This is a genomic window from Phytohabitans kaempferiae (genome assembly GCF_042433955.1).
Lineage (GTDB): Bacteria > Actinomycetota > Actinomycetes > Mycobacteriales > Micromonosporaceae > Phytohabitans > Phytohabitans kaempferiae.
In genome coordinates this window covers 57,672-112,679 of sequence record NZ_JBHLUH010000074.1, presented here as the reverse complement: position 1 = coordinate 112,679, position 55,008 = coordinate 57,672, and the positions used below count along the sequence as shown (strand labels likewise).

Here is a 55,008-nt window from a genome sequence, read left to right as displayed (position 1 = left end):
ACGAAGCCGACCTCGACACGCTGGAACACGCGGTCGCGGAGATGGAGCGCGCGGCGGCCGAGGGGCGCCACTGCCCCGAGGCCGACCGGCTCTTTCGCGAGACGCTGTACGCGCCGCTCCGCGACGAGTTGGTCAGCGACCTGCTGCGCGTGTTCTGGAGTGTGTTCGACAAGGTCGAGGCGGAGCTTCCCGGCGCCGCCGAGACCCCGCGTGTGGCCGCCGCCCACCGCGACATCCTGGACGCGCTTCGGGGCGGCGACGCACGGCAGCTCACCGCCGCGTTGGCCGGCCGTCGCACCGGCGTCCACGATCGGATCTCGCGAGTCCCGCGCCGCCACGCTGGTGAGGGCGGGCGTAGCATCGGGCCGTGAACCGCGGTGAGGTGTGGACCATCGGCGACCGCACCGATCTGCGCTACCGGGTCGTGGTCCTCTCTGGCGACACGCACAACGAGCGCCCCAACGCCGCTCCCTACTGCGCGCCGGTGGTGCGGCAGCGGGGCACGACCGACCTTCCCCCGTTCGCCGTCCCGCTCTCCGAGACCGACCCGGTCTCCGGCGTGGTGGTGGTCAACCGCATGCGGCGCCTCCCGGTCACCGCTGGCGCCGAGCGCCTCGGCATGATCACCGGCGCCAGCCTCGCCCGCCTGGACAACGCGCTCCGCGACCTCTTCGAGCTCTGACCAGCCAGGCCGGCGACCGAGCGCCAAGCCAGCCAAGCCGCCGACCGAGCGCCAAGCCAAGCCGCCGACCAAGGCGACCAAACCAGGCCGCCGACCAAGGCGACCAGGCCAGACCGGCGACCAAGGCGACCAAGCCAGACCGGCGACCAAGCGCCGGTGCGGCGCCCGCTCACGGCAGGCGCCGGCCGCGCAGTGCGCGGACCAGCTCCGCCATCGCCCTGATCACCTCGGGGCGGGTCTCTGCCGGCACGCCGCGAAGCGCCCAGAGGAACATCACAACCAGCGCGACCACGGGGACGACCAGGCCGAGGGCGAGCGCCCAGGGACCGTTTGCGAGCAGTGGCTCGATGACGTTGAGCCCCACGTCCATCTCCTCGCTCCGATCGAGCGAGGACGCGCGGACCCAGCCCGACCGATGTCCTGTGCTCCGCACATCGGTATGCCAGATCCACGTCATTGGAGATCAGCAGCCCCCCACACACGGAGCTGCCCCATCAGGATAGCCGGACCGCCCCGCCGGCACCATGGCGCGACGGCGCCCGCCGCCGGTTCAGCAGTGCCACATCAGCAGCTCGGTGGTGCCCACCTTGGCCCGGCGCTCCTTCGCGAGCGAGGCGTCGGCGTCCACTGTGGGCTGGAGGCGCTCGCCGTACAGGCGGCGGTTGTCGTCGCTCAACGCGGTCGGATAGCCGTCGGCCGGTCCGGGCAGGGTGATCGCCCGCCCCTCGGGCGAGATGACCGTGGGGCCGCCGTCGCCGGGCATCGCGACCCAGCCGGCGGCGTTGACCGCGGTGGCCGGCATCGCGCGGTCGGGCCAGTACTCGACCGCGCCGGTGCGCAGGTCCCACCGGGCGGGCGCGGTGACCACCTTGCCGCCGCCGCTCGCCTTGCCGAGCAGGTCGAGCACGCGCCGGTCGGTCTCGCCGCCCTGGGCGCGGGGCGCGACCGCGACGCTGGAGGGCGGGCTGGTCACGGGCAGGCCGACCCAGCCGGCGGCCCAGTCGCCGCGGACCGCCATCGCCTGCCCCGTCGACGCGCCCGGCGGCAGCTCCAGCGTGCGGCCGGTGCCGTCGGGGCGCAGGACGTACGGCGCCGCGTCCTCGCCGCGTGTGCCGACCACCGTGCCGTCGGCGCCGATGCCGGAGCCGCGTACGCCGGCGGGCTCGGCCAGGATCGGTGACCCGTCGCCGACCGCCGGCCACGAGACCACCGTGAACCGCATCGCCCGCCACGCCTCGCCAGTCACGTCACCGCGCTCGTCGATCGCCAGCGGTATCCACCACTCGTGGCCCGGCACGCCGGCGAGCAGCCGCATCTGGCCGTCTCGGAGTATCCAGGCCAGCGGCTTGCCGTCGTCGACGAGCGCTCCACCGCCGACCACGACGCCGGAGGAGTTGACCGCACGCGGCTGCGCGGACCCGCCGACCCCGGGCAGGAGGCGCGGCTCGCCGTCGGTCCAGAGCACCGGCCGGACCGTGCCGTCGGGCAGGGCGACACTGGCCGCCGCGTACCGGCCGGTGGGGTCGGCGACCACCTGCCCGGTGAGGCTTCCCTCGCCGGGCGGCGGCGCCAGCGCGCGTACGGCGCAGCTGGTGAACGGCCCCGGCGGCGCGGTCACCGTCTCGCCGATCGGCACCTCCATGCGGTCGCCGCCGCCCGTGGCGTCGAGCGCCTGCCCGGCCACGGCGGTGCCGGCGAGCGCGCAGACAGTGGCGGCGGCCACCGCGGCGTACCGCCGGCGGCGCCGCACCACCGCCCCGGCGGTGATCGCGCGGGCCAGGTCGGCGCGGGCCGGCGGCACGTGCGCGGTCTCCAGCAGCACGCGTACGTCGTCCGCCCGCTCCTCAAGCTCGTCGGTCATCCCGCGATCCCCCCGCCCGTGCCCGTGCCCGCCCCGGCGAACGGTGCCTCGCCGAGACGCGCGCGCAGCGTCGCGAGGCCGCGCGCGGTCTGTGCCTTCACGTTGCCTGTCGAGCAGCGCATCGCCGCGGCCACACTCTCCACCGGCATGTCGCAGAGGAAGCGCATCACGAGTACGGTGCGCTGTCCCTTGGGCAGCTCGGCGAGCGCGCGGACCACCAGGTCGCGCTCCTCCACGCCGCTGTCACCGGACGCGCCCCGCTCCGGCGTGGCGGACATCAGCCACACCTTCGACCAGGCCAGCCGCTTCTCGTCGATGTACGCGCGGACGAGCATCCGGTGCACGTAGCCGTCGAGGTTGTCCGCGCCGCGCGCCCGCGCCCAGTGCACGTAGAGCTTGGTGACCGTGGTCTGCACCAGATCGTCGGCCCGGTGCTCGTCACCGCAGAGCAGGTAGGCGGCGCGGTGCCATCGGGCCAGCCGCGCCGAGACGAACTCGACGTACTCGGACGTGTCGTCCGCCCGCATGCGGTGTACTCCTCCCGACAACCCTCACCCACGATGACGGGCGAGGGTCACGTCGAGGTTGCGCGCGGCGGCGGCCAAAAAGTGAACGGGCCCCCGGAGGGGCCCGTTCCGCCACCGGCGGGCTAGCTGCCGCAGGCGACGTTGTTGAGGCGGATCCCGGTCGGGCCGGGCGAGCCGCTGCTGACGAACCCGACCGTCGTGGACGCCCCGGCGGCGAGGCTCGGTGTCCACGTTGGCGCCGCGGCCGTCACTGTCGTGCCACTCTGCGTGACCGTCGCGTTCCATCCACTGTTGACGGTCGCGCCGGCCGGCATCGTCCAGGTCGCCGTCCATGGGTTGAGCGCGGTGGTGCCGTTGTTGCGCAGCGTCACCTCACCCTGGAAACCGCCGGACCACTGGCTGGCGATCCGCACCGTCGCCGTGCACGCGCCCGTACCGCCGGGAGGCGGCGAGGTGGGCGGCACGGTGGTGGGCGGCGGCGAGGTCGGCGGGGTGGTGGTGGGCGGCGGCGAGGTGGGCGGGGTGCCACCGAACTGCACGTCCACGCAGTTGTAGAACGCCTCCGGGCTGTCCGACCGCTGCCAGATCGAATAGATGATGTGGCGGCCCTGCTTGGCGGGCAGGCGGGCGTTCCAGTAGTACTCCGACCCGGACGGGCCGGCCTTGGTGGGCGGGTTGGTCACCTGGTCGAACGGCGTCGCCTCGAGGTCCGACCACTTCAGCGGCTGGGTCGGGTCGAAGCCGTCCTTGGTGATGTACTGGTACCACGTGCCCGGGTGCGGCGCCCACGCGTTGTAGCGAAACTCCATGGTGCCGCCCGACTGGAGCTGGGTCACCGGCCAGTCGAGGCGGGCCGCGTTGTACGCCGCGTACTTGGTGGTGCCAGCGCCGCAGAGCTGGCCGTCCGGGATGATCTCCCGGTGCCGGCCGGCCGCGTTGCCGATGAGGATCGCGTAGAAGTCCCACAGCGGCTGCTTGCCGCCCTGCGCCACCGCGGCCGCACAGGCCGGGTTGGTGGGGTTGAGGTCGCCGCCACCGCCGGCCCGACCGTCCACATAGCACTGGTAGGTGCGGGTCGCCGGGGACACGAACGCGCCGTGCGCCTCCACCGGACTGGGTTTCATGAGCAGCGGGACCCCGCTGCCGAGCAGCGCGGCGGCGGCGAGCACCGCCAACCTGCGTCTCGCTTTCACGTCGTTGCCTTTCGTCCCGAGTGCAAGAGGTCGCCCGGACAGGCGAAAGCGCCCGCCGGAGGTGTCGCCTCTTCACACCCGGACCCGGCGCGCCTTCGCGGTGGAGAAAAGGCCACTCGCTGAGCTGCCACGCGTCCGGCCATTGAATCACGCATGCGAATACATCAGCAAACATCACCGCCGCCGCGCCGGCCGGCGGCACGAGGAGGGCCCGACCTCCGCGGAGGCCGGGCCCTTTCGCTGGTACGGCGGTCAGTAGCGCTGCTGCGTCTGCGCGTTCAGCACGTCGAACCGGTTGAACTCGGCGCCGAAGAGCCGCCAGTCTCGCACCTGAAGGACGTCGAGACCCTTCACGATGTCGTTGGAGTAGATGTAGCCGTTGTAGTAGTACGCGGACCAGGAGCCACCGAGGATCAGGGAGGTCTCCGAGAGCGGCCCGCGCTCCCAGTAGGCGATCTCCTTCGGCCGGGACGAGTTGGTGAAGTCCCAGATCGAGATGCCGCCCTGGTACCACGCCTGGACCATGATGTCGCGGCCGGGCACGGGGATCAGCGAACCGTTGTGGGCCACGCAGTTCTCGGTGTCGGCGTTGGCCCGGGGGATCTTGTAGTAGCTCTTGAACACCAGCCGCCGGTGGTCGCCCCACCCGGCGATGTCGTAGATCGCGTCGGCGCCCTTCTCGGGACCGACCTCGTCGTTGCACTCCGCCCCGACGCCGCCGCCCAGCTCGTCCGTGAAGACGACCTTGGTACCGGAGTTGTTGAACGTCGCCGAGTGCCAGAACGCGAAGTTGACCGTGTCGCGGACCCGCGTGATCACACGCGGGGACTCGGGCCGCTTGATGTCGAGCAGGATGCCGTCACCCATGCACGCGCCGGCGGCGATGTCCTTGGCCGGGTACGCCGTGATGTCGTGGCAGCCGCTCGTCTCGGTGCTCGGCGTGCCCGGCGGGTTGCCGGTGTCGCCCGGGAAGAGGTTGGGCGTGGCCACGATCTTTGCCTCGGCCGGCTTCTTCACCGGCACCTTGATGATCGAGATCAGGTCGTGCGGGGGCTGGCAGTCCGGGAACGTGGCCGACGGGAAATACGACGACACGTACAGGTAGACCGTCTTGCGGTCCTTGCCGGGCACCAGCGTGTGCGTGTGCGAGCCGCAGTTGGTCTCGACGGCCTTCACGTACCGCGGGCTCTTCTTGTCGCTGATGTCGAAGATGCGGATGCCCTCCCACGACTCCTTGACCGACGCGGGTTGGCCCACGCTGGTGCAGGAGTCGTCGCTCCGGGAGGAGTCGACCGACAGGAACAGCAGGTCGCCGTGGACCGACACGTCACCCTGCCCACCGGGGCAGGCGACCTGGCTGACCAGGCGCGGGCTGCTCGGCCGGCTGATGTCGAAGATGGCGAACCCGTTGTAGTTGCCGGCGTACGCGTACTTGCCCTGGAACGCGATGTCACTGTTGATGCCGCCGGCCATGGCGCCCGTCAGGGGCACGTTGGTCACGAGTCGGATGTTGTTGCTGCTGACGACCTCGTCGACGCCGGGGATCTCGTTGGTCGACGGCGAGTGGGCATTCGTCGGAGCTGCGGAGGCCGCGACCGCCAGCGTGAGGGCGAACGCCGCCGCCGCGACGGCGGTCAGCCGTCGCAACCCTTGTGGGGCGGATCTGAACATGGGCATACCCCGTCTTTCAGGCCCCGTTCAACGGCGAAGGGGCGCTAGATTGGTGCACACGTTACCGAGGCATCGTAACCGTCGATGTGACAGTCGTCATTGGCCCGAGCGGTGGGGTGGCATAAGATCATCGGCCCGGTTTGGGCGGAAAGCGGGAGGTAAATCGGATGACCCGGCGCTGGTACGCGGCGATCGCCGCCGTGGTCGTGGCCGTCGCCGGCGTCGCGGTGGCCCTCGGGGTGCGCGCCGCGGGCTCCGGCGACGAGCCGTCGGCCAGCGCGTCGCCGACCTCCACCACGTCGCCGATACCGGTGGTCGTGCCCGGCCGCCCCGGCGAGTCGGCGTCGGTGGTCCCCTCCGACCAGCTCCCCGCGCCGGACGGCAGCCTCTACAACCAGGCCGACGCCTACTTCGTCCGGATGATGATCCCGCACCACGGCCAGGCGCTGGAGATGGCCGCGCTCGCGCCCGACCGGGCCGCCCATCCGCAGATCCGCGCGGTCGCCTCGCGCATCGTGGCGGCACAGAAGCCCGAGGTCGAATACCTGCGCACCTGGCTGCGCGACCGCGACCTCACCGAGGAGCAGTCCGGCCACGACCACGGCGGCATGCAGGGGATGCAGCCGCCGGAGGCGATCCGCGGGCTGGCCAGCCTGAGCGGCGAGGCGTTCGACAAGATGTTCGTGGACATGATGGTCGCGCACCACGAGGGCGCGATCGCGATGGCGACCGACGTGCTCACCGCCGGCCGCGACCAGCGGATCAGCGAGCTGGCCACGGGCATCGCCGCCGAGCAGAGCGCCGAGATCAGCCGGATGCGCCAGATCGCCGCGTAGCGCGGGCCGCAGGCCAGAGGCCGCAGGCCAGAGGCCGCAGGCCAGAGGCCGCAGGCCAGAGGCCGCAGGCCAGAGGCCGCCTTGTGAGGCGACCCCTGTGAACAGGCCCCTAGCAGCCGATCCGCTTGGTGGCGAGCGCGATGTCGTCGAAGAGCACGTCGTACGCCGACGGGGTCGGGTCGCCCTGGTAGAGCTGCCAGCCGATCTTCACCGTGTCGAAGCGGGGGAAGACGAAGTCGACCGGGTTGCCGCCGTGCTCGGTCGTCGTCACCGTGAGGTCGGGCTGGTGCACGCCGTCGATCCAGACGTCGACGCGGTTGTCGCGCGCGTCGGCCCGCCACTCGACGCACTGCCAGCGGCCGGCGACCGACGGGGTGGACTCGCGCCAGTTGGTCCAGTCGCCGGTGGGGCCGCCGTCGGCGCCGACGCCCCAGAGCGCGCGGTCGAGTGTCGGCACGTACTGGCCGCCGAGCGGGCGCACGATCTCCGGGCCCTGTCCGGTCGCCTCGACCAGCGTGTAGTGCGCCCAGTCCGGCGCGGTCGGGAACGCGGCGACGCGCAGTCGCACGCGGCCGAAGAAGCTGTTGCCGGGCGGGGCGAAGTCGTCGACCTTGAGGAAGGCCCGCCCGTTTCCCTCGGTGTGCACGCGGAGCACGCGGTCGCCGCGGTGACGTTCGACGGTGAGGGTGCCGTGTTTGGTGTCGATCCCCCAGTCGAGGCTGGCGGCGCCGCCGAGCGGCAGCCGCTCGAAGTCCTCGCAGAAGAGCAGCGCCCGATCCTTGCACGCGGCGCTCCCGCGGGAGTGCGCGGGCGCCGCCGCCGGGGCGGCGAGCAGCAGGAGTACGCCGGCCGCGGCGGCCGCCAACCTCGTCATCATGTCGATATTCTTACATGTCTCGATGCATTGGTGTGTCCCACCGTGACCGCGCGACGTCGAGCGGTGTCAGGGGAGGGTGAGGCCGGCGTCGTGGGCGAGGAGCGCGACCTGCACGCGGTTGTTGAGCTCCAGCTTGGTCAGTACACGGGAGACGTGCGCCTTGACCGTCGCCACGCTCATGAAGAGCTCGGCGCTGATCTCCGCGTTGGACCTGCCGCGCCCGACCGCCACCGCGACCTCGCGCTCCCGCTCGCTGAGCCGGTCGAGCAGCTCCAGCGCGCGGCGCCGCCGCCCGTCGGCGCCGGTGTCGCTCACGTGGTCGATGAGGCGGCGGGTCACCGAGGGCGAGAGGATCGGCTCCCCCACCGCGACCCGGCGCACCGCGCGCAGGATCTCGGCCGGCGGCGTGTCCTTGAGCAGGAAGCCACTGGCCCCGGCGCGGAGGGCGCGCAGCACGTACTCGTCGGCGTGGAACGTCGTCAGCACGATCACCTCGGGCGACTCCGGCCGGCGGCGGAGCGCCTCGGTGGCGGCGAGCCCGTCGACGCGGGGCATGCGGATGTCCATGAGCACCACGTCCGGCGCGGACGAGCGGACGGCGGCGGCCACCTCGGCACCGTCGGCCGCCTCCCCCACCACCGCGACGTCGGGCGCGCCGCCGAGAATCATCGCGAGGCCGGCGCGGACCAGCGCGTCGTCGTCGACGATCAGCACCTTGATCGGCCCCTCGCCGGCTCGCGGGGCGCCCCCGTCCGGGGTCACACCGGCCACGGCAGCCACGCCCAGAGCCGGAAGTCGCCACTCGGGGTGCGGCCGTGCTCCAGCCGCCCGCCGGCGAGCGTGGCCCGCTCGGTCAGCCCCACGAGGCCGGTGCCGGTGCCGGGGATCTCGGGGCCGACCGGCACGCCCACCGGCCACGGGTTGCGCACCTCCACCGAGAGCCCGCCGCCGGCCGCCCCCGCCACGATCACGTCCACAGTGGAACCGTACGCGTGCTTGCGGGCGTTCGTCAGGCCTTCCTGCACGATCCGGTACGCGTTTCGCCCCACCGCCGCCGGCACCTCGGCCAGGTCGGCCACCTGGTGGTCGAGGCGTACCCGCATGCCGGCGGCCCGCGACTCGTCGATCAGCGCGGGCAGGTCGGCGAGCGTGGGCTGGGGGCGGTCGGGCGCGTCCTCGGCCGGGTCCTCGCGGAGCACGCCGATCACCTCGCGCAGCTCCTGGAGGGCCTGGTGGGCGCTGTCCCGGATCACGCCGGCCGCCCGGGCCACCTCCTCCGGCGGCGCGTCCGGCCGGAACTCCAGCGCCCCCGCGTGCAGGCTGAGCAGCGAGATCCGGTGCGCGAGCACGTCGTGCATCTCACGGGCGATGCGGGCCCGCTCGGCCTGGCGCGCCTGGGCGACCCGGAGCTGCTGCTCGGCCTCGGCGCGGTGGGCCCGGTCGCGGAGCGAGAAGACGAGCTGGCGGCGGGCCCGCACGACCAGTCCCCAGCCGAGGATCAGCGCGGTCACGACCACGGACCAGATCATGTCGGTCCAGAGCGGGGAGGTGGACCACTCCGGCCGCAGCACCGCGAAGACGACGCCGCCCACGACACCGAACAGGCCGACCAGCGCCACGGCGGCGGCGCGCCGGTGCACCACGACCGTGAAGAACGCGACGACCGCCGCGCCGAGGCTCGTCGCCGAGTACAGCCCGGCGGCCGTCACGACGACGGCGACCCCCACCGGCCACCGGCGCCGCAGCCACAGGCCGAAGCAGCACAGCACCCCCATCGCCAGGTCGAGCGTGGTGCGCCCCTCGTCGATGCCGCTCTCGTAGCTGTACGCGGCGAGGCTCACGGCCAGCAACAGGGCGAAGAGGAAGAAGACCGTGTCGACGAACCAGTCGCGCGCCGTGCGGCGCACCGGCCCCGCGGCATCCGGGGCGGACTCCACCAGCGAACCGGGCAGCAGCGCACGGTATTCGGGCGTCGCCGCACCAACCATGATCAAATGGTACGGCCCGCGGCCCGGCCCCGGCATCCGACCAAAGTCGAATCACCCTGATAGACCTCGGTCGCGCGCCACCGACCTCGGGCCGAGGCGGAGGTACCGGCCGGCGCCGCAGGCTGGACGCATGATCAGTGTGGAGCACCTGACGAAGCGGTACGGCCCGCACACGGCCGTCAACGACGTGTCGTTCCGCTGCGAGGCCGGCACCGTGACCGGCTTCCTCGGGCCGAACGGCGCCGGCAAGTCCACGACCATGCGGATGATCTGCGGCCTGACCCCGCCCACCGCCGGCGCGGCCACGGTCGACGGCCGGCCGTACAAGCGCCTGTCCAACCCGGGGCGCCACGTGGGGGTGCTCCTCGACGCATCCGCCCAGCACCCCGGCCGTACCGGGCGGGAGGCGCTCACCCTCGCCGCCCAGGTGATGGGCGTGGACCGGGGGCGCGTGGACTCGCTGCTGGCGCTCGTCGGGCTGGACGCCAAGGCGGGGCGCAAGCGCGTGAAGCAGTACTCGCTCGGCATGCGCCAGCGGCTCGGCCTCGCCCACGCGCTCCTCGGCGACCCGCGCGTACTCATCCTGGACGAGCCGGCCAACGGCCTCGACCCGGAGGGCATCTTCTGGATGCGGGGCGTGCTGCGCGACTTCGCCGACCGGGGCGGCACCGTCCTCCTCTCCTCCCACCTGCTGCGCGAGGTGGAGGCGGTGGCCGACCGGCTGGTGGTCATCGGGGGCGGCCGGATCGTCGCCGACGGCACGAAGGAGGAGCTGCTCGCCGGCTCCGGTACGCGCGTGCGCGGCCTCGACCCGGACAAGCTGGAGTGGGCGCTCACCACGGCGGGCGTGTCGGTGACCCGTACGCCGGACGACGCGCTGATCGCCCAGGCCGACGCGGAGACCGTGGGCCGTACCGCCGCGGCCGGCGGCCTCGTGCTGCTGGAGCTGCGCCCCGCCGACGGCGCCGGGCTGGAGCAGCTCTTCCTCGAACTCACCACGCCCAACGGAGCCGCCAGGGAGGCCGCCCGATGACCGCCACCGCCACCGCCACGCCCACCGTGCCGACCCCGCACGTCGCGCCGGTCAGCCGCCCCTCGATCCCCCGCCTCACGCTGGTCGAACTCCGCAAGATGACCGACACGCGGGCCGGGTTCTGGCTGCTGGCCGTGACCGCGCTCGGGTACCTCGCCCTGGTCGTGGTCATGTTCTTCGCGGCCGGCCCGGAGGAGCAGACGTTCTACGGGTTCTTCCAGATCACGCTAATCCCCTCCGGCATCCTGCTGCCCGTGATCGGCATCCTCGCGGTCACCAGCGAGTGGACGCAGCGGTCCGCGCTGACCACGTTCACGCTGGTGCCCGAGCGGGAGCGGGTCGCGGCCGCGAAGCTGCTCGCCGGCCTGGTGCTGGCGGTCGCCTCGGTCGTCGCCGGGCTGGCCTTCGCGGCGGTCGGCAACCTGGCCGCCATCGCGTTCCAGGACGCCGACGGGAGCTGGCAGCTCACCGCCGGAGCACTGGGCAGCGCGCTGCTCTTCCAGGTGATCAACATGCTCATGGGCATCGCGTTCGGCATGCTGCTGATGAACTCGGCGCTCGCCATCGTGATGTACTTCCTGCTGCCGATGGTGTGGGGCATCCTCGGCGGCCTGGTCAGCGCGCTGAGCACCGCCGCCAAGTGGCTCGACCTCAGCATCACCTCGACGCCGCTCACCGAAAACGCCATGTCCGGTTCCGACTGGCCCAAGCTGGCCGCCTCTGTCGGCCTGTGGGTCGTCGTGCCGCTCGTCGTCGGATTGGCGCGACTCATCCGGCGCGAGGTCTCGTAGCGGTATACAGAGGGGATGGCTGCTGACGACGTACCGGCGGAAATGTCCGAGGCGGCGAAGGCGCTGCTGGCCGCGCTCGACGGCGAGCAGCGCTCCCTCGCGTCGCGGCCCTTCGCCGACGAGGCGGCCCGGCGGTGGATCGAGTACCGGCCGAGGCCCCGCCCCGGCGCCTGCCTCGCCGACCTCGACCGCGTCGCCCGCAAGGCCGCGCACCGGCTGCTCGCGACCGCGCTGAGCCCGCCCGCCTACGCCCAGGCGATGGCGATCATCGCGCTCGAGGAGGTGCTCGACCGGCGGGAGGGGTGGGCCCGAGGGCGGCACAGCGGCGACTACTGGGTCGCGGTCTTCGGCGAGCCGGCCGGGGGCGGGCCGTGGGGGTGGCGCTTCGAGGGCCACCACATCTCGGTGACCATGACGGTCGCCGACGGCGTCGTCTCGCCCGCGCCGATCTTCCTGGGCGCCAACCCGCACCGGGTCGGCTACGCCGGCGGCACCGTCCTGCGTCCCCTCGCCGCCGAGGAGGACCTGGCCCGCGCGCTGCTGGAGGCGCTGGGGCCGGACGGGCGGAGCGCGGCGGTCGTCGCCGACCGGGCGCCGGGCGACATCCACACCGCCACGCGCCCGGTCGTGCAGGCGCCGATCGAGCCGCGCGGCGTCGCCGCCAGCCGCCTCGGGCCGGGCGCCCGCACCGCGCTGGACCGGCTGGTCGCGCTCTACCTCGACCGCCTCCCGCCCGACCTGGCCCTGCGCGAGCACGCCCGCATCGCGAGCGGCGAGCAGTGGTTCGCGTGGGAGGGGCCGACCCGGCCGGGCGGGCGGCACTACTACCGGGTCCAGGGCGAAGACCTGCTGATCGAGTACGACAACACGAGCGACGACGGCAACCACGCGCACACCGTGCTGCGCCGCCCGCACGGCGACTTCGGCGAGGACGTGTTGGCCGCCCACCGGGCCGCCGCACACAGGGCGTAGCACCGGCCGGGTCCGCGGTCAGGGGGCGGACCGGCGGGTCGCCGCCGGAGGTGACCGGTGTGAGCGTCATGAACGCCCGTCCCGCGATCGACGCGCCCAGCGACACCGGCGGCGGGGCGGGGGCGTCGGGCGCGGTGGTCAGCTCACGCGTGAGCGCGCGCAGCCGCTCCTGCTCGTGATCGACGAGAAGGAGCGTGACGCCCACTCCGACGCGCGCGGCCGCGTCCTCGACGATCGCCACCAGCCCGCTCGGGCCGACGAAGTGGGCGGCCTCGACCAGTTCGGCGAGGATGTCGTGCCACGCGCCGGCGGGCGGGATGGTCATCCCGGATCGGGCATCCCGAACAGCGCCGCCACACCGGTGATCCGCAGGACCTCCTCGACGATGCGGTGGGGGTTGCGGACGCGGAGCTGTACGCCGCGCCGCTGGGCCGCCTCCCGCCCGCGTAGGAGTGCGCGTACTCCGCTGGAATCGAGGAAGGGCACGCGGGACAGGTCCACCACGATGTCGCGCTGGGGCCCGACCAGCGCCGTCTCGATCTCCGCGACGACCCGGTCCTCGGCCTGCATGTCGATCTCGCCCTCGAGGAAGACCACGGCCACGCCGCGCGCTCCGCCCACACCGTCTCGCGCGAGCGTCATGGATCGCCTCCTTACCGTGATCAAATCTGAGGTACCCCAGACGCGCCATTCTCACACCAGCCTCGCGCTCCCGCTCGTCGGCGAAACCGCGGGGCGGACCCGGCGGAGCGCGGCTCGTTCGCCCGGCTAAGTTGTTTCGCGTGTGGAACTCATCGCGTACGGACGCGCAGGCCGGCATCGCCGCCGGGGTCACCGCGTACCGGGCCGGCGACGGCGACCTGATCCACGCGTACGTCGCGCGGCCCGAAGGACCGGGGCCATTTCCGGGTGTCGTGCTCGCCCACCACATGCCCGGCTGGGACGAGCTCTACCGGGAGTTCGCCCGCCGCTTCGCCGACCACGGTTACATCGCGATCTGCCCCGACCTCTACTGCCGCACCGGGCACGGCGACCCGGACGACGTGGCCGCCGCGGTGCGGGCGGCCGGCGGGGCCTCCGACGACCTGGCGGTGGCCGACCTGGTCGCGGCGCGTGACTGGCTGCGCGCGCTGCCCACGTCCAACGGCAAGGTGGGCGTCTTCGGCACCTGCTCGGGTGGGCGGCACGCGCTGCTGGCGGCGAGCAAGGTGGGCGGTTTCGACGCGGTGGCCGACCTGTGGGGCGGGGGCGTGGTGGCGACGGCCGAGGAGCTGACGCCGCAGCGGCCGGTGCCTGTCGTCGACTACACGGCCGGGCTGGACGCGCCGCTGCTCGGGCTCTTCGGCGACGAGGACCAGTACCCGACGCCCGAGCTTGTCGACCGGCACGAGGCGGAGCTTCGCCAGCACGGCAAGACGTACGAGTTCCACCGGTACGCCGGCGCCGGCCACGGGTTCTTCTACTACCACCGCGCCGCGTACCGCCCCGAGGCGGCGATGGACGGCTGGGAGAAGGTCTTCGACTTCTTCGGCCGCCACCTCTCGTAGCCCCGTACCCCCTCCGAAGGAGCACGCCCATGTGCACGAACATCTCCGTGACCGTGCCGGCCGCCGGCGCCGCGAAGGGCGGGTCGGGCTGGTTCGCGGTCAGCGCGGCCAACGTCGGCTTCGACCACGCGGTGGGGTCGCGGTTCGACCACGCGCTGCTGCTCGACTTCGTCGACCCGGAGCGCGGGCCGTCGGCGCGCGTGGCGGTCGAGCTCGACCTGGAGACCGGGCGGGCACTGCTCGCCGCGCTGGAGCAGGTGATCGACGCCGCCGAGCGCAGCGGAGCGCCGGTCTGAGCCGCGCCGGCGGCCGGCACGGTCACGGAGATGTTCGTGCCGGCCCGAGCGAGGGACGCCCCATGCGGCTGCACGTGGGATGTGCGATGTGGACGCTCAAGGCGTGGCAGGGGCGCTTCCTGCCGCACCCGCTCCCGCCGCACGAGCGGCTGCGGCACTACGCGAGCTGGTGCGACGCGGTCGAGGGAAACACCACCTTCTACGCGACCCCGACCCGCGAGACGGTGGCGTCGTGGGCGCGGCAGACCGACCCCGACTTCCGCTTCGTGGTCAAGCTGCCCAGGACCGTCACGCACGAGTACCGCCTCACCGACGCCGGCGAGCCACTGCGCGCCTTCCTCGACGCGGTCGAGCCGCTCGGCCCGCGCAACCACGCGCTGTGGATACAGCTCCCCGGGTCGTTCGGCCCCGCGGAGGTGTCCACACTGGAACGCTTCCTGCGCCGGCTCCCCGCCGCCCACCGGTACGCGGTCGAGGTGCGCCACCCCGCGTTCTTCACGGAGCCCGGCGCGGCGCGCACGCTGGAGGGGACGCTGGCCGCGGTGGGCGCCGAGTGGATCCCCTTCGACACCACGACGTTCTTCGCGCGGCCGCCGACGAGCGACGCCGAACGCGACGCCTGGCTGAAGAAGCCGCGCATGCCGCTGCGCACGCGGGCGCTCACCGACCGGCCGATCGTGCGCTACGTCGGCCGCGACGACACCGCCCCGACCGTGGCCGGCTGGCGCCGGTGGGTCGAGGCCGCCGCGGGCTGGCTGCACGAGGGGCGCTCCCCCACCGTCTTCATCCACACCCCGGACAACGCGGACGCGCCCGCCCTGGCCCGCCGCTTCCACGACGACGTGCGCGCGGCCGTGCCCGCCCTGCGCCCGCTCCCCGAGCCGATCCCGGCCGAGCCCCTGACCCTCTTCTGACCACCCCGCCGGGCTGGACCATCCATTCCGAGGGACAGAATCGGGCTACCGCGACGTCGCCGCCGCGGTCCAGACGATGCCGCTCAGCTTAAGTTGATCATGGGGCCGGGCGCATCCTGGACCCCCATGTGAGCAGGGAAATCCATGCGCGCCCGAGGGAGCCGGCCCTTCCTGGCACTCCCCGCGCGGCGGCGCGTGACAGCAATATCGGGGACTTTGCTGCCTCGTCCGCAGCGGGAGGCAGCAAAGACAGGGAAATTGTCGGGATCTTGGTGGTGTGCTCGCTTCGGTCTGTCCGCGCTAGGTGCTTTTCCTGCCTCCGGCCTTCCGTGTCACCACCCCGGCATGGGAGGCCGCGATCAAGACGGCTGACGCCACAACTCGTCTCGATCCCGAATCTGCCACCGCGGCGCGACCGGTCACATATTGATCATGTGGCCGGCTAGGCCGTGGAGGGCTTCCTTGACCGCCTCGCCCAGCGTGGGGTGGGCGTGTACGTTGCGGGCCGCCTCGTGCACGGTGAGGTCCCATTGCTGGGCCAGCGTCAGCTCGGGCAGCAGCTCGGTCACGTCGGGGCCGATCAGGTGGGCGCCGAGCAGCTCGCCGTACCGCGCGTCGCTCAGGATCTTGACGAAGCCGGTCGTGTCGCCGAGTCCGTTGGCCTTGCCGTTGGCGCTGAAGGGGAACTTCGCCACCCTGACGTCGAAGCCCTCCTCCCGCGCCTGCGCCTCGGTCCAGCCGAAGCTGGCGATCTGCGGCTGGCAGTACGTGGCCCGCGGGATCATCAGGTAGTCGAGTTCCATCGTCTCCGCGTCGCCGATCGTCTCGGCGGCCACGATGCCCATCGCCTCGGCGGCGTGGGCGAGCATCAGCTTGGCGGTGACGTCGCCGATCGCGTATATGTGCGGCACGCTGGTGCGGCACCGGCCGTCGATGTCGATGGCGCCGCGTTCGGTGAGCCGCACGCCGGTCTTGTCCAGCCCGTAGCCCTCGACGCGGGGCTGGAAGCCGATCGCCTGGAGCACCTTGTCGGCTTCGAGCACCTGCCGCTGCCCGTCGCGCGAGACGGTGACCCGCACGCCGGTGCCCGACTCGTCGATCGACTCGACGCGGGTCGAGGTGAGCACGTCGATGCCGAGCCGCCGGAAGCGCTTGGCCAGCTCGGCCGAGACCTCCTCGTCCTCGGTCGGCACGGGCCGGTCGAGGAACTCGACGATGGTGACCTTCACGCCGTAGTTGCGCAGCACGTACGCGAACTCGACGCCGATCGCGCCCGCCCCGGCGATCACGATGCTCGACGGCAGGTCCGGGGTGAGGATCTGCTCCTCGTAGGTGACGACCCGGTCGCTGAGCGACGTGCCGGGCAGCAGCCGCGTCGTGGCGCCGGTCGCGATGATGCAGTGGTCGAAGGTGATCGAGTCGCCGTCGACCCGAAGCGTGTGCGGGTCGGTGAAGACGCCGCGGGACGAGTACTGCCTGATCTTGTTCTTCTTCATCAGGTAGTGGACGCCCTTGACCCGGCCGTCGGCGACCTTGCGGCTGCGGTCGTACGCGACGCGGTAGTCGAAGGTGACCTCGCCCTGGATGCCGAACGTCTTCGCGTCCTGCGTGAAGATGTGCGCCAGCTCCGCGTTGCGCAGCAGCGCCTTGGACGGGATGCAGCCGACGTTGAGGCAGACCCCGCCCCAGTACTTCGCCTCGACGACCGCGGTCGACAGGCCGAGCTGGGCGGCCCGGACCGCGGCGGTGTACCCGCCCGGCCCGGCGCCCAGCACGACGACATTGAAGTGGTCACCCATACGGGAATGGTGACCTAACGGGAGGTGAGTCGGCGCCCAACCGCGGAGATGAGTCGGTCGAGCTCGGAGCCGAACGGGTTGTCGTGCACCAGGTACGTCCACGTGGCGCTCGGGCGGACCATCTCCGCCTCCTCCGGCTCCCAGTCTTCGCTCACCTCGATCGACTCGAAGGTCTCCAGCGTCAGCTGCTCGATCTTCGGGAAGAGGGCGTTGAACGCCGGCACCGCCGATCGGTGGAACTCGTCGAGCGGGTCGAGCCGCCCCAGCGCCCGCAGGTGCACGCCCTCGCGCACCTCGTTGAGCTCGGCCAGGTGCTCGGCCCAGAGGCGGTCGAGGTGGAAGAGCGCGATCGAGCGGGCGATGCGGGACAGCAGCTCGTCGTCGATCTCCTCGGTCTTCTCCTCGAACCGGTCGCGCAGCAGCTCGGCCGCCACCTCGGTGGTGAGCAGCCGCTCGCGCCGCTCGGCGAGGGCGATGCGCTGCTGCTCGATCACCACGCTGTAGCGCCAGGTGTTGCGGTGGATCTCGTGGTTGACGCCCTCGGCGACGCGCTGGGCGTGCTCGACCGCGTACGTGACCGCGTCGTCCTGCACGAGGCCGTCGGCGTGCATCTTCGGCGAGGCGGGGACCAGCTCGGGCGCGTGCCGCACGACAAGCTCGTCTTCCAGGCTCACGAAGAAGACCGAGTGGCCGGGGTCGCCCTGCCGCCCGGAGCGGCCGCGGAGCTGGTCGTCGACCCGGCGGCTGTCGTGGCGGCCGGAGCCGATGATGTAGAGCCCGCCCAGCTCGGCGATGCGGTCGTAGTCGGCCTGGTCGCTGCCGCCGAGGCGGATGTCGACGCCTCGGCCGGCCATCTGCGTGGAGACGGTCACCGCGCCGTGCGTGCCGGCCTCGGCGATGATCGCCGCCTCCTCCTCGTCGTTTTTCGCGTTGAGCACGACGCACGGGATGCCGGCGCTGGTGAGACCGGCGGCGAGCTGCTCGGACTCCTTCACGTCGAGCGTGCCGACCAGCACCGGCCGGCCCGCCACGTGGGCGAGGCGGATCTCCTCGATCAGCGCCTCTTCCTTCTCGGCGCGGGTCGCGTAGATGCGGTCCGGCTCGTCCTCCCGGATGCAGGGCGTGTTGGACGGGATGACCGCGACCTCGAGCTTGAAGAACTCGCGCAGCTCGTTGCCGACCAGCACGGCCGTGGCGGTCATGCCGCAGAGCGTCTTGTAGAGCGCGATGTACGCCTGCACGGTGATGGTGTCGAGCACCTCGCCCTCGGCGGTGGCGGTCAGCCCCTCCTTCGCCTCCACGGCCGCCTGGAGCCCGTCGGGCCAGCGGCGGCGCTGGGCGACCCGGCCGCGCATCTCGTCGACCAGCTCGACCGCGCCGTTGCGCACGATGTAGTCGACGTCGCGGTGCAGCAGCGCCTCGGCGTGCAGGGCGACGTTGACGGCGGAGAGCTGCTCGACGTTCTCGTCCGCGTACAGGTCGATGCCGCCCAGCCGCGCCTCGACGGTGCGCAGCCCCCGGTCGGTGAGCGCGACGCTGCGGCCGTCGTCGGCGATCTCGTAGTGGCGCTTGTTGACCAGGCCCTTGACCAGCGCGGCGGCCTGGTGCACCGGGTCCTGCTCGCCGGGCACGGTGCCGGCCAGCACCATCGGCACGCGCGCCTCGTCGATCAGGATCGAGTCGGCCTCGTCGACGATGCAGCAGGCCAGCTCGCGCTGGACGCGGTCGTCGATGTCGGTGACCAGCTGGTCGCGCAGGTAGTCGAAGCCGGCCTCGCTGACCGAGACGTAGGTGACGTCGTTGCCGTACGCCGCGCGGCGCTGCTCCGGGGAGGACGTCTCGGTGACCCAGCCGACGGTCAGCCCGAGCAGCCGGTAGACCGGCGCCATCCAGAGCGCGTCGCGGCGGGCGAGGTAGTCGTTGACGGTGAGCACGTGGACCGGGCCCTTGCCGCGGCGCACGTGCCCGTACGCGGCGATGGCGGCGGTCAGCGTCTTGCCCTCACCGGTGGCCATCTCGGCGACCTTGCCGGAGAGGAGCGCCATCGCGCCGAGGAGCTGCACGTCGTACGGCGTCTGGTCGAGGCCGCGGCGGGCCGCCTCCCGCCCGTACGCGCAGATGTCGACGTAGTCGGTCGCGTCGGCGGCCGCCTCGGTCAGCTCAGAGTCGCTGAGGTCGGCCAGCTCCTCCGCACGACTACTGATCTTGGGGAGCAGCTTCTCCAGTGGGCCGAGGTCGACCGTCGTCCCGGGGCGCTGGAGGAAGCGCTGCATCCTGCTTTTCAACCGCTGCGACACACCCATGGTCCGCAACGGTACTATTCAACATTCCAAGATCGTCGCCACCTCCTGCCGCGCCCGCGTCGCGAGGTCGCGCAGCAGCTCAGGGCCCTTGTCAAACGGCACCACCGCGGTCACCACGTGCCGCCTGATCCCATCGCCGCACTCGCGCACCATCGATACGGTCTCGGCCGAGAGGCGCTCCCGGTCCCAGGTCGCCTCCAGCCCGCGCGGCACACGTCCGATCTGCGCGCACCGCACCGAAAGCCCGTTGTGGTGGAACTCCTCCCCCAATCGCACCTCGTCCGCCCCGCCCTGGTAGAACGCCAGGTCGATCACCGTCCCCTGGGGGCGCAGCAGCCGCATCGCCAGGTGCAGGGCGGACGGCTGCCCCCGGCACTGGAAGACCAGGTCGGCCCCCCGGTCGCCGGGCCCCCGCCGCCACCGGCTCTTGACCGCGACCGCCGGGTCGCCGTCGGCCGGGTCGAGCACCGCGCAACCGAGGGCCTCCGCGACCGCCCGGCGCCGCGACGTCCCATCGAGTACGAGCACCGACTCGGCGCCGTGGCGGAGGGCGAACAGGGCGGTCAGCAGGCCGATCATCCCGGCCCCCACGACGGCGACCCGCCGTCCCCGGACCCCGTCGCCCAGGGAGCGCACCCCCGGCCCGAAGGCATCCGCGGCGGCGTGCAGCAGCCCGTTGGCGCAGATCGGCCCGGCGTGCGCCACGTACACGCCGAGCATCGGATCGAGGTCGGGCGGCAGCGGGACCCACCGGTCGACGAGCGGGTCGGCGAGGTGGCCGGTGCGGTGCCCGTACGCCATCGCGACCAGCGTGCCCTCGGCGACCGCGGGCGTGGCGGAGGCGGTGACCCGCCCGACCTCCATGTACCCGAGCCGGGTCACCGGGTACGACTCGGCCGGCCGGTCCGGCTCGAAGAGCCCGAGATCGCGGTCGAAGCGGGCGGAGAGCAGCGGGTTGGTGCCCTTGACGTAGCTCAACTCGGTGCCCGCCGACACTCCACTGTAGAGAGTGGCGACCCGGAAGGTGCCCTCCCGCACGGGCGGCGCCTCCTCCTCGCGGATCTCCACACGCTCCGGCGCGGTGACGACGATGACCCGGTCAGACACCGACCGGCTCCTCGGTCAGCGCCGAGCGGGCGACCGCGGTGGCGAGCCGGTGCGTGCGCAGCGCCTCCCCGTACGGCACGCGCACGTCGTCGGCCACGCCCAGCACCGCGTCGACGAACGCCCGGTCCACCGCGACCCGCGCCGCGACCGGGTCAGCCGGGTAGCGGTGCTCGCCCCCGCCGTCCCGTACCAGAAGGGACTCCTCGCCGACCTCGACGGCGAGGCCGTCCGCGATCACCTCGACGGAGGCGCGGTGCTTCCAGCCCAGCACGGAGGTCGTGGTGAGCGAGCCGGGGACACCGCTCGCGAACCGCACCAGCGCGGCGGTGGCCGCGTCGACGTCGGCCTCCGGCACCGGCGGGCGGCCGCCGCCGGCCGCGTGCACCTGCACCACCTCGCCGCCGAGCAGCCGCATGAGGTCGAGTACGTGCGGAGCCTGTTCCACCACCTGCCCGCCGGACGACTCCCGCCGCGTCCACCAGTCGACCGGGGGCACCTTGTCCAGCCACGCCGCGCTCACCAGGCGCAGCTCGCGGCCGGCGAGCAGGTTGCGTGCGCGCTCGACCACCGCGAGGTACCGCCAGTGCAGCCCCACCGCGGTCACCACGCGCTCGGCGAGCGGGGCGAGCCGCTCGGCGGTGGCCAGGTCGACGGCGAGCGGCTTCTCCACGAACATCGGCAGCCCCGCGCCGAGCACCGCCTCCTCGGCCGGGCCGTGCGCGAAGGGGGGCACGCACACGTACACGGCGTCCGGTCCGGCGGCGAGCAGCGCGGACACGTCGGGGTACGCGAGCGCGCCGTGCTCCGCCGCCAGCGCCCCGGCCGCCTCCGGCACCACGTCGGTCACCCCGACCACACGCACGTCCGGAAAGCCCGCCAGTACGGCCGCGTGCCGCCGCGCCACACTGCCCGCGCCGACCATCGCCACGGCGCACTTGCTGCCCATCCGAGCCCCCAAAAGCCCATCTCTTCGCGGGGCGCACCCCGCGATGCCGGCGAGCGCGCCCACTGCTCCGCCTGCCGGCCGTCGCTCCGGTCGCCGCACTCCCTCCCGCTCGGTGGTGCCGGGGGCGGCGGCGCGCTCGCGGCGGTTGGATACCCGGTCATTGGGAAACCACGCGCCATGTGGCATCCGCTTTCGGTGAGCCCTGTCGTGGAGGCCTGGTCCGCCTACCGGACCAGCACCGCGAACCAGTGGAAACCGCGTGATCTGGTCCGGGCGAAGGGGTCCAGCACGGTTTCCGTCGTGCTGCCCGCCCGCGACGAGCAGGACACGGTCGGCGAGATCGTACGCACGATCCGCCGGCACCTCGTCGACCGGCTACCGCTGGTGGACGAGGTCATCGTCGTCGACTCCCGCTCGAGTGACGAGACCGCGCGCGTCGCGGGCGAGGCCGGCGCGCGGGTGGTCGACCAGGACCAGATGACCCGGGGCCTGCCCCGCCTGGAGGGGAAGGGTGACGCGCTGTGGGCCGGTCTCGCGGCGGCCCACGGCGACATCGTGGCGTTTCTCGACGCCGACCTGCGCGAGTTTCGCCCGCACTTCGTGACCGGGCTGCTCGGGCCGCTGCTCGCCGACCCGTCCGTCGTGTACGTCAAGGGTTTCTACCACCGCCCCCTGGAAGCGTCCGTCGACACCGAGCGCGACGGCGGCGGCCGGGTCACCGAGATCATGGCCCGCCCGCTGCTCAACCTCTGCTGGCCGGAGCTGGCCGGTTTCGTGCAGCCCCTCGCCGGCGAGTACGCGGGCCGCCGCGACCTGCTCGAACAGCTCCCCTTCGTCTCCGGGTACGGCGTCGAGCTGGCCATGCTCATCGACCTGCTGGAGAAGGTGGGGCTGGACGCGCTCGCCCAGGTGGACCTCGGCGAGCGGCACCACCGCCACCAGAGCACCGAGGCGCTGGGGCGGATGGCCGCGCAGATCCTCTACACCGCCTGGTCCCGCCTGTACCGCCAGGGCACCGTGCCGACGGCCGAGCCCGCGGCGGGCGCGCTCACCCAGTTCCGCCGGGGTGGGGCCACACCGCCCGGCCTGGGGCGCGAGGTGGTCGTCCACGACGTCTCGGTCAGTGAGCGGCCGCCACTGGCCCAGTTGCGGGCCGCGGTCCCCCTCCGGACCGGCGTCCTGTGAGGGTCATGATGAACGCGGGACCGTGGCTTTCGGTCCCGCCCGGCGGCTACGGCGGCATCGAGAACATCGTCGCCACTCTCGTACCCCCACTGCGCGACCTCGGCGTCGAGGTCGTGCTCGTCTCGGTGGGCGACAGCACGCTCGAGGTGGACGAGCTGCTGTCGGTCTTCCCGGTCGGGCAGTTCCGCCAGCTCCAGCGCCCGTACAACCAGGTCAACGGCGTCGTGCCGGCGCACCAGCACGCGGTGGTACGGGCCCTGCGCGAGCGCTCGGACATCGACCTCGTACACGACCACGTCGAGGCCGCGGGGCTGGCCACGCTCGCCGCCCTCGGCCGGCACGACCCGCCGGTGCTGCACACGCTCCACTGGGACCTGCACAAGCATCCGGAGCTGTACGGCACGTTCGACGGCGGCGGCCGCGTGTGGGTCAACGGCGTCTCCGCGGACCAGATCGCCCGCGCGCCCGAGGCGCTGCGCGCGCACGCGGTGGGGCACGTGCACCTGGCCACGCCGCTCGCCGAGGGGGCACACCTGCGGCGGCCGCCGGAGAAGGGCGGCCACGTGGTCATCCTCGGCCGGATCACCCCGGGCAAGGGGCAGGACCTGGGCGTGCGCCTGGCCCACCAGCACGGCTTCGACCTCATCCTGGCCGGGCCGGTCGGGCCGTACCACTCGGCCGCCGACCTCGCCGCCGCCGGGAGCACGGACAACCCCGACGTGGCCTACTTCCGGGAGAAGGTCGAGCCGTACGTGGACGGCTGGCGGGTCCGCTGGCTCGGCACCGTACGCCCACCGGCCCGCGACGACCTGGTGGCCAGTGCCCGGGCGGTGCTCGCGCCGCTGCGGTGGGCCGAGCCGGGCGGGACGTTCGTGGTCGAGGCGCTGGCACTGGGTACGCCGGTCGTGGGCCTGGCCCGCGGCTGCCTGCCCGAGCTGGTCGACCACGGGCGCACCGGCTACCTGACCGAGGTGGACGACGAGCTGCCGGACCTCCTGGAGGCGGCCGCCAAGCTCGACCCCGCCGAGTCGATGCGCGATGCGGCGGCCCGCTTCACGCCCGCGTTGATGGCCTCGCGCTACGTGGAGCTGTACCGCCAGGTGCTCGCGTCCTAGCGGCGCTGCTGGCACGCTTGAGTGCGGCGTACGGCTCAGCCGGCCCGCTGCTGTCGCGTACCGGCGTCGGCGTAGCGCAGCACCGCCCCCACGCCCCGCCGCAGGTCGGTGTCGTCCGGGCCGACCAGCACGAGGTCGGCCCCGGTCTCGGCGACCGCCCGCACGAGCGCCGCGTCGGCCCGCACCAGCACCGGCTCCTGCACGCCCATGTCGCGCAGCTCGGCCGGGTCGAGCGCGAGCTGCTCCGCCTCCGGCCCGATCCACAGCTCGTCGGTCGACGAGGGGTCGTCCACGATCAGCATCGCCTCGACCTGTTCCCGTTGGAGGGCGCTGACCACGGCGGCGAGCCCATTGCCGAGCCCCTCCTGCGCGCCGAAGCGGTCCACCGCCTCGCGCGTGCGCCGGTCGGCCACCTCCGCCACCGCCACCGTCGTCGCCTCGTCCAGCGGCTCGTGGTCCGCACCCGAGGCGCGTACGCCCGCGTCGGTGAGCACCGCGCGCCGCTGCCACCGCTTGGGCAGCCGGTCGAGCAGCAGCTGCCGGGCCCGTACGTCGCCGGCGAGGACCAGCACGTCCGGCCCGAGCGCGTCGGCCAGGTCCGTGGTGGCGGCGGCCACGTCGCCCGCGTTGCGCTGCCAGGTGGTCTCCGCGTCCCGCTGGTACCGCGCCTGCGACCAGCCGCCCGGCTTGGTCTTCTGGATCGGGTACGACTCGTGCCCCCGCACCGTCTCGCTGCGCCGCACGCCGCCCGCGTCGAAGACGGACACCTCGGCACCGGTGCGGTCGGCGACCACGCGCAGCCAGCCGACCTCCTCGCCCCGCTGGGCGACCAGCGGCATGGCGTGCGGCAGGGCGCCGTAGCGGGCCAGGTTCGCGCGGGGCGGGCTGGGGAGCCGCTGCACGGTCACGTCATCGGGCGCCGCCTCGGACGCGAACAGCGCGGTGCCCAGCCGGTCGGGCTCGGCGGGCGTGGCGTCCAGCGCGTGGTCCATCGCCACCAGCACGCCGGCACTGGCCCCCTGCGCGGCGAGGCTCTCCCGCAGGCCACGCCACCGCAGCGCCAGTGCCCGCGCGGCATCCTCGGTGGACGGGGTGGCGTCCAGGTACGCCGAGGCCCACGGCCCCGGATGGGCGTAGAGCGAGCGGAGGAATGAGAGGTCCATAACGCGGGCCTTACCCCATGAGAACGCATTCACTCACCCGCCGCCCCCTCGTGGTCATGAACCGATGTCGATACGCTGTGTGCTTACGCCACAAACACACAGTAGGAACGCTATGACCTGGGACCGGGAGCTCTTCCCCGAGCCTGTGGCGCACCGGCCGGGCCCCATCATCAACGGGCACGTCGTCAAGCTCGAGGACGGTTACTCCCGCGAGGTCAAGGTGGGCCAGCCCATCCTGGTCGCGGTGGTCGCCGCCGCCAGCGTGACGCGCCTCGTCACCAGGGCGGTCGTCTCCGTCCTGCGCGCCGGTTCCGGTGGCGGCGGCGGGCGCAAGTGGAAAGAGCTGAAAAAGGGCCCCGAATATCTGGTCACCCCACTGCGCATCCGCGCCACCGACGGCGTGCTGTGCGAAATGGAGATCCACGGCCATCTGCCGCAGAGCGCCCTCGAACCCCGCGACCACGTCCAGGTGACCGTACGCCGCCAGAAAGACCCCGAACTCGCACCCCGCGTCGAAAAGATCGTAAACCTCACGACCGCCCAACTGCTCACCCCGCACCCGCCGACCCTCTGGTCGCACCTGGGCCCGGTGCTGCTGACGCAGGCGTTGCTGGGCGCGGTCGTCTTCGGTACGGTCGCCGCCTGCACGGTCATCACCTGACGCCGTAACTGGGTGTTTTGATCTTTTCTGTGGTTGATTACCGTATTCGCCATATCAACCGAGGCCGGCGGCGACAGGAGGAATCGTCACTTTCGCCTTGGTTCATCCCGATCGATCCGGTAGCGATCTGCCGGCTTTGCTCCGCGGAACATGTCTGGTTCAGACAACTCACGAATCACCGACTTCAATGCCATTCGTCACCTACCGTCCATAGTAGAGCCGCCAGATGCCCGAAGACCCGCAAGTCAACGTTTCAGCGTGGTCAACGGCGGTGGGTCGTCGAATACACCCTGGGCTGGCTCATGCACCACCGGCGCCTCGTACGCGACTACGAAACCCGACCCGACAACTCGGCCAGCATGATCACCATCGCGATGATCGACAACCTCGCCAAACGCCTCACCGCGGAAACCGCCCCAACCCGGCGAGACACCTAAACCCGCATAACACCCAAAAGACCTGAATCAGACGCCCCCCTCAGGGGGCAACCGTCGCCCATAACAGGGCCTATTGCGCGGTTTCGACGCGGGCGTCCTCATTGTCAATGCACGTCGTTAAGCATGATTGTTAAGTTGGGCCAAGTGACACCTTCTGAGCGATCGTACTAAGAAATGCCTTAGTTGCTCCGAATGTGGGTAGAGAAAATGCATCGTGAAGTCGAACCCACCGAGCTTCCACTACCTCTGAAACCTGGAAGCTTGGGTCGCTCTCCGTCTCTGCGCACCATCCAAACACCGACCCGAAGCCCTTGTCCCTAGGACGCTCTCCGAGAGGAATGAGGTCTTCGCGCACAATTCTAATAGACGTTTCCTCGGCAACTTCTCGTATGGCCGTCTCAACAGAATCGGCGTCGTCGGCAATCGCCTGACCGCCGACCGGCTGCCAAAGCGATGGGTTGCGGAATGTGCGGATCATCAGAAGTCGTCCGTCGCGAATCAAGAACACGAAGGACGCCCAGCGGTCCGCGCGACCGCTTTCCATGCGATAAAGATCGTCGAACCGCTCGACGAATGGAGCCAAACTCGGAATTGATGATCGCCTGTTCTGGATCACGTCAGGAGTGTCAACGAGTGCCAGAACCAGCGAGTCATTCCTTGTCGCATGCGCCGTTGCGGCGACCGTTAACGCAATTGCGCCTGACTGAGGCGCAGGAGTAGTCTCGTGGAACTCTCCGCGAGCAATCCTAAACGGCTCGTCCTTCACCGACTTCTCAGCCTCAAAAACAAGATCGGCGGCGAACCCGCACTTTCGTCGCAGCAGCACGCTCCACCCAACTCCAGGGTCGCTCTGCACAGAATAGACACAGTACCTACCGCGCTGCTTGTCTTCAGCCACCGAGTACCTTTTCTGAACGACGCTTCCCACCAGCGTTCGGGACAGGGTCTCCCAGCCATGAGAATGGATCGTCTGGTCGGATGTACGTGTCTGAATGCAGTATCGATCGAACTCGGCACGCGGAGGCCAGATGTGGAGACGAATACCCCAGTCCGGAAAATGGTCAATGGACGTGCGGACAACAACGAACCCGTACGGATGGCGGTACGCCATCGTCGGATCGCCGAGCATCTCGTCTCGCAGGTCAGGCCACGTTTGGGTCTTAAGCCAAGAATCGATGTCAGCTTTAGTGGCCATATGGGCTAACCGGATTCCTCAATGCAGTCAGGACATGTGACACTACTTTGTTCCTGTCTTTGGTCACCACGTTCAGTTCGTCCAAGACGGTTGTTACATCATCCCTCTTACCGACGACTTTTATAGCCGATCGGCTTATCGATACGCGACGCGCCAGCCGGGCTGACAAATGAAGATCCTCGCAAACTGAGTCATAAAAGCTGGATCCAGCAGGGTACTTAATAGCGTCGTGTTTTGCGCTTTCACGGGTCACGATCGCCTGTGTGTCGCACAGGTCTATCGTGAAGGGCGACACCAGTCTTGTTAGGTACAGATTGCATGCCAGCCGTGAAGAGTTGGTCGCTGCGACAGCCAACGCGATGACTGTCGCGGCCACCTCGGCTCTTGCCTTATCCGGCGTCCAGTAGTCTGCACGATCCCGATTGACGCTGGCGCGATACTCCGAAAAGAACGCGATTATACTCGGATCATCCGGATCCAAAATTTGCAGGTTGATATCGATGTAACGACCATGCTTGTTAGCGGCCTCCGCGAGAATCGGAAGAATCGTCGTCCTGAAGTATCTGCCTGTGTGACCTCTATAGGTCCACGTGGTAGCCGTGATAGCGGAATTACGAAGCTCATTGGATATGCTCGTGGGTGCCACGAGCACGGTATCCTCCACGGCACTCCGGTTTCCCGGAACGAGCCAGTAAATCAGACCTGAAACGATCAGTGCTCCCGCCGTTACTCCAATCAAGGAGTCGAGGATCTGGCCAATACTTGCACCGATAGTCGGCGTAACGGAGGAGTCGATCTCCGGCATCACGAATACCCTTGTGACTCCGAGGAGTAAGACCGCACCGAGCAGCATCAGCGCATACATCCGCCAGCCGAGAACTGTCTTCACGGCCCGTACTCCTTCCGTATCTTTTCGCCTCCGCCTTGTTACTGTGGGCCCCTTTCGTCTAGTCGGGCACGATCAAGGTAAGGTCGTCCGTTCACGTTTGACCTGTCCACCGCGAGACACTCTGGTGGAGCAGGACTCTCTCACGCGTGATCTTAGGCCGGGATGCCCTCACCTCATGTCCTAGAGCCGACAGAGCGCCATAGATGTAGGCAAGCGATGCTTCCCCTAACGTCCTGTCCCGCAGGTTCGCCCCCGTCGCAGTGAACGGCTTCATCACGACGAAGGACGCTGAGCTGTGCCGAGATCTGAGGCGCGCTGGCTTTCGTCGTGGGCTTTCCAAGTTCGTGACGTCCCGTGGCTGACTCGGCATCGAGCGGTCATCCAGCACCTAGCGGGCATGGCAGATTAGCTTCTGACCTGCGCATACGTCGCGGCAGGAGTGTCTTACAAATAGCTATTCGGTGAGGTCAGGAGCGTTTGTGTAGGCCACGGTGCCGTCGCCAGCCTCTTACAAAGTTGGACGTTGACACAGTGACGGGAGCGGAGCTTAGATCATGAGTCTCGCCACCATGACCCTGCGCCCAAGCCGTTCTGACAGTGTGAGGTAGAAAGAGCGCCCTGGCCCGCTTCGGGACCGGGAACTCTAACCAGACTGCTCCTTGCGGTCCTACCCGTTGCGGCCACGCGCGCTGTAGGCGGGCTTTGGGAGATCCGTGATCGCCTCAATGGTCAACGCCCCAGCCATCGGAGATCTTGACTCCTCCTGACCAGTCCCTGGAGCAGCGGTACGGACCACGGCGGACAGAGCGGCGGCCCGAATCCGCCCCTTGCCCTTGGCACAGATCGCCTACGTCTAGGCGGTTTCGCGGGCGACCAGGTGCGACGGGTACGCGGTGGCGAGCGGGACCTTCGCGCCGGTCAGCACGGCGGTCGCGGCGCCGGCGGCGATCAGCTCGACGGGATGGGTCGCGGTCGTCAGGGCGGGCAGGCTGAGCGCGGCGAAGGGGATGTCGTCGAAGCCGGCCACCGCCACGTCGCCGGGCACCTCGGCACCGCGGGAGCGGAGAGCGGCGATCACGCCGAGCGCCATCGCGTCGCTCGTGGCGAAGACCGCGTCGGTGTCGGGCCAGCGGGTGAGGATCTCGTGCGCCGCCGCCCGGCCGGAGGCGGCGCTGAAGTCGCCGGGCACCAGGCGTAGCGGGAGGCCGGCTTCGCGCACGGCGGCGCGGTAGGCGTCGATGGGGCGTTGCGTGCACGGCATCCAGCGGGGGCCGGTGACCATCGCGACGCGGCGGCGGCCGGCGGCGTGGAGGTGGTGGATCATCGCGGTGGTGGCGCCGCCGTTGTCGACGTCGAAGGAGGGGACCGCGCGCGAGCCCACGCCGATCGACGCGACGCGGCCGGCCAGCGCGCGGGGCATGGCGTCGAGGATGGCGGCGGTGGTGTTGGCGACCACCAGGCCGCGTACGCCCCGGTCGGCGGCCAGCCTCCGCAGCACCGGCGCCGGGGCGTCGAGGGGCAGCCACTCCAGTGACACTCCCACGCCGTGTTGCGCGCCGGTCGCGGCAGCGGAGCGGAGGACCCGGTCGACGTACGGGTCGTCGAGCACGCCCGGAGTCGCGCCGGCGATCGCGACCACCAGGCGGTAGCCGGCGCCGGTCACGAGGGCGCGGGCGACCGTGTCGGGGGCGTAGCCGAGCTGGTCGGCGGCGGCGCGCACCCGCTCGCGCGCGGCGGGGGACGCGGGGCCGTACCCGGCGAGCACGCGGGACGCCGTGGAGCGGGAGACGCCGGCGGCTCGGGCGACGTCGTCCAACGTTGGTGACATGTACAAATGATGCACCCGCTTGTGATGCACCCGCTTGCAGTGAGAACGCTCTCAGCGTTGAGATACCCCAATGCGTGAAGGGGAGCACCTCATCGCCGCCCGCAACGGCGTGGCGGTGGTATTCGGCCTCAACGGGCTCGCGCTGGCCTCGTGGTTCGCGCGGGTGCCGGCCGCCCGCGACGCACTCGGGCTGGCCGCGGGCGAGCTGGGGCTGCTGATGTTCGCCCTCTCCGCCGGCGCGGTGCTGGCGCTGCCGGTAGCCGGGCTGGTGGCGCAGCGGCTCGGCGCCGCCCGTACCGTGGCGGGCGCCGCCGTCGGCGCGTCCGCCGGGCTGGTCCTCGCCGGCGTCGCCGCGGGCACCTGGGGTTGGGCCCCCGCGGTGGGCGTGGGGCTCTTCGCGATCGGGTTCGGCGCCGGCAGCTGCGAGGTCGCGATGAACGTCGAGGCGGCCGCCGTCGAGCGCCGGCTGGGACGCACCATCATGCCGCGCTTCCACGCCGCCTGGAGCCTGGGTACCGTCGCCGGCGCCGGCCTCGGCGCGGCGGCCGCCCGCGCCGGCGTGCCGATCGAGGTGCACCTCGCCGTGATCGCGGTGGTCGTGGGCGGTGGCACGGTGGTGGCGGTCCGCTCGTTCCTGCCCGGCGAGCGCGCGGCCGCCGGCGGCGCGGCCAAGGGAGGTGGGCTGCGGGCCGCCTGGCGCGAGCCGCGCACCCTCCTCATCGGAGTGTTCGTGCTGGTGATGGCGTTCACCGAGGGCACGGCCAACGACTGGCTCGCGGTCGCCTTCGTCGACGGGCACGAGGTGAGCGAGGCGGCCGGCGCGGCGAGCTTCGGCGTGTTCGTGGCGGCGATGACCGTGGGGCGCACGGTCGGCACGGTCGCGCTCGACCGGTGGGGCCGGCTGCGCGTGCTGTGGGCGACGATGGTGCTCGCCGCGGTGGGCGCCACCGTCGCCGTGTTCGCCGACACGCTCCCCCTCGCCCTCGCCGGCGTCGCGCTGTGGGGCGTGGGCGCGTGCCTCGGCTTCCCGGTCGGGATGAGCGCAGCCGCCGACGAGGAGAGTCGCGCGCCGGCCCGGGTCAGCGTGGTGGCGGTGGTCGGCTACACCGCGTTCCTGGCCGGGCCGCCGGCCGTGGGGCTGCTCGGCGACCGCGTGGGCGTACTCCGCGCGCTGCTCATCGTGCCGCTGCTGATCCTCCCCGCGCTCGCGCTCGTACCGGCCCTCCGCCCGCCGAAGGCCGCCGAGCCGAGGCGTGAGCCCGCCGAGGCCACCAGCGCGCGGGGCTGAGGCGCGGGGTCAGAGGAGCTGCTTCTGCACCTTGCCCATGCCGTTGCGGGGCAGCTCGGCCAGGAAACGCACCCGCCTCGGCCGCTTGTGCGCCGACAGCTCGCTGGCCACGAAGTTGATCAGCTCGTCGGCCTCGACGCCGTCCGCCACCACGTACGCGACGATCTCCTGCCCCAGGTCGGCGTGGGGCGCGCCGACGACGGCGGCCTCGCGGACGGCGGGGTGGGCCAGGAGCGCGTTCTCCACCTCGCCGGCCCCGATCCGGTAGCCGCCACTCTTGATCAGGTCGGTGGACTGGCGGCCCACGATGCGGTGCCAACCGTCCGGCCCGATCGTGGCGACGTCCCCGGTGCGGAACCAGCCGTCCGCCGTGTACGCCGCCGCCGTCGCGTCGGCCCGGTTGAGGTACCCGCTGAAGAGCGTGTCCCCGCGCACCTGGAGCTCGCCAACGGCCTCGCCGTCGTGCGGTGCCGGTGCGCCGTCCTCGCCGACGAGGCGGGTGCGCACGCCGGACACGGGCAGCCCCACCGCGCCCGGTCGCCGCTCGCCGTCGGCGCGGGCGGCGACGGTGATCAGCGTCTCGGTCATGCCGTACCGCTCGACCGGCTCGTGCCCGGTCAGCTCGCGCAGCGCCGCGAAGACCGGGACGGGCAGCGCCGCGCTCCCGGAGACGAGCAGCCGGGCGGGGGCGAGGGCGCGGGCGGAGGCCGGGTCGCCGGCGATCCGGTGCCACACCGTGGGTACGCCGAAGTAGAGCGTGCCGCCCGCCGCCGCGTACAGCTCGGGGCGCGGGCGGACGGTGTGCACGAGCCGGGAGCCGGTACGCAGGGCGCCGAGCACGCCGAGCACGAGCCCGTGCACGTGGTACAGCGGCAGGCCGTGCACGAGCGTGTCGTCGGCCGTCCAGTCCCAGGCGTCCGCGAGCCCGTCGAGGCCGGCGGCGATGGCGGCCCGGCTCAGGAGTACGCCCTTGGGCGCGCCGGTCGTGCCGCTCGTGTACAGGATGAGCCCGGTCGCGTCGGCGGGCGGCGCGGGCGGCAGCGGGGCGCGCGCGTCGAGGTCGACCGAGTCCAGCGGGAGCGCGCCCGCGTCGCCGAGGATGTGCGCCCGCTCCATCGGCCCCGAGTCGGGCGGGACCGGGACGACGGGTACGCCAGCCGCCAGACCGCCCAGCACGGTCACCACCGTCTCGAGGGAGGCGGTGGCGGTCACCGCGACCGCTGGCGCGCCGGCGATGCGGGCGGCGAGGGCGCCGGCGGCACCGGCCAGGTCGGCCCACGAGGCGTGGCGGTCGCCGATCCGCACGGCCTCCGCACGATCTCCAAAAGCGCCGGTCAGCGAGGGCAGCAGGTCCATGCCGGACACCATAGGCTAGGGGGCATGGGACGAAATCCCACAGTCGTCGACCTTGAGGCCGGCCAGCGGAAGGTCTTCGCGTGGGCGGTCGATTGGCCCGGTTGGTGCCGCTCCGCCCGCACCGAGGAGCAGGCGCTCGCCGCGCTCGCCGACTACGTGCCGCGCTACGCCGTGGTGGCGGGCAGGGCCGGGCTGCGCTTCCCGGCGACGATCGGCGACGCGTTCGAGATCCGGGAGCGGCTGCCCGGCGACGGGGGCACCGAGTTCGGCGTGCCCAGCCAGATCTCCACGGGCGACCGCGCGCCGGTCAAGGCCGCCGAGGCGACCCGCGCGGCCAAGCTGCTCACCGCCGCGTGGGAGCTGCTCGCCGAGGTGGCCGCCCGCTCCCCCGCCGAGTTGCGCAAGGGTCCGCGCGGGGGCGGCCGCGACCGGGACAAGATGCTCGACCACGTGGTGGGCTCCGAGGCGGCATACGCGCGGCAGCTCGGCATCAAGCACAAGCAGCCGGCCTTCGACGACGAGGCGGCGGTGGGAGCCCTCCGGGCCGACCTGCTGGCCGTCCTGGGCCGGCCCACGCGGGCCGGCGACGCGCCGAAGTGGCCGCACCGGTACGCCACCCGTCGCATCGTCTGGCACGTGCTCGACCACGTGTGGGAGATGGAAGACCGGGCCACGAGCGCCTGACCGGGGCGTCACCCTCCTGGAAGGCCGCGAGGTCTCCCTCTTGAGGAGGAGACGGCCTCCCCCTGATACCGCCCATGACGTAGCGCACAAACCAACTGTTGGCGGACGCCGAACGACATCCGGCGCGAGATCATCATTCGCATGAGTGCGGTGGCGCTGGCCGTGATCTTCGCGATCGCGTCGGCAGCGGCGTACGCGGCGGGGGCAGTGGTGCAGGAGCGGCTGGCCTCCGACGCGGCCGGAGTGCCCGTCCTGGCGCTGCTGCGTCGGGGGCGGTGGTGGTTCGCGGTCGGCCTCAACGCGGCCGGCGGAGCGCTGCACGTGGCGGCGCTCGCATACGGCCCGCTCTCCCTGGTGCAGCCGCTCGGCGTACTGACGCTGGTGCTGGCGCTGCCGATGGGCGCGGCGCTGGCCGGGCGGCGGGTCTCCGGCCGGCACTGGTCGGGCGCCGGCTACACGGTGGCCGGCCTGGTCGTACTCCTGATGCTCGTCAGCCCCGCGACCGGCGCCGAGGCTCTCGGCGGGCGCGACGCCACGACGCTGGCCGTCGCCGCGACCGCGACGGTGCTGGTGCTGATGGCCGCGGCCCGGCTCAGCCGCTCGCTGGTGATCCGCAGCCTGCTCAACGCGACCGCCTCGGGCGTGGCGTTCGCGGTGGCGTCGGCGCTGACCCAGACGGTGGCGCTGCGCACCAGCGAAGACGGCCCGACCGCGATGCTCAGCCCATTCGCGCTGGTGCTCGCGGTGATGGCGGTCGCCGGCCTGCTGCTGTCCCAGATGGCCTACCGGCACTCCGGCCTCGGCGCTCCGCTGGCCACGGTGACGCTGGCCAACCCGATCGCCTCCGCGGTGATCGGCATGACGCTGCTCGGCGAGCGCTTCGTGGGCGGCACGCCGGGCGCCATCGCCGCGCTCGCCGCCGCCGCGCTCGCCTCGTCGGGCGTGGTCATGCTGGCCCAGCCCGACAACGGCACGACCCGGCGACGGGGCGGCGGCGGCCCGAGGCTCGCGAGGTGCATGGCACCGGCCGGCGGCCCGGCGCCCGCCGGCAGCGCGGTCTCCAGCGGTGGCCCGGCGCCCGACGGCCCCGAGACCACGCTCGAACGCCACCCCGCCCTGGTCTGACCCGCGCCGGGCGCAACCGCGGGATTCCACTACCGCCGCCGGTCACCGCCGTGCCACCGTGGACGGATGGGCACGGAGGTGGAGCGGCACGAGTTCAGCCGGGAGGACCGTGCCCGGCACCGGCGCAAGGTGCGGCAGTGCCTCGACGTGTTCGCGGAGATGCTGCGCGAGTCGCGGTTCGAGTTCGAGCGGCCGATGACCGGGCTGGAGATCGAGCTCAACCTCGTCGACGAGCAGGCCGAGCCGGCGATGCGCAACGCCGAGGTGCTGGCCGCGATCGCCGACCCCGACTTCCAGACCGAGCTCGGCCAGTTCAACATCGAGATCAACGTGGCGCCCCGCCGGCTGACCGGCGACGGCATGGCCAGCTTCGAGCGGCACGTGCGCGACAGCCTCAACGCCGCCGAGGCCAAGGCCCGCACCGCCGGCGCGCACATGGTCATGATCGGCATCCTCCCCACGCTCAACCGCGAGCACCTCACGATCGAGTCGCTCTCCGCCAACCCCCGCTACGCGCTGCTCAACGAGCAGATCTTCGCCGCCCGTGGGGAAGACCTCGACATCCGCATCGACGGCATCGACCGACTCGCGGTCACCGCCGACACGGTCGCGCCCGAGGCGGCCTGTACGAGCACGCAGTTTCACCTCCAGGTCAGCCCGGGGCAGTTCGCCGCGTACTGGAACGCCGCGCAGTGCATCGCCGGCGTCCAGGTCGCGCTCGGCGCCAACGCGCCCTTCCTGTTGGGCAAGGAGCTGTGGCGCGAGACCCGCGTCCCCCTGTTCGAACAGGCGACCGACACGCGTCCGGAGGAGATCAAAGCCCAGGGGGTACGCCCGCGCGTGTGGTTCGGCGAGCGGTGGGTCACCTCGGTCTTCGACCTATTCGAGGAGAACGTCCGCTACTTCCCCGCGCTCCTCCCGGTCTGCGACGACGACGATCCGGCGCAGATCCTGGCCCGCGGCGACGTCCCTCAGCTGACCGAGCTGCGGCTGCACAACGGCACGGTCTACCGCTGGAACCGCCCGGTGTACGACGTGGTGCGCGGCCGCCCCCACCTGCGCGTGGAAAACCGCGTGCTGCCAGCGGGCCCGACGGTGGTCGACACGGTGGCCAACGGCGCCTTCTACTTCGGCCTGGTCCGCGCGCTCGCCGACTCCGACCGTCCACTCTGGTCGCAGATGTCGTTCAGCGCCGCCGAGGAGAACTTCCACGCCTGCGCCCGCCACGGCATCGACGCGACGGTTTTCTGGCCCGGGCTCGGCTACCTGCCGGTGACGGAACTCGTCCTGCGGCGCCTGCTCCCCCTGGCCCACGCCGGACTCGACGCGTGGGAGGTCGACCCGGCCGAGCGCGACCGCCTGCTGCGCGTCATCGAGCAGCGCTGCCTGACCGAACGCAACGGCGCGACCTGGCAGGCCCAGACCCTCCACCGCCTGGAGGACGACGGCCATCTGGCCCGGCCCGACGCGCTCCGGGCGGTGCTCCAGCGGTACATCCCGCTCATGCACGAAAACCGCCCCGTCCACGAGTGGCCCGTCGACTAGGCCCGCCCGAGCCCGACCCGGGCCTGGCTTGTTCGGGGCCCAGCTGGGCCTTGGTCGGGCCTGGCCTTGGCCGGACCTGCTCGGGCCTGGCCTGCTCGGGCCTGGCCTGCTCGGGCCTGGCCTGCTCGGGCCTGGCCTGCTCGGGCCTGGCCTGCTCGGGCCTGGCCTGGTCGGGCCTGGTCGGGCCTGGCCTGGCCTGGTCGGGCCTGGCCTGGGTCGGGCCTGCTCGGGCCTGGCCTGTTCGGGCCTGGGCCTGGCCTGGTCGGGCGGGGCCTGACTGGGCTGGGGTCGGGCGGTGTCCGTGCGACCGCGTCGCCGACCATTTTCAGCTCCGCGACTGGGCGGATGGTTGTTGGATGGTCAGTGTTGCCCAGCGGGCGGGGCGACTTCCGGATCGAGACGAGTTAGGGCTGCTATCGGCGCCACAAGTCGTCTTGATCCGGCGGCTTCGTCGTGGCATCCCCTGATCGCCGTAGTGTGAGGGCTCCAGGGCTCCAGGGCTCCAGGGCTCCTGGGACGGCAGCGGGCGGGGATGTGTGCGCGGCTGGGTTTGGTTGATCGAGGGCGTATCCGCGTGCTTGGGGCGAGACACTCGCGGTCATGGAGATCCAGGTCGTCCGTGGCGAAGAGTTCACCCTCTGGGGTCAGTTGGTCGCCACGGACGGACCCTCTCCCCTGCCTGGTCGCCCCGCGCAGGAGGCTTTGTCGGGGACATAGCCCCTTGCGGCCGGTTTGAAGAGGATATGTCCCCGACATTGCCCACGCACCTGCCGGGTCCGGCGTGACAACCCCGGCGGACCCGGCATGCACGCCGCGAGTCGCGGATCCGGCGTCCGCCCGGGTTGGGCGCGTCGGTGCGCCCAGCGTCGCGCCAGGTGCGGTCGCCGACTCTCCGCCGCCTGGCCAGTGACGTCGTCCCCGCCCGGGAGGCGTTCGCGTCGGCGCCCCGGGACGGCCGCACCCATGCCCGGAAAGCCCCGCCAGCACTCGGGCGCCGCCAGCACTCCGGAGGGGCCGGCGCCTCAAGGTGCGACAGCGCCGGCGATCCCGTGCCGCTGGCTAGCCGGCAGTGAGTACGGATTCGTCGACCGGGGCGATGACCGTCGCGCCCTCGGGGGCGGTCTTCACGAGGCGGACCGGTCGGCCGACGGCGATGTCGTCGGGCGTGCAGATGTACTCGTCCGTGAGCATGAACTCCCACCACGGGTCACGCGCGCAGACCCTCGGGCCCATCCGGTCGCCGTGCACGACCAGCGCGGTGAGCGCGGGCCAGGTGTCCTGCTGCACGTCGAGCACAGCGGTGCGGCCGCCCGTGTACGCGTGCAGAGCCGCCATCACCGCAGGCATGTCGGGCACGTGCTCGGGCATGGTGTGCAGGGCCGGCGCCCGGCTCCCCACGCCCAACGCGCCGATCACCACCGCCGCCGCGAACCACACCGGCAGCCGCCGCCCGTCGGACGCCAGCCACACCGGCAGCCGCCCGCCATCCGCCGTCGGCCCCGACCCGACCCGACCCGCCGCTCCCGCCACGCCCGACACGGACACCGACCCGACCGACAGCCCCGCCACGCCCGAAGAGGCCCCGACGGCAACGGGTCCGCCCGAGAGCCCGACCACGCCCGAAGAAGCCAGCCCGCCCGAAAGCTCCGCCACGCCCGAAGAGGACGACAGCTCGGCCACGCCCGAAAGGGCCCCGGCCGAAGCCGCGACGCCCGACAACCCAGCCACACCCGAAGAGGACGCCAGTTCGGCCGCCTCTGAGGATGGAGGCGGGTCCGTCGTGCCAGCGGACGAGCCCCCGCCCGCCACCTCGGCCGGGCTGGCCGGCGGCCCGGCCGCGACCGGCGCGGCACGACGGGAGAAGCGCGTCAGGTGGCGGAGGCCGGCCGCCGAGAGCGACCCTAGCCACCCCGGCACACGGGCGCCTGGCGCGGACGCGGACGCGGCCACCACCACCAGCAACAGCAACAGCGGTACCGCGCGGCTGAACTGCCCGACGTAGGTGAAGCGGAGGTCGTCGACGGCGCGTGCCACGTACCCCACGAAGAGGATCGTGGCGAGCACGGCGGCGCACACGCCGGCGGCGAGGAAGCGGCGCGGAGGCCCGGCGGGGAGCCGGCGCACGAGCAGCGCGGCGCCGCCGAAGAAGGCCGCCGCGGCGAGCGCGCCCAGCGGCGTCCAGGAGGCGTAGTAGCGCAGCACGTAGTGGAGGACGTCGCCGGCGGGCGGGGCGACGTGCGCGCCGCCGTACCCGAAGTAGCGGGCGAACTCCCCCGGCCAGTGCAGCAGCAGGTTGAGCACGATCGGGAGCGCGAATAGGGCGAGGACGCCGGCCGCGCCGAGTACGGCCAGCCGGCCCGCGCGCCACGCCGGACGGCCGGTCCACAGCGAGGCGAGCACCGCCGCGCCGGCGATCACCGGGGCGAAGAGCAGGAAGCTCACGTGGCCGTGTACCAGCAGCCCGGCGGCGAGCGCGAGCGCCGGCAGGTGCGCCACGCGGCCGGCGGCGACCGAGGCGGCGGCGGTGAGCAGGAGCAGGAAGGGCGCCACGTAGAGGTCGGGCATCCACGCCGACGCCAGGATCGCCGGCTGCACCGCGAAGTAGAGCAGGCCCGCCGCGCCGCAGAGGGCGGTCACCCGCCGCGAGGCGGTCCAGCTGTGCAGGATGGCGAGGCACAGCCCGAGGAGTACGGAGTTGAGCGCGAGCAGGCCGATCCACTGCCCGTTCCAGGGGGTGGGTACGGCGCCGAGCAGGTCGTACCAGAGCCACTCGCCGAACGCCTGTACGTAGAAGAACGCCGGCCCGGGGTGGTGGAAGCCGAGCCGCGAGTAGTTGCCGACCAGCAGCTCCAGGTGCTTGGCGTCGGCGGTGATGACCGAGTTGGCCGCGAAGTCGCCGCGCTCGTACACCACGCGGCCGAAGGTCACCGGGTTGCGCAGCAGCAACAGCGCGAAGAGCGAGCCCGCCGCGACCGCGAAGACGGCGGGGTCGAAGTTGCCCCGCCGTCCGCGCACCGTCTTCTCTTGTCCCGTCACGACCCGCTCCTTCGATCGGAGCGGATCGTACCCCGGGCTAGCGCTCTTCGATCGGGACGTAGCTGCGCGCGGCGGCGCCGGTGTAGACCTGCCGCGGGCGGCCGATCTTGTTGGCCGGGTCGGCCATCATCTCGCGCCACTGGGCGATCCAGCCGGGGAGCCGACCGAGGGCGAAGAGCACCGTGAACATCTTCGGCGGGAAGCCCATCGCCTTGTAGATGAGGCCGGTGTAGAAGTCGACGTTGGGGTAGAGCTTGCGGGAGACGAAGTAGTCGTCGGCGAGCGCGATCTCCTCCAGCTGCATCGCCAGGTCGAGCAGCTCGTCGGGCTGGTGCATGCGCTCCAGCACGTCGCGGGCGGCCTGCTTGACGATGGCGGCGCGCGGGTCGTAGTTCTTGTAGACCCGGTGGCCGAAGCCCATCAGCTTGACGCCCGGCTCCTTGTCCTTGACCCGCCGCACGAACGCCTTGACGTCGCCACCGTCGGCCTTGATGCGGTCGAGCATCTCCAGCACCGCCTGGTTGGCGCCGCCGTGCAGCGGGCCGGAGAGCGCGTGCACGCCCGCGGAGACCGAGGCGAAGAGGTTGGCCTGCGCGGAGCCGACCAGCCGCACCGTCGACGTGGAGCAGTTTTGCTCGTGGTCGGCGTGCAGGACGAAGAGCATGTCCAGCACCTTGGCGACCACCGGGTCGACCTCGTAGCTCGTGGCCGGCACCGCGAACGTCATGCGCAGGAAGTTTTCCACGTAGCCCAGCGCGTTGTCCGGGTACATGAACGGCTGGCCGATCGACTTCTTGTACGCGTACGACGCGATGGTGGGCACCTTGGCCATCAGCCGGATCGTGGAGATCTCCACCTGGTCGGCGTCGAACGGGTCGAGGCTGTCCTGGTAGAACGTCGAGAGCGCGCTCACCGCCGAGGAGAGCACCGGCATGGGGTGCGCGTCACGGGGGAAGCCGTCGAAGAAGCGCCGCAGGTCCTCGTGGAGGAGCGTGTGCATGCGCACCTTGTTGCCGAACGTCTCGAGCTGCTCCTTGTTGGGCAGCTCACCGTAGATCAACAGGTAGGAGGTCTCGAGGAACGACGCGCGGTACGCCAGCTCCTCGATGGGGTACCCCCGGTAGCGGAGAATGCCCGCGTCGCCATCGATGTACGTAATCGCCGAGGTCGTGGATGCGGTGTTGACGAAACCCGGGTCGAAGGTGACGTACCCGGTTTCCTTGAGCACCTTGCCGATGTCGATGCCGGAGGCGCCCTCGACCGCGTCGTGCACGGGCATCGGGAGCTGTCCGCCGTGGTGCTCGAGCTTCACAACCGTCATGGGTGCCTCGCTTCGCCCGCAGATTCTTTCGTGTACGGCTTTACTCAACCGTAATCCCTCCGGCCCTGGTAGGCCCGGCCGCGCCCGTGGCTGAGGAATGCGTCACTATGCCTTGTCTGTTTTGTTCAAGACCCCTACCGGGTGACCTCATAGCGTGGTGACCATGGCACCTCGAGTAGACGCGATCGGCCTGGTCGTGGCCGACATGAGCCGTTCCCTGTCCTTCTACCGCCGTCTCGGCCTTGACTTTCCCGAAGGAGCCGACTCCGAACCCCACGTGGAGGCGCCCCTCCCCGGCGGCCTGCGGCTGCTCCTCGACACGGTGGAGACCATCCGCTCGTTCGATCCCGGATGGCAGGCGCCCAAGGAGGGCGGCGCGAGGATGGCGCTCGCCTTCGCCTGCGACGACGCGGCCGACGTCGACAAGGTCTACGCCGACCTGGTGTCCGCGGGGTACGAGGGGCACAAGGAGCCCTGGGACGCCGTCTGGGGCCAGCGGTACGCGGTGGTCCACGACCCCGACGGCAACGGCGTGGACCTCTTCGCCCCGCTGTCCTGAGCGTCCCTCGAAGGCCGGCGTCGGCGACTGCGCACGCCGGCGCTGTCAGGGGCCGGCGGTAGCCTCGCCGTGTGTACGTGGAGCGCCCCTCCCGCCTGCCCGGCGCCTACGTGTGGCGCCGGTCGGCCGGGCGTGAGCCGCGCGCCGGGCGGGTCCTGCCGGACGGCTGCATGGACCTGCTCTGGTGGCGCGGCGAGCTGGTCGTGGCCGGCCCCGACACGCGTGCGTACGAGTCGTCGCTGGCCGCCGGTGAGACGATCGTCGGCCTCCGCTTCGCGCCGGGCGTGGCCCCCGCCGCGCTCGGCGTGCCAGCCGACGAGCTCCGCGACGCCCGCGTCCCGCTGGCCGCGCTCTGGCCGGCCGGGTCGGCGCGGGAGGCCGCCGAGCGCGTGGCCGCCGCCCCGGGGCGGGTCCTGGAGGAGGTGGCGGCGGGGCGGCTCACCGCGGCCGGCGGCCCCGACCCGGCCCTCCCGCGGGTCGTCGCGCTGCTGCGGGCCGGCACACCGGTGGCCACCGTCGCCGACCAGGTCGGGATGACCGAGCGCCACCTGCACCGGCGGTCGCTCGCCGCGTTCGGCTACGGGCCGAAGACGCTGGCCCGCATCCTCCGCCTCGGGCGGGCGCTGGAGCTGGCCCGGGGCGGCACGCCGCTGGCGGCGGTCGCGGCCGAGGCCGGCTACGCCGACCAGGCCCACCTGTCCCGCGACACGCGCGCCCTGGCCGGCGTCCCGCCACGCGCCCTGCTTCAGCCCTGACGGCCACGCCCGCTCCCACCGGAAGGCCCGAACGCGGCTCCCGCACGCCAGAAGGGCCCGCAAGGCCCCGGAGGCCCGCAAGGCGCGAAGGCCCGCAAGGCCCGAAGGCGCTAAGGTGCGCCCGCGCGGTCATCGGGCCGGTGCGCGGGAGGCGCTGCCGGCCCAGGCCCGAAACCCCTCCCGCCAGTTCGCGTACCGCGGCTCCCAGCCGAGTTCCCGGCGCGCCTTCTCGTTCGAGGCGCCGCGCACGGCGGTCATCTGGGCCACGACGAACTCCCCGGCGAGCAGTTGGCCGAGCCAGGCGGGCAGGTGCCGGGGCGGCTTCGCGCCGGCGACCTCGGCCAGGTAGGGCAGCCACTGCGCGACCGGCGCCGGCTCGTCGTCCACCACGTTGTAGGCACCGGGAGCGCCGCGCTCGACCGCGGCGAGCGTGGCGGCCGCGGCGTCGCTGATCTCGATGAACGACCAGATCCCGGTACCGCCCCCGATCACCGGCAGGTGCCGCTTCCGCACGCCGTCGAGCAACTGCTCCGAGGCGCCCGGCCCGTAGAAGGTGCCGTAGCGCAGCACGACTCCCTCCGGCACGGTGGACGGGACGGTCCGGTCCAGGTACTTCATCGCCGTCACCGTCCGCGTGGCGGCCGTGATGGGTCGCGCGTCGAGGGGGTCGTCCTCGGTCTTCACCGGGCCGCCGGAGCGCTCGTACACGAAGTTGTGGCTCTGCGCGACGACCCGGCGCGTGTCCGCCCGGGCCGCGGCGGCCAGCAGGTTGTCGGTGCCCCGGGTCCGCAGCTCGTTGGTGGCGGCGAAGACCCGGTCGACCCGGCGGAGGCTCCGCAGGCCGGCCAGCGCGGTCATCTGGTGCACGATCACCTCGGGGCGGGCGTCCGCCACGGCCGCCAGCACCGCGTCGTGGTCCAGCCCGTCGAGGACCACCGGCTTCGCGCCCGCCGCGCGCAGTTGCCCGACCTTGCCCGGCGTCCTGGTGGTGGCGGTGACCTCGTGACCCGCCGCGACCAGCCCTGGTACGAGGTGGCGCCCGATCGCCCCGCTCGCCCCCGTGACGAAGACTCGCATGTCCTTCACCTCCGCGTGGTGCTTTCCCCCTCGCGGAGAAAGCACCACCGGAAGCCGGCGACACACCGGCACACACCGCCCGAAGCGGCGGCACACCGGCACGCACCACGCGCGAGCGGCGGCACACCGGCACGCACCGCCGGTAGCGGTGCCACGGCGGAAGGCACCGCCAGGAGTGGCGGCGCGCCGCCCGGGGGTCAGCGCTGCCGCGCCAACTGCCCGTCGAGCCGCAACGCCAGCGTCGGGCAGGCCGCGACCGCCCGCCGGGCGTGCGCCACCAGGTGCGGCGGCAGCGGGTCGGTCTCGATGATCGGGAAGCCCCACTCGTCGAGCGACACGCGTTCGGGCAGCAGCTCCAGGCACGACGCGTGGCCGACACACTTGATCATGTCCACCTGCAACCGCAGGCCGGCCGGGACGGTCACTTCCAGGTCCGGTCGCGGTGCCGCCGGTCGGGCAGCGGGAGGATCGGGTCGCGGCTGACGCCGGTACACGTCCAGCCGTCCATGTGGGTCTCCAGGTCGGCGGCGAAGGCGGTGAGCGCGCTGGTCGCCAGCCGGGTCGCCCCGTCAGGATGCCGGCAGGCGCCGCGGCCGTTGATCTGGGCGATGCGGCGGGTGAGGCGCTGGCGGGTCGCCGGGTCGCAGCGGCCGTACGCGACCGCGGCCAGGTCGGCGGCGATCGCCGGGAGGCCGAACATGCACGGCCCGCACTGCTGCGCCGACTCCTCGGCGAGGTAGCGCACCACGCGCGCGGTCTCGGCGAGGCCGCACGACTCGGCGGGGAGCGCGACGATCGCGCCGGCCCCGAGCGTGGTGCCGAGCGGGCCGGTGCGGTCGTGCGAGAGGGGCAGGCTCCAGCCCTCGGGCATCGGGACCCACGTGCCGAAGTAGCCGCCGACCAGCACCGACCCGATCGGCTCCACCGCGCCGCCGGCCGCGTCGAGCACCTCGCCGATGCGCATGCCAGGCGCGATCTCGTACACGTTGGGGCGGGCCACCGCGCCGCCGATCGTGACCAGCGTCGAGCCGGGGTCGGTGGGCGTGCCGATCTCGCGGAACCAGCCCGGCCCGTACGCGGCGATCAGCGCCACGTGGGCCAGCGTCTCCACGTTGTCGACGAGCGTGGGGCGGCCGCCGACGCCCTTCTCGAACGGACGGGGCGGCACCGCAGTCGGCCGGCCGTCGCCGTGGTCGATGAAGTGGACGAGGGCGGACTCCTCGCTGGAGACGTACCGCCGGGGGACCCGGACCAGCTTCCACTTCACCGGGTCGTCGCGCTGGGCCAGCTCGCGTTCGAGGCGGTCGGCGATGCTGGTGCCCCGCTCCACGCAAAGGTAGACCCGGTCGGCCCCCACCGCGTGCGCGGCGAGCACGGCACCGTCGAGCACGAGGTGCGGCGCGCAGGCCATCAGCATCTTGTCCTTGCGGCAGGCCGGCTCGGACTCGCAGCCGTTGGCGATCACCACCGGCCGTTTGGCGCCGGCGGCGACGCTGGTCATCTTCTTGCCGGTCGGGAAGCCGGCGCCGCCCCGCCCGCGCAGCCCGGCGTCGGCGATCGCGCGCACCAGCGCCCGCCGCCCGTCCTCGCCGGAGAAGCGGCGCAGGGGGATCTGCCCGTACGTCGCGCGGTGCTCGGCCAGCCGCCGCCCGCCCGCCAGCAGCCGGGGCAGCGTGCCCTGCCGCGCGCCGCGTTCCAGCATGATCGTCATGAGAGCCTCGCCAGGATCCTCTTGCGGGCGGCGATGACCCGCCAGCCCACGCCGGCCAGTACGGCCGCCGTGCAGAACACCGACAGGCCGAGCGGCCAGCCGGAAAGCGCGTCGGTGCCGATCCCCAGCCCGTGCACCAGCGCGAGCGGCCAGCAGAGGTACGCCGACCAGTGCAGCACCCGCCACAGCCGCGGGTTGATCCTGGGCCGCAGCAGGCTGGTCACCAGCAGGGCCAGGAGGATGTCGAACGAGACCGTCCCGAGCCCCAGCCAGAACGGGTGGTACGCCGACACGAACGGCACGACCAGGTCGGCCCAGGTGATCGGCACGTACGAGTCGATCGCGACGGCGGCCAGGTGGATCGCGAGCAGCACGAGCGTGAGCAGCGAGATGTTGCGGTGCAGGCCGGCGAGCGTGAACCGGGGCCAGCTCGGCGTGCCGACCCGCATCGGCCCGAGGATGCCCAGCAGCACGGTGGCGGTGAGCAGCAGCGTCGAGACGAAGCCGCTGGCCCGCGCCACGTGCCAGAGGGACACGTCAGGCATGTGACCTCCACCCCCCGACGGTCACGACCCCTCCGTCGTGACCGACCAGCCGGGCCGGGAGCCGGGCCCCGTCGAGCCAGGCGTCCGCGCCCTCGCCGCGCACGATCGCCGCCGTCGCCGCGGCGTTCGCGTCCACGCAAGACCGGGCGGCGACCGAGACGGTACGCCACACCGGTGCCGGCAGGTCTCCGGTGCGCGGGTCGACGATGTGGTGTACGGCGCGGCCGGCCCGCCGCCACGCGCGCACCGCGACGCTGGAGGTGGCGAGCGCGCCGGAGCGGATCGTCACCACCGGGTCGCCGGGCGCGGCCGCGCGGTGGTCGTCGCCGACCCCGACCAGCCAGCCGCCCTCGGGCGCCGGCCCGGCGGTGGCGAGGTCGCCGCCGAGCGAGACGAGCACTCCGCAGCCGAGCGCGGCGATGCGGGCGGCGGCGCGGTCGGCCGCGTACGCCTTGCCGGTCGAGCCCAGGTCGAGGCGGACCCCGCGGGGCACCACCACCTCGCCGGCCTCGCTGTCCAGCCGGACCCGCCACCAGCCGGGCGCCGGGCGGGGCGCCGGTGCGGGTCCACTGGCGGCCCCGACGAGCGCGAAGTCCCGGTCGTACCCGAGGTCGATCATGGTCTGGCCGACGGTGGGGTCGACCAGGCCGTCGGTGGCCTCGGCCGCGCGCAGGGCGGCGTAAAGCGCGCCGGCGAGCAGCGGGCTCACCGGTGCGGGCCGCCCCTCGTACGCGCCGAGCCGCACGATCTCCGAGTCGTCCCGGAACCGGCTGTAGGCCGCGTCGACCTCGGCCAGGTCGGCCCGGAGCAGCCGCTCCCCCTCGGCCAGGGCCGCGCCGTCGGTGACGAGCAGGACGGCCGTGGTGCCGAGTGCGGAAAAGGCGGCGCGATGCGGCGCCGCCCGTACCGTCGTCATGATCCGCCCGACTGCGTGTCCGGCGGTGGTGGAGGTGCCGCCTTCTCCTGGGCCGGCGGTGCCTCCTCCGGTGCCTCGGCCGGTGCCTTCAGCCCTGGCTTCTCGGCCGTGCCGGCGGCCGGCTTCTTCGCGGCGGGCGGCTGCTCGGCCGGCGCGGGCGACGGCTGCTCGGCCGGCGGGTCGGCGGCCGGCGCGGGCTGTGCGAACGCCCAGCCGAACAGCAGCGCGAGCGCGGTCGCGCCGCCCGCGGCCGCCTGCGTCACCAGTCGCTGTCTGCGCAGCCCCTGGTCACGCCGGTCCACGTGCCGGGGTCGGTGGCGATCCGTCGACTCCGTCGGCTCCCTCACGCACGGCTCCCTCACACAGGTGACGAGTAACCAGTTGTACGGACGGTTCCGCCGCAGGGTTCACCGCTTCGTACGGTACGGTGCCTCCGGTGGAACGGGCAGTGACGGACGTACCTCCGAAAAACGTCGATTCGCGCCGGGCGCTCCGGCGGCCGTGGTTGCTGGCGGTGGCGGCGGCGCCGCTGCTCTTCGTGGCCTACCTGCTGATATCGCGACAACTCGGCGTCAACTCCGACAACGCGAGCAACGCGCTCCAGGCGCGGGAGATGCTCGACGGCAACCTGCTCCTACGGGGGTGGACGGTCACCGACGTGTCCTTCTACACCAACGAGCTGCTGCTGTTCATGCTGGTCGAGGTGGTGTACGGGTTCCACGACGACACCACGCACGCGCTCGCGGCCCTCGTCTTCACGCTCCTGGTCCTGGTGGTCGCGTTCGCGGCGAAGGGGCGGGCCACCGGGCGGGAGGCGGCGCTGCGGGTCGCGGTGGCGGTCGGGATCGTGGCCGTACCGGCGCTCGGCCACGCCGCGATCACGCAGCTCACCGGCCCCGACCACACCGGCACGGCGATCCCGCTGCTGATCACCTGGCTGGTGCTGGAGCGGTACCGCCCCGGGCTCCGCTGGCCGCGTTCGCTCCGCTCGCTGGGCGCCACGGGCGCCCGCCCCGGTCCGTCCTCGTCGCTGCGCTCCTCGGACCGGACCTCGCCAGCTCCAGGGCTTGGGCTGCCGCTGGTCATCGCGGCGCTGCTCGCCTGGGCGCAGATCGCCGACCCGCTGGTCATGTACATCGGCGTGCTCCCGCTCATGCTGGTCTGCGCCGTACGCGCCTGGCGCGACCGCTCGTGGCGCGGCCTCGACGCGCGGCTGGTGCTGGCCGGCGTCGGCTCGGTCGTCCTGGCCCAGGTGGCGCTCTCGCTGCTGCGCGCGGCCGGCGGCTTCGGTGCCCACGCGGCCGAGGCGAAGCTGGCCGCGTTCACCAGCCTCCCGAGCCACCTCTGGCTGGGGCTGCGCGTGGTGGCGGTCAACTACGGGGCGTACCCGCCGGACCGGGTCAACGCCGCCGACACGCTGATGAGCGCCGTACACCTGGTGGGGCTGCTCGCCGCGGCCGCCGCGCTGGTGGTCGTGGTCGCGCGGGCGCTACGCCGCCGCCCCGGCGAGCCGGGCGACCGCCTCGCCGAGCTGTGCGCCGTCGCCATCCTGGTCAACCTTGGCGCGTTCGTGGTCTCCGCGCTCCCGACCGACCTGCTCTCCGCCCGCCAGGTGGTGGCGGTGCTACCGCTCGGCGCGGTGCTGGCCGGTCGCGTGTGGGGGCCGCGCCTGGCCGAGCTGTCCCGGCAGGCGCGGGGGCGCGCCGTCGTACCGGCGACCGCCGCGGTGCTCGCGCTGCTCGGGGCGGAGCTGGTCGGCCACGCGGCGGCGAAGGGCGCGCCGGGGCACGCGGTCGACGTCGCCGAGTGGCTGGACGACCGCGGCCTCCACTACGGCCTCGGCGAGTACTGGAACGCCAACAACATCACGCTCCTCACCAGCGGCCGGGTCAAGGTCCGCCCGGTGGTGGCCGGCGACCGCGTGGCCGCGTACCGCTGGGAGTCCAAGGTGGACTGGTACGACGCCGGGGCGCAGGACGCCACGTTCCTCGTGCTGGACACGCGCAACCCCGGCTCACGGGCCGAGGCGGTGGCGACCGCCCAGTTCGGGCCGCCGGTGGAGCGGCACGAGTTCAACGGCGCGGTGGTGCTGGTCTACGGCAAGGACCTGCTGGTGGGGCTGCCCGCGTACTGCGTACCGGAGATGGTGGCGAACATCCGGGACTGCCCGGAGCACGGCGTCGCCCTTTTCTGAGCGGTCAGTCGAGGTGGGCCGTGTCGTTGTAGCGCATCAGGTGCCACGGCCCGTTCGGCTCGGTGTACTCCCACTCCGTGATCGACGTGAACGACGGGTTGACGTACGCCCCGGTGCCTGGCCGGGGCACGTCGAAGCGGGTCAGGAACGCCCACGTGATGAAGCCGCCGTGGCTGACCGCCACCACCGTCCGCCCAGGGAAGCGCCGGGGCAAGCTGTCGGTGGTGCGGCGGACGCGGGTGACGAAGTCGTTCCAGCACTCCCCGCCCGGCGCCACCACGCGGTTGGGCTCGGCCTGCACGTCGAACGACCCGTACCGCGCGGCGAACTCGGCGATCGGCAGCCCGTCGCCCTGCCCGGGGTGCAGCTCGCACAGGTCGCAGTCGACCAGGACCTCCTCCGCGTACACGGCCGGGGCGAGGATGCGCGCGGTCTCCTGCGCCCGCGGCGTGCCGCTGGAGAGCAGCACGTCGGCCGTGAACTCCTCGTCGGCGAACCGGCGCCGCAGCGCCCGCGCCTGCTCCCGGCCCCGCTGCGTGAGGCCGGGACAGCCACGGGGCCCGGCGACGAGGCCGCGCCGCCCGTGCTCCGATTCACCGTGACGGACGAGTACCAACCGCATGGCGCTCAAGCCTAGGACCCGAACGGGACCCGCCGTCGTGATCCCCCTCGCGGGGCCACCGGAGCCCGGACGCGACGCCCCGACAGCTCGCTAGAGGTCGTGGCCGGCGGTGCTGTCGACGTGCGCGGGGATCTCACCGGCCTCGGCGTCGCCCGTGCTCAGCGTGCCCGACGGCTCGAACATCAGGATCGAGCCACCCGGCGACGACGGCTTGTGCGGCGTGCCGCGGGGCACGACGTAGGTGTCGCCCTGCCGCAGCTCCACAGTGGTCACGGTGCCGTCGGCGGCCCGCACCGCCACGTCGAACCGCCCCGCGAGGACCAGGAAGAACTCGTCGGTGTCGGCGTGCGTGTGCCAGACGTGCTCGCCCTCCACGTGCGCGATCCGCACGTCGTAGTCGTTCATCCGCTGCACGATGCGGGGACTGTAGACGTCGTCGAATGAGGCGAGGGCGGCGCTGAGATTGACCGGCTTCATGCCCAGCATTCTCCCCCGCGTGTCCAGGACGGGCGCGCGCTACGCGAAGAGCCACTCCAGGGCGGCCAGCGACTTGTCCGCGTAGCGTTGCCGGCCGGACTCCAGCCCGTACGCCAGGTCTTCGAAGACCTTGCACCGGGCGTAGAAGACCGCGCGCCCGCGCAGGCCCTCAGGCGCCGGGCCGTACGCGGCCAGGGCGGCGTCGAGCGCCGCCGGGCCCAGGTCGCGGTGGATCAGCCCGAAGTCGAACGCCGGGTCGACGATCGCCGCGTCGCTCCAGTCGATGACGCCGGTGACCGTGCCGCTGGCCGGGTCGACCAGCACGTGCTCGATGCCCAGGTCGTTGTGGGAGAAGGCGAGCGCGGCCGGGTCGTCCGGCGGTGGTGCCTCCAGGAAGGCCTCGATCCGCCGCCGGTACGCCGACGGCACGTGTGCGGAGACCGTCGCGTAGGTCTCGGCCGCCTCCCGCCGCCACTCGGCCATGGGCAGCTCGTCGGTCTCGACCAGCCGCTCGATCCGCTCGGCCGGCGCGGCGTGCAGCGAGGCGAGCAGACCCCCCAGCGCCGCCGCCACCGGGACGCCGTCGACACCGGCGGCGTCGATGAGGGGCACGCCGGGCAGCTTCTGGTACGCCAGGCAGCCCGCGTCGGTGAAGCGCGGCACCGGTACGGGCAGCGGCGAGAAGCCGCCGACCGCGGTGAGCAGCCGCGCCTCCCGGTCGGCCTCGACGCCACCGCCGAAGCGGACGATCAGCTCGCCGTTCACCTCGTACGCCACGTGGTCGAGCCCGGCGCCCAGGCGCGCCAGCGACGCCACCTCGTAGCCCGGCAGGTGCGCCGCCACCAGCTCCCGCGCCCGCGCCTCGGAATCCCCCATGGCCCTTGATCCTATGAGGCCGTGACCTGGGCGACCACGGAGGTCACGACGCCCAGGTCCGCCGGTACCAGTAGAAGGTGCGGCGCAGCCCGTCGGCGAGCTCGACCGACGGCTCCCAGCCGGTGAGGCGGCGCAGCTTGGCCAGGTCGGGCGCGCGGCGGGCGGGCGAGCCGGGCGGGGCGGGCTCGGCCACCACGCGCGCCTCCACGCCGGCGATCCGCAACACCAGGCGGGCCACGTCGCCGACCGCCGTCAGGGGCGCGTCGTTTCCGATGTGGACGATCTCACCGACCGCCGCCGGCGCCTCCATCAGCCGCAGCGTCGCCTCGACCGCGTCGTCCACGTAGCAGAACGAGCGCTTGCGGTGCGGCCCCTTCACCCGGAACGGGTCGTCGCCACGCACCGCCCGCACGCACATCTGCGGGATCAGGTGGTCGGCGCCCATGCGCGGGCCGTACACGTCGTAGAAGCGTCCCACCACCACGCGGCTGCGCCCCGCGCGGGCGGCATGCACGAGCGCGGCCTCGGCGAAGAGGCGGCTGGCCGCGTACGCCGAGCGGGGCTCGGCCAGGTCGCCGACCACCACCGGCTCGGCCTCCTCGGTGGGCACCTGCACGACGCCGTCCTCGACGCCGTCCGCGTAGACCTCGCCGGAGGAGGCGAAGAAGACCTTGTCGCCGGGGGCGGCCCAGTCGATGAGGTGGAGGGCGGCGAGGGCGTGGGCGCGCACGGCCCGCACCGGGTCGGACTCGACCACGCGGGGCGGTGGCGCGCCGCCGAGCAGGTAGATCTGCGCCCAGCCGCGTCGCAGGGCGGCCCAGGTCGCGCCGTCGGTGAGGTCGCCGGCGACCACCTCCACGCCGGGGGTAGCGCCGAGCGCCGCCACCTCGGCCCGGTCACGTCCGCGGGTCAGGTTGTCGACGACCACCACGTGGTAGCCCTCTTTGACCAACCGCCGCGCGAGGTGCAGGCCGAAGAAGTCGGCACCGCCCAGGATCAGAGCCCGAGCTTTCAGGCTCATCGCTCCGTCGTTCACCGCCCACTTCCCTCAAAGCCCACGCTCCGACGCAGACGTTAGCAACGTGGGGCGGACCCCCCAAAGAGCTACGTCGATTGCGCGACAGCGCAGGCCAGCAGTTATGTTAGGCTCACCAAACTTTGCGGGACCGGGGGTGGTATTCCGTGCCGTCGCGGCTGGCCGGTGAGGGACTCACGCTCGCGTACGACCAGCGGGTCGTCGCCGAGCAACTTAGCGTGACAATCCCGGACAATTCATTCACCGTGATCGTGGGGCCCAACGCCTGCGGCAAGTCCACGCTGCTGCGTGCGCTCTCCCGCATGCTCCGCCCCCGCACGGGCGCGGTGCACCTCGACGGCAAGGCCATCACGTCGTATCCGTCCAAAGAGGTCGCTCGCCGCCTCGGCCTGCTCCCGCAGAGCTCGATCGCGCCCGACGGCATCACCGTGGCCGACCTGGTGGCCCGCGGCCGCTTCCCGCACCAGCGCCTGCTGCGGCAGTGGTCCCGCGAGGACGAGCGCGTGGTGCGCGAGTCGATGGCCGCCACCGGCGTGGCCGACCTCGCCGACCGGCCCGTCGACGAGCTCTCCGGCGGTCAGCGGCAGCGCGTGTGGCTGGCGATGGCGCTCGCCCAACAGACCGGCATCCTGCTGCTCGACGAGCCCACCACCTTCCTGGACATCACCCACCAGGTCGAGGTGCTCGACCTCTGCGCCGACCTCCAGGAGACCGGCGGCCGCACGCTGGTCGCGGTGCTGCACGACCTCAACCAGGCCTGCCGCTACGCCACGCACCTGATCGCCATGCGCGACGGCCGCGTGGTGGCCGAGGGCGCGCCGGGCGAGGTCGTCGACGCCGATCTGGTGCGCGCGGTGTTCGGGCTCGACTGCCGGGTCATCCCCGACCCGGAGACGGGCAGCCCGCTGGTGGTCCCGGCCGCCCGCCGCCGCCCGGCCCCGCTCGAGCCCTCCCTCGCCGCGGTCGACGCCGCCTGATCCCCGCCGCACGCGGCGCGCCGCCCGCACCGCCGCCCGCTCAGGGGGCCGGCGACTCCGCGAACGCCTCGTACGCCGGCCGCAGCCGGGCGACCAGCCCCGCACCGCCCAGCACCGGGCCCGGCGTGGGCAGTTGCCGCAGCAGCAGGTCGGGCTCGGTCTCCGGCGTCGGTGGCCGCTCGGGCAAGGGCTGGGGCGGCAGCCAGAACCGGTCGACCGACTCCTCCAGCGCGGTGTCCACGACGTCCGCGAGGGCCGCGGCCGCGCCGATCGGTGACGGCGGGCTCGGGCGGGCGGGGCCGCGTGCCCCGGAGACGGCATCGACGCCGCCGCCGCCGCGGAGCAGCCGGAGCCGGGCGAGCAGGTCGTCGCGGGAGCGGCCGCGCCAGTGCAGCAACTGGAACGGGTCGGCGTCGAACTCCTCCGCCAGCAGGTAGAACGTCGCCGCCAGGTGCTTGCACGGCACCGCGTGGTCGGGGCAGGTGCACCGCATCCGCAGGTCGGCCACCGCCTGTGGGAAGAGCGGCGCCTCCAGCCGCGCGAAAAGCTCCTCCAGCTCGGGCGGTACGTCGCCGGCGAGCAGGCGCGCGCTGTAGAGGGCCTGGCCGGCCAGTGCCTCCTCGACCCGCGCCCACACCGCGGCGGAGAAGCGGTCGAAGCCGATCGTCACCGCGTACGGGGTCTCGCGCGACCCCTGCACCACCGCGCTCACCTCGCCGGGCGCCACGGTGAGCGAGAGCACCTGGCCCTTGCGGGCGTAGGAGCGGCCGCGCGTGAGGCGGCTGCCGATGGCCAGCGACTCCAGCACCGCCAGGAAGCGGCGGGACCACCACGACTCGCCGATCGCCCCTCGGGCGCTGCGTGCCTTGAGGCCGCCCTCGACGGGACGGGTGCGGCCGTACTCGCGGAAGTCGGGCGGCTGCGTCACTCCACCACCGCCCCCGCCTCCAGCGCGAAGAGCTGCCGCAGCTCGGTGGTGGAGAGCTCGGTGAGCCACTGCTCGCCGGTACCCACGATCCGCGCCGCCAGGCCCCGCTTCTCGCGGATCATCTCGGCCACCTTCTCCTCCACCGTGCCGGCGCACACGAACTTGCGCACCTGCACCGCCCGCCGCTGCCCGATCCGGAACGCCCGGTCGGTCGCCTGGTCCTCGACGGCCGGGTTCCACCACCGGTCGACGTGGACGACGTGGTTGGCGGCGGTGAGGGTGAGGCCGGTGCCGCCGGCCTTGAGGGAGAGCACGAAGAGCGGCGGCCCGCCGTCACCCTGGAAGCGGGCCACCATCGCGTCACGGTCCTTCTTGGACACTCCACCGTGGAGGAACAGCACCTCGCGGCCGTGGCGGGCGGAGAGGTGGGCGCGCAGCATGCCGCCAAACTCGGCGTACTGGCTGAACAGCAGCGCCTTCTCCCCCGCCGCCAGCACCTCGTCGAGGATCTCCTCCAGGCGGGCCAGCTTGCCCGAGCGGCCGGCGAGCCGCGTGTCGTCGTGCAGGAACTGGGCGGGATGGTTGCACACCTGCTTGAGCTTGCTCATCGTGGCGAGTACGAGCCCGCGCCGCTCGATGCCGTCGCTCCGCTCGATCCTCTCCAGCATGTCGTCGACCACCGCCTGGTAGAGGGACGCCTGCTCGCCGGTGAGGTTGCAGAGCACCTCCATCTCCAGCTTCTCGGGCAGGTCGGAGATGATCGTCTTGTCGGTCTTGAGCCGCCGCAGCACGAACGGGCCGGTGATCCGCCGCAGCCGCGCGGCCGCCTCCTCGTCGCCGTGCCGCTCGACCGGCAGCGCGTACTTCTTCTTGAACGCCGCCGCACCGCCCAGCAAACCCGGATTGGCGAAGTCCATGATGGACCAGAGGTCGGCGAGGCGGTTTTCCACGGGCGTTCCGGTGACCGCGACCCGGTGGCGGGCGGGCAGCGCGCGCACGGCGGCGGCCTGGCGCGTGGCGGCGTTCTTGATGGCCTGCGCCTCGTCGACGACCACGCGGTGCCACGGGATCTCGCCCAGCGCCTCGGCGTCGCGGGCCGCGACCGAGTAGGTGGTGACCACGATGTCCGCAGCCCGCACCGCCGCCGCGAACTCCGCCCCGCGCGCCCGTTCGGCGCCGTGGTGCACGTGCACGCGCAGCCCGGGCGCGAACTTCGCCGCCTCCCGCTCCCAGTTGCCCACCAGCGACATGGGGCAGACGAGCAGCGTCGGCCCCACCTGCGGCCCGTCGCCCGAGATGAGCGCGAGCAGTTGCACGGTGTTGTGGCAGAGCATCCCGCCGGCGACGAAGTTGTGGTGCATAGCGACCTCGAAGTCGTACACCCAGCCGGTGTGGTGCACGTCCTCGACCTCCACCACCTCCGCGAAACGCACTTCGCTGCCCGCCCGCCAGGCGAGCGCGTCCCGAAGGTCGCCGAGGCCGTCGACGTCCAGGCGCCGGTACGCCTCGGTCACCGCCGCCGTCCACCTCGTGCGCGGGCGGGCCGCGTACTCCGCGGCTGCCTCGCCGGAGAGGATGCGGTCCATGCCCGCGACCGCGAGCGCCGCGGACGCCCGCGACGTCTCCTGGCCGCCCGCGAAGTAGACCGTGCCCACGCCGAAGTGGCGCGCCGGCAGGCCGGTGACCGACTTCGCGTACGACAGGATGTCGCCCGCCGGGACGCCCTCGACGTTCGTGTTGGCCGGCTTGGCACAGACCTTCGCCAGCTTGGCCGTCTTCATCGGATCGGAGAAGCCGATGTGCTCCTGGAAGAGACGTAGGGACGGGCCGCCGATGACACCGACGTGGTAGGGGCGGAGAATGCCGGAGCCGTTGGTGGCACGCTTGTGCTTGACACTGAAGCGCAGCCAGATGCCGAAGCGGCGCAGCATCGTGGCGAGCTGCCGCATGATGACCGGCGAGGCCGAGCTGATCTCCACCATCCGCATCGCCGGGACGACGGAGCCTTCCGCCGTGAAGAACTCCCGCAGGAACAGCGCGATGGTCGCGTCGTCGGCCGCCACGACGAAGTCCGGGATCGCCTTGCCCGCCGACCGCTGGCCCCACCGGTAGCCACGCTCCTCCAGGTAGCGCATGTACGCCACGCTGCGGATGTCGAGGATGC

At 72.6% G+C, this 55,008-nt stretch carries 52 protein-coding genes and 1 pseudogene (2 of these 53 running past the window's edge); 21 read left to right on the top strand and 32 right to left on the bottom strand.

From position 1 onward, the window contains the following. Together ACFFIA_RS34550 and ACFFIA_RS34545 are read left to right on the top strand one after the other, a co-directional pair. On the top strand, positions 1-371 hold the 3' portion of the coding sequence (locus tag ACFFIA_RS34550; RefSeq protein WP_377259414.1) for a FadR/GntR family transcriptional regulator. Its footprint begins 370 nt before the window's first position; only the last 371 of its 741 coding nucleotides appear in the window; its start codon lies beyond the left edge, outside the window; the stop codon is at positions 369-371. Then, positions 368-682, top strand: a complete 315-nt coding sequence (locus tag ACFFIA_RS34545) for a type II toxin-antitoxin system PemK/MazF family toxin (protein WP_377259411.1) — start codon at positions 368-370, stop codon at positions 680-682. Before ACFFIA_RS34550 ends, ACFFIA_RS34545 begins: the two co-directional genes overlap by 4 nt. A gap of 169 nt (positions 683-851) precedes the next feature. Here the strand turns inward: ACFFIA_RS34545 and ACFFIA_RS34540 are convergent, their stop codons facing one another. The 5 genes from ACFFIA_RS34540 to ACFFIA_RS34520 form a co-directional block, all read right to left on the bottom strand. After that, on the bottom strand, positions 852-1,046 hold the full coding sequence (locus ACFFIA_RS34540; RefSeq protein ID WP_377259408.1) for a hypothetical protein: 195 nt from the start codon (positions 1,044-1,046) through the stop codon (positions 852-854). A gap of 186 nt (positions 1,047-1,232) precedes the next feature. Beyond that, positions 1,233-2,543 (bottom strand): hypothetical protein, encoded by a 1,311-nt coding sequence (locus ACFFIA_RS34535; RefSeq protein ID WP_377259405.1) that lies wholly within the window; start codon positions 2,541-2,543, stop codon positions 1,233-1,235. After that, positions 2,540-3,070, bottom strand: coding sequence for a SigE family RNA polymerase sigma factor (locus ACFFIA_RS34530; protein ID WP_377259402.1), 531 nt, complete (start codon positions 3,068-3,070; stop codon positions 2,540-2,542). Before ACFFIA_RS34530 ends, ACFFIA_RS34535 begins: the two co-directional genes overlap by 4 nt. A gap of 122 nt (positions 3,071-3,192) precedes the next feature. Continuing rightward, a complete protein-coding gene (locus tag ACFFIA_RS34525; RefSeq protein ID WP_377259399.1) occupies positions 3,193-4,263 on the bottom strand; it encodes a lytic polysaccharide monooxygenase auxiliary activity family 9 protein in 1,071 nt (356 codons plus the stop codon). Between the two features lie 252 nt (positions 4,264-4,515). Further along, a complete protein-coding gene (locus ACFFIA_RS34520) occupies positions 4,516-5,934 on the bottom strand; it encodes an LVIVD repeat-containing protein (protein ID WP_377259396.1) in 1,419 nt (472 codons plus the stop codon). Positions 5,935-6,101: 167 nt separating this feature from the next. Between ACFFIA_RS34520 and ACFFIA_RS34515 the strand changes: the two genes are divergently transcribed. Beyond that, positions 6,102-6,770, top strand: coding sequence for a DUF305 domain-containing protein (locus ACFFIA_RS34515; protein WP_377259393.1), 669 nt, complete (start codon positions 6,102-6,104; stop codon positions 6,768-6,770). A gap of 109 nt (positions 6,771-6,879) precedes the next feature. Here the strand turns inward: ACFFIA_RS34515 and ACFFIA_RS34510 are convergent, their stop codons facing one another. The 3 genes from ACFFIA_RS34510 to ACFFIA_RS34500 all read right to left on the bottom strand — a co-directional run bounded on the left by ACFFIA_RS34510 (position 6,880) and on the right by ACFFIA_RS34500 (position 9,635). Beyond that, on the bottom strand, positions 6,880-7,647 hold the full coding sequence (locus tag ACFFIA_RS34510) for a hypothetical protein (protein ID WP_377259390.1): 768 nt from the start codon (positions 7,645-7,647) through the stop codon (positions 6,880-6,882). Positions 7,648-7,713: 66 nt separating this feature from the next. Then, positions 7,714-8,427: a response regulator transcription factor gene (locus ACFFIA_RS34505; protein ID WP_377259387.1), complete on the bottom strand. Its 714-nt coding sequence runs from the start codon at positions 8,425-8,427 to the stop codon at positions 7,714-7,716. After that, the gene (locus ACFFIA_RS34500; RefSeq protein WP_377259384.1) at positions 8,406-9,635 is read right to left on the bottom strand and encodes a sensor histidine kinase; all 1,230 of its coding nucleotides are present in this window, start codon (positions 9,633-9,635) and stop codon (positions 8,406-8,408) included. The genes ACFFIA_RS34505 and ACFFIA_RS34500 overlap by 22 nt, the downstream gene beginning before the upstream one ends. A 130-nt stretch (positions 9,636-9,765) precedes the next feature. On the opposite strand from ACFFIA_RS34500, the gene ACFFIA_RS34495 reads away from it, so the two are divergent. Genes ACFFIA_RS34495 through ACFFIA_RS34485 form a run of 3 tightly spaced genes read left to right on the top strand, consistent with a single transcriptional unit; the run spans position 9,766 to position 12,431 of the window. Continuing rightward, complete coding sequence (locus ACFFIA_RS34495; protein ID WP_377259381.1) at positions 9,766-10,668, top strand: ABC transporter ATP-binding protein; 903 nt, start codon at positions 9,766-9,768, stop codon at positions 10,666-10,668. After that, the gene (locus ACFFIA_RS34490) at positions 10,665-11,459 is read left to right on the top strand and encodes an ABC transporter permease (RefSeq protein ID WP_377259378.1); all 795 of its coding nucleotides are present in this window, start codon (positions 10,665-10,667) and stop codon (positions 11,457-11,459) included. Before ACFFIA_RS34495 ends, ACFFIA_RS34490 begins: the two co-directional genes overlap by 4 nt. A 15-nt stretch (positions 11,460-11,474) precedes the next feature. Further along, on the top strand, positions 11,475-12,431 hold the full coding sequence (locus tag ACFFIA_RS34485) for a DUF3500 domain-containing protein (RefSeq protein WP_377259375.1): 957 nt from the start codon (positions 11,475-11,477) through the stop codon (positions 12,429-12,431). A 321-nt stretch (positions 12,432-12,752) separates the two neighbouring features. Here ACFFIA_RS34485 and ACFFIA_RS34480 read toward each other — a convergent pair whose 3' ends face one another. Further along, entirely contained in the window at positions 12,753-13,073 is a 321-nt protein-coding gene (locus tag ACFFIA_RS34480) for an STAS domain-containing protein (RefSeq protein ID WP_377259372.1), read from the bottom strand. Between the two features lie 140 nt (positions 13,074-13,213). On the opposite strand from ACFFIA_RS34480, the gene ACFFIA_RS34475 reads away from it, so the two are divergent. The 3 genes from ACFFIA_RS34475 to ACFFIA_RS34465 all read left to right on the top strand — a co-directional run bounded on the left by ACFFIA_RS34475 (position 13,214) and on the right by ACFFIA_RS34465 (position 15,188). Then, entirely contained in the window at positions 13,214-13,978 is a 765-nt protein-coding gene (locus ACFFIA_RS34475; RefSeq protein ID WP_377259369.1) for a dienelactone hydrolase family protein, read from the top strand. A 29-nt stretch (positions 13,979-14,007) separates the two neighbouring features. Beyond that, positions 14,008-14,274, top strand: a complete 267-nt coding sequence (locus tag ACFFIA_RS34470) for a DUF6295 family protein (RefSeq protein ID WP_377259366.1) — start codon at positions 14,008-14,010, stop codon at positions 14,272-14,274. A gap of 62 nt (positions 14,275-14,336) precedes the next feature. Beyond that, entirely contained in the window at positions 14,337-15,188 is an 852-nt protein-coding gene (locus tag ACFFIA_RS34465; RefSeq protein ID WP_512700733.1) for a DUF72 domain-containing protein, read from the top strand. A 419-nt stretch (positions 15,189-15,607) separates the two neighbouring features. Here ACFFIA_RS34465 and lpdA read toward each other — a convergent pair whose 3' ends face one another. The 4 genes from lpdA to ACFFIA_RS34445 are packed head-to-tail and all read right to left on the bottom strand — an operon-like array spanning position 15,608 to position 21,343. After that, on the bottom strand, positions 15,608-16,987 hold the full coding sequence (gene lpdA, locus ACFFIA_RS34460) for a dihydrolipoyl dehydrogenase (protein WP_377259364.1): 1,380 nt from the start codon (positions 16,985-16,987) through the stop codon (positions 15,608-15,610). Positions 16,988-17,001: 14 nt separating this feature from the next. Continuing rightward, positions 17,002-19,290 carry an accessory Sec system translocase SecA2 gene (gene secA2, locus ACFFIA_RS34455; protein ID WP_377259361.1) on the bottom strand — a complete coding sequence of 763 codons (2,289 nt, stop codon included), beginning with the start codon at positions 19,288-19,290 and terminating at the stop codon, positions 17,002-17,004. A gap of 18 nt (positions 19,291-19,308) precedes the next feature. Continuing rightward, positions 19,309-20,397, bottom strand: coding sequence for a zinc-dependent alcohol dehydrogenase (locus tag ACFFIA_RS34450; protein ID WP_377259358.1), 1,089 nt, complete (start codon positions 20,395-20,397; stop codon positions 19,309-19,311). Continuing rightward, positions 20,390-21,343 (bottom strand): Gfo/Idh/MocA family protein, encoded by a 954-nt coding sequence (locus ACFFIA_RS34445; protein ID WP_377259355.1) that lies wholly within the window; start codon positions 21,341-21,343, stop codon positions 20,390-20,392. Before ACFFIA_RS34445 ends, ACFFIA_RS34450 begins: the two co-directional genes overlap by 8 nt. Before the next feature lie 177 nt (positions 21,344-21,520). On the opposite strand from ACFFIA_RS34445, the gene ACFFIA_RS34440 reads away from it, so the two are divergent. Together ACFFIA_RS34440 and ACFFIA_RS34435 are read left to right on the top strand one after the other, a co-directional pair. Continuing rightward, positions 21,521-22,528, top strand: a complete 1,008-nt coding sequence (locus tag ACFFIA_RS34440) for a glucosyl-3-phosphoglycerate synthase (RefSeq protein WP_377259352.1) — start codon at positions 21,521-21,523, stop codon at positions 22,526-22,528. A gap of 8 nt (positions 22,529-22,536) precedes the next feature. Next, entirely contained in the window at positions 22,537-23,643 is a 1,107-nt protein-coding gene (locus tag ACFFIA_RS34435; protein WP_377259498.1) for a glycosyltransferase, read from the top strand. A gap of 35 nt (positions 23,644-23,678) precedes the next feature. On the opposite strand, the gene ACFFIA_RS34430 is transcribed toward ACFFIA_RS34435, so the two are convergent. Next, a complete protein-coding gene (locus ACFFIA_RS34430; protein WP_377259349.1) occupies positions 23,679-24,806 on the bottom strand; it encodes a baeRF2 domain-containing protein in 1,128 nt (375 codons plus the stop codon). A 112-nt stretch (positions 24,807-24,918) separates the two neighbouring features. Between ACFFIA_RS34430 and ACFFIA_RS34425 the strand changes: the two genes are divergently transcribed. Together ACFFIA_RS34425 and ACFFIA_RS34420 are read left to right on the top strand one after the other, a co-directional pair. Further along, positions 24,919-25,467 (top strand): hypothetical protein, encoded by a 549-nt coding sequence (locus ACFFIA_RS34425; RefSeq protein WP_377259346.1) that lies wholly within the window; start codon positions 24,919-24,921, stop codon positions 25,465-25,467. 263 nt (positions 25,468-25,730) lie between these two features. Beyond that, a pseudogene (locus ACFFIA_RS34420) lies at positions 25,731-25,904 on the top strand (IS5 family transposase); the annotation flags it as partial. A 130-nt stretch (positions 25,905-26,034) separates the two neighbouring features. On the opposite strand, the gene ACFFIA_RS34415 reads toward ACFFIA_RS34420, so the two are convergent. The 3 genes from ACFFIA_RS34415 to ACFFIA_RS34405 all read right to left on the bottom strand — a co-directional run bounded on the left by ACFFIA_RS34415 (position 26,035) and on the right by ACFFIA_RS34405 (position 29,816). Beyond that, positions 26,035-26,730: an NUDIX domain-containing protein gene (locus tag ACFFIA_RS34415; RefSeq protein ID WP_377259344.1), complete on the bottom strand. Its 696-nt coding sequence runs from the start codon at positions 26,728-26,730 to the stop codon at positions 26,035-26,037. A gap of 358 nt (positions 26,731-27,088) precedes the next feature. Next, entirely contained in the window at positions 27,089-27,988 is a 900-nt protein-coding gene (locus tag ACFFIA_RS34410; protein ID WP_377259341.1) for a hypothetical protein, read from the bottom strand. Positions 27,989-28,841: 853 nt separating this feature from the next. Continuing rightward, entirely contained in the window at positions 28,842-29,816 is a 975-nt protein-coding gene (locus ACFFIA_RS34405; RefSeq protein WP_377259338.1) for a LacI family DNA-binding transcriptional regulator, read from the bottom strand. 70 nt (positions 29,817-29,886) lie between these two features. Between ACFFIA_RS34405 and ACFFIA_RS34400 the strand changes: the two genes are divergently transcribed. Beyond that, the gene (locus ACFFIA_RS34400) at positions 29,887-31,104 is read left to right on the top strand and encodes an MFS transporter (RefSeq protein ID WP_377259335.1); all 1,218 of its coding nucleotides are present in this window, start codon (positions 29,887-29,889) and stop codon (positions 31,102-31,104) included. A gap of 9 nt (positions 31,105-31,113) precedes the next feature. Here ACFFIA_RS34400 and ACFFIA_RS34395 read toward each other — a convergent pair whose 3' ends face one another. After that, entirely contained in the window at positions 31,114-32,460 is a 1,347-nt protein-coding gene (locus ACFFIA_RS34395; RefSeq protein ID WP_377259332.1) for an AMP-binding protein, read from the bottom strand. 24 nt (positions 32,461-32,484) lie between these two features. Here ACFFIA_RS34395 and ACFFIA_RS34390 point away from each other — a divergent pair, with 24 nt between their 5' ends. From ACFFIA_RS34390 to ACFFIA_RS34380, 3 genes are all read left to right on the top strand, one after another. Further along, complete coding sequence (locus ACFFIA_RS34390) at positions 32,485-33,144, top strand: hypothetical protein (protein ID WP_377259329.1); 660 nt, start codon at positions 32,485-32,487, stop codon at positions 33,142-33,144. 141 nt (positions 33,145-33,285) lie between these two features. After that, entirely contained in the window at positions 33,286-34,269 is a 984-nt protein-coding gene (locus ACFFIA_RS34385; protein ID WP_377259327.1) for a DMT family transporter, read from the top strand. 66 nt (positions 34,270-34,335) lie between these two features. After that, on the top strand, positions 34,336-35,814 hold the full coding sequence (locus ACFFIA_RS34380) for a glutamate-cysteine ligase family protein (protein WP_377259324.1): 1,479 nt from the start codon (positions 34,336-34,338) through the stop codon (positions 35,812-35,814). A gap of 1,059 nt (positions 35,815-36,873) precedes the next feature. Here the strand turns inward: ACFFIA_RS34380 and ACFFIA_RS34375 are convergent. Then, entirely contained in the window at positions 36,874-38,850 is a 1,977-nt protein-coding gene (locus tag ACFFIA_RS34375; protein WP_377259321.1) for a hypothetical protein, read from the bottom strand. A gap of 37 nt (positions 38,851-38,887) precedes the next feature. Continuing rightward, positions 38,888-40,171: a citrate synthase gene (locus ACFFIA_RS34370; RefSeq protein ID WP_377259318.1), complete on the bottom strand. Its 1,284-nt coding sequence runs from the start codon at positions 40,169-40,171 to the stop codon at positions 38,888-38,890. 163 nt (positions 40,172-40,334) lie between these two features. On the opposite strand from ACFFIA_RS34370, the gene ACFFIA_RS34365 reads away from it, so the two are divergent. Further along, positions 40,335-40,730 (top strand): VOC family protein, encoded by a 396-nt coding sequence (locus ACFFIA_RS34365; protein ID WP_377259315.1) that lies wholly within the window; start codon positions 40,335-40,337, stop codon positions 40,728-40,730. Between the two features lie 71 nt (positions 40,731-40,801). Further along, entirely contained in the window at positions 40,802-41,485 is a 684-nt protein-coding gene (locus ACFFIA_RS34360; RefSeq protein ID WP_377259312.1) for a helix-turn-helix domain-containing protein, read from the top strand. Between the two features lie 129 nt (positions 41,486-41,614). Here the strand turns inward: ACFFIA_RS34360 and ACFFIA_RS34355 are convergent, their stop codons facing one another. The 6 genes from ACFFIA_RS34355 to ACFFIA_RS34330 all read right to left on the bottom strand — a co-directional run bounded on the left by ACFFIA_RS34355 (position 41,615) and on the right by ACFFIA_RS34330 (position 46,081). Beyond that, positions 41,615-42,562, bottom strand: a complete 948-nt coding sequence (locus ACFFIA_RS34355; protein WP_377259309.1) for an NAD-dependent epimerase/dehydratase family protein — start codon at positions 42,560-42,562, stop codon at positions 41,615-41,617. 197 nt (positions 42,563-42,759) lie between these two features. Next, positions 42,760-42,987 (bottom strand): ferredoxin, encoded by a 228-nt coding sequence (locus ACFFIA_RS34350; RefSeq protein ID WP_377259306.1) that lies wholly within the window; start codon positions 42,985-42,987, stop codon positions 42,760-42,762. After that, on the bottom strand, positions 42,984-44,273 hold the full coding sequence (locus ACFFIA_RS34345; RefSeq protein WP_377259303.1) for an NADH-ubiquinone oxidoreductase-F iron-sulfur binding region domain-containing protein: 1,290 nt from the start codon (positions 44,271-44,273) through the stop codon (positions 42,984-42,986). The genes ACFFIA_RS34350 and ACFFIA_RS34345 overlap by 4 nt, the downstream gene beginning before the upstream one ends. After that, a complete protein-coding gene (locus ACFFIA_RS34340; RefSeq protein WP_377259300.1) occupies positions 44,270-44,818 on the bottom strand; it encodes a ferric reductase-like transmembrane domain-containing protein in 549 nt (182 codons plus the stop codon). The genes ACFFIA_RS34345 and ACFFIA_RS34340 overlap by 4 nt, the downstream gene beginning before the upstream one ends. Then, positions 44,811-45,734: an FAD:protein FMN transferase gene (locus ACFFIA_RS34335; RefSeq protein WP_377259297.1), complete on the bottom strand. Its 924-nt coding sequence runs from the start codon at positions 45,732-45,734 to the stop codon at positions 44,811-44,813. The genes ACFFIA_RS34340 and ACFFIA_RS34335 overlap by 8 nt, the downstream gene beginning before the upstream one ends. Beyond that, the gene (locus ACFFIA_RS34330; protein ID WP_377259294.1) at positions 45,731-46,081 is read right to left on the bottom strand and encodes a hypothetical protein; all 351 of its coding nucleotides are present in this window, start codon (positions 46,079-46,081) and stop codon (positions 45,731-45,733) included. Before ACFFIA_RS34330 ends, ACFFIA_RS34335 begins: the two co-directional genes overlap by 4 nt. An 89-nt stretch (positions 46,082-46,170) precedes the next feature. On the opposite strand from ACFFIA_RS34330, the gene ACFFIA_RS34325 reads away from it, so the two are divergent. Further along, on the top strand, positions 46,171-47,928 hold the full coding sequence (locus tag ACFFIA_RS34325) for a hypothetical protein (RefSeq protein WP_377259291.1): 1,758 nt from the start codon (positions 46,171-46,173) through the stop codon (positions 47,926-47,928). Between the two features lie 4 nt (positions 47,929-47,932). On the opposite strand, the gene ACFFIA_RS34320 is transcribed toward ACFFIA_RS34325, so the two are convergent. The 4 genes from ACFFIA_RS34320 to ACFFIA_RS34305 all read right to left on the bottom strand — a co-directional run bounded on the left by ACFFIA_RS34320 (position 47,933) and on the right by ACFFIA_RS34305 (position 50,924). After that, positions 47,933-48,550 carry a histidine phosphatase family protein gene (locus ACFFIA_RS34320; RefSeq protein WP_377259288.1) on the bottom strand — a complete coding sequence of 206 codons (618 nt, stop codon included), beginning with the start codon at positions 48,548-48,550 and terminating at the stop codon, positions 47,933-47,935. Positions 48,551-48,640: 90 nt separating this feature from the next. After that, a complete protein-coding gene (locus tag ACFFIA_RS34315) occupies positions 48,641-49,027 on the bottom strand; it encodes a cupin domain-containing protein (protein WP_377259285.1) in 387 nt (128 codons plus the stop codon). A 39-nt stretch (positions 49,028-49,066) separates the two neighbouring features. Further along, positions 49,067-49,903: a phosphotransferase family protein gene (locus ACFFIA_RS34310; protein WP_377259282.1), complete on the bottom strand. Its 837-nt coding sequence runs from the start codon at positions 49,901-49,903 to the stop codon at positions 49,067-49,069. A gap of 43 nt (positions 49,904-49,946) precedes the next feature. Next, the gene (locus tag ACFFIA_RS34305) at positions 49,947-50,924 is read right to left on the bottom strand and encodes an NAD-dependent epimerase/dehydratase family protein (RefSeq protein WP_377259279.1); all 978 of its coding nucleotides are present in this window, start codon (positions 50,922-50,924) and stop codon (positions 49,947-49,949) included. 161 nt (positions 50,925-51,085) lie between these two features. On the opposite strand from ACFFIA_RS34305, the gene ACFFIA_RS34300 reads away from it, so the two are divergent. Further along, a complete protein-coding gene (locus ACFFIA_RS34300) occupies positions 51,086-51,916 on the top strand; it encodes an ABC transporter ATP-binding protein (protein WP_377259276.1) in 831 nt (276 codons plus the stop codon). 40 nt (positions 51,917-51,956) lie between these two features. Here ACFFIA_RS34300 and ACFFIA_RS34295 read toward each other — a convergent pair whose 3' ends face one another. Both ACFFIA_RS34295 and ACFFIA_RS34290 read right to left on the bottom strand, forming a co-directional pair. Then, positions 51,957-52,844, bottom strand: coding sequence for an SWIM zinc finger family protein (locus ACFFIA_RS34295; RefSeq protein WP_377259273.1), 888 nt, complete (start codon positions 52,842-52,844; stop codon positions 51,957-51,959). After that, positions 52,841-55,008 carry the end of an SNF2-related protein gene (locus ACFFIA_RS34290; RefSeq protein ID WP_377259270.1) on the bottom strand. 2,203 nt of this gene lie beyond the right edge of the window, so 2,168 of the gene's 4,371 nt are visible here — the last part of the coding sequence; its start codon lies beyond the right edge, outside the window; the stop codon is at positions 52,841-52,843. Before ACFFIA_RS34290 ends, ACFFIA_RS34295 begins: the two co-directional genes overlap by 4 nt.

Bases quoted from the DNA above. Each gene is read 5' to 3' on its own strand.
- ACFFIA_RS34495 (WP_377259381.1), top strand. From the start codon at position 9,766: ATGATCAGTGTGGAGCACCTGACGAAGCGGTACGGCCCGCACACGGCC.
- ACFFIA_RS34425 (WP_377259346.1), top strand. From the start codon at position 24,919: ATGACCTGGGACCGGGAGCTCTTCCCCGAGCCTGTGGCGCACCGGCCG.
- secA2 (WP_377259361.1), bottom strand. From the start codon at position 19,290: ATGGGTGTGTCGCAGCGGTTGAAAAGCAGGATGCAGCGCTTCCTCCAG.
- ACFFIA_RS34390 (WP_377259329.1), top strand. From the start codon at position 32,485: ATGGGACGAAATCCCACAGTCGTCGACCTTGAGGCCGGCCAGCGGAAG.
- ACFFIA_RS34530 (WP_377259402.1), bottom strand. From the start codon at position 3,070: ATGCGGGCGGACGACACGTCCGAGTACGTCGAGTTCGTCTCGGCGCGG.
- ACFFIA_RS34445 (WP_377259355.1), bottom strand. From the start codon at position 21,343: ATGGGCAGCAAGTGCGCCGTGGCGATGGTCGGCGCGGGCAGTGTGGCG.
- ACFFIA_RS34515 (WP_377259393.1), top strand. From the start codon at position 6,102: ATGACCCGGCGCTGGTACGCGGCGATCGCCGCCGTGGTCGTGGCCGTC.
- lpdA (WP_377259364.1), bottom strand. From the start codon at position 16,987: ATGGGTGACCACTTCAATGTCGTCGTGCTGGGCGCCGGGCCGGGCGGG.
- ACFFIA_RS34400 (WP_377259335.1), top strand. From the start codon at position 29,887: ATGCGTGAAGGGGAGCACCTCATCGCCGCCCGCAACGGCGTGGCGGTG.
- ACFFIA_RS34305 (WP_377259279.1), bottom strand. From the start codon at position 50,924: ATGAGCCTGAAAGCTCGGGCTCTGATCCTGGGCGGTGCCGACTTCTTC.
- ACFFIA_RS34490 (WP_377259378.1), top strand. From the start codon at position 10,665: ATGACCGCCACCGCCACCGCCACGCCCACCGTGCCGACCCCGCACGTC.
- ACFFIA_RS34405 (WP_377259338.1), bottom strand. From the start codon at position 29,816: ATGTCACCAACGTTGGACGACGTCGCCCGAGCCGCCGGCGTCTCCCGC.
- ACFFIA_RS34335 (WP_377259297.1), bottom strand. From the start codon at position 45,734: ATGACGACGGTACGGGCGGCGCCGCATCGCGCCGCCTTTTCCGCACTC.
- ACFFIA_RS34520 (WP_377259396.1), bottom strand. From the start codon at position 5,934: ATGTTCAGATCCGCCCCACAAGGGTTGCGACGGCTGACCGCCGTCGCG.
- ACFFIA_RS34500 (WP_377259384.1), bottom strand. From the start codon at position 9,635: ATGGTTGGTGCGGCGACGCCCGAATACCGTGCGCTGCTGCCCGGTTCG.
- ACFFIA_RS34535 (WP_377259405.1), bottom strand. From the start codon at position 2,543: ATGACCGACGAGCTTGAGGAGCGGGCGGACGACGTACGCGTGCTGCTG.
- ACFFIA_RS34345 (WP_377259303.1), bottom strand. From the start codon at position 44,273: ATGACGATCATGCTGGAACGCGGCGCGCGGCAGGGCACGCTGCCCCGG.
- ACFFIA_RS34435 (WP_377259498.1), top strand. From the start codon at position 22,537: ATGAACGCGGGACCGTGGCTTTCGGTCCCGCCCGGCGGCTACGGCGGC.
- ACFFIA_RS34480 (WP_377259372.1), bottom strand. From the start codon at position 13,073: ATGACGCTCGCGCGAGACGGTGTGGGCGGAGCGCGCGGCGTGGCCGTG.
- ACFFIA_RS34510 (WP_377259390.1), bottom strand. From the start codon at position 7,647: ATGATGACGAGGTTGGCGGCCGCCGCGGCCGGCGTACTCCTGCTGCTC.
- ACFFIA_RS34380 (WP_377259324.1), top strand. From the start codon at position 34,336: ATGGGCACGGAGGTGGAGCGGCACGAGTTCAGCCGGGAGGACCGTGCC.
- ACFFIA_RS34315 (WP_377259285.1), bottom strand. From the start codon at position 49,027: ATGAAGCCGGTCAATCTCAGCGCCGCCCTCGCCTCATTCGACGACGTC.
- ACFFIA_RS34320 (WP_377259288.1), bottom strand. From the start codon at position 48,550: ATGCGGTTGGTACTCGTCCGTCACGGTGAATCGGAGCACGGGCGGCGC.
- ACFFIA_RS34385 (WP_377259327.1), top strand. From the start codon at position 33,286: ATGAGTGCGGTGGCGCTGGCCGTGATCTTCGCGATCGCGTCGGCAGCG.
- ACFFIA_RS34485 (WP_377259375.1), top strand. From the start codon at position 11,475: ATGGCTGCTGACGACGTACCGGCGGAAATGTCCGAGGCGGCGAAGGCG.
- ACFFIA_RS34340 (WP_377259300.1), bottom strand. From the start codon at position 44,818: ATGCCTGACGTGTCCCTCTGGCACGTGGCGCGGGCCAGCGGCTTCGTC.
- ACFFIA_RS34365 (WP_377259315.1), top strand. From the start codon at position 40,335: ATGGCACCTCGAGTAGACGCGATCGGCCTGGTCGTGGCCGACATGAGC.
- ACFFIA_RS34395 (WP_377259332.1), bottom strand. From the start codon at position 32,460: ATGGACCTGCTGCCCTCGCTGACCGGCGCTTTTGGAGATCGTGCGGAG.
- ACFFIA_RS34470 (WP_377259366.1), top strand. From the start codon at position 14,008: ATGTGCACGAACATCTCCGTGACCGTGCCGGCCGCCGGCGCCGCGAAG.
- ACFFIA_RS34465 (WP_512700733.1), top strand. From the start codon at position 14,337: ATGCGGCTGCACGTGGGATGTGCGATGTGGACGCTCAAGGCGTGGCAG.
- ACFFIA_RS34310 (WP_377259282.1), bottom strand. From the start codon at position 49,903: ATGGGGGATTCCGAGGCGCGGGCGCGGGAGCTGGTGGCGGCGCACCTG.
- ACFFIA_RS34370 (WP_377259318.1), bottom strand. From the start codon at position 40,171: ATGACGGTTGTGAAGCTCGAGCACCACGGCGGACAGCTCCCGATGCCC.
- ACFFIA_RS34355 (WP_377259309.1), bottom strand. From the start codon at position 42,562: ATGCGAGTCTTCGTCACGGGGGCGAGCGGGGCGATCGGGCGCCACCTC.
- ACFFIA_RS34440 (WP_377259352.1), top strand. From the start codon at position 21,521: ATGTGGCATCCGCTTTCGGTGAGCCCTGTCGTGGAGGCCTGGTCCGCC.
- ACFFIA_RS34430 (WP_377259349.1), bottom strand. From the start codon at position 24,806: ATGGACCTCTCATTCCTCCGCTCGCTCTACGCCCATCCGGGGCCGTGG.